Source organism: Paenibacillus paeoniae (assembly GCF_003388735.1).
GTDB lineage: Bacteria > Bacillota > Bacilli > Paenibacillales > Paenibacillaceae > Pristimantibacillus > Pristimantibacillus paeoniae.
The window spans coordinates 2,535,369-2,593,039 of sequence record NZ_QUBQ01000001.1; the positions used below are offsets into that span (position 1 = coordinate 2,535,369).

Consider the following 57,671-nt stretch of genomic DNA (forward strand, 5'->3'; position numbering starts at 1 on the left):
TTATTTCCTCTCCATTCCCCGCTGCATGAAGCAGCTAATAGTAAGCTTAGTGTCAATGCGCTGACCTTGATCAGCGCCAGCTTCCCCCCATTGTTTCCCCGCAAGCAACAGCGCCCCTTTCAATTCACACTCATTACAAAAAACGGAAAATGAACCTATTAAGTTGCAGCTAGTCAAGGAAACTCATTATTTCCTTCAACTATCACGTCAAAGAGCCGTGTCTCCCGATGAAGACACGGCTTTGGCACACTGCTGTTTGCAGTTCGTTCTTTTGACTATGCGGAAGCTTCCGCCGATTCGGATGCTGTACTCTTGCCTTTTCGTTCACCCTTGTCCCCATGGAAGCCGCCTCGACTTCCATCCATGCCTCTATGGGCGAAACCTTGTCCGTTTACCAATCGTTCTGCTTGCTCTTGTGCTTTTTCTTTCGCTTCCGCCGCCTTCACAGCAGTCAACTTGCCATCAGCAACAGCTTGGTCAAGCTTTGCCGTTATCACTTCCTTCAATTTAGCAATAAGGGTGTCAGCGGCTATTCCTTTTTCTTTTGCGACGGAAGCGATCGTTGCTCCATCAGCTTGAAGCGCAGTTTTCAGCGCGTCCTCCGTCAATCCGAGTGCCTCAGCAACCGCATGCAGCTCCAACCCCATACCGCCTCCAGGCCGGAAACCACCAAATTCTTGTTTCGTACTAATCATTTTATCCAGATTCGACTCGAATTGCTGCTTCATCTCAGATTGCTGCTTCTCAAAGGCTGCGGTGAGGGCTCCTTTCAGCTGATCCTTCGATATCCCTTGAGCTGCCGCAATTTCTTCAAGCGTGCTTCCGCCCGTCAGCTTCTCCTGAAGCGCATCACGGTCAAGCTTCAACAGTTCCAATACATCATCATTTACATATGAAGCACCAAACCCATGACCGCCGCCTAACTTCTCTCCTCTGACCTTTCCGAACTCCTTGGTCGTATCCGATGTGTCAGCTTGCACTAATGTACTCTTGATTGCAGCTCCCGACTTGCCTGGAACCGATGCAGCCGCATAAGCGCTCAGCGGAATCAGGGCCGCCAAAGCCGTCGCAATACCTAATGTTTTTACATACCTGTTCATATTCATGTCCTCCCTAACGGTTGATTGAGCCTATCGGCTAACGTTCCCTGATCTTGCCAAGACCGGAACAATACCCATTATGGACATGTCCGCTTAAGCGAAAGTGAAAGGAACCTAAAAGACAGATTAGTGCTGGCTGAATGTTTCCTGAATGGTCTAGAAAAACAAAGAACCCGCCTTATTGGCGAGCTCTTGGTCTTGCTTGTAGTCTTGCTTGTAGTCTTCCTTGTAGCCTTGCTTATGGCCGTTTCGATCACAATTGCCTTCCCTATCGGGAGACATACGAGCGACTCGGTCTCCGATTACACGAGTCCCGTTACTGCACGTACATAGTTCTCCAAAACTGTCACATCGCGAATGTTGCGATTGCATGCTTCGCTGTCGACACATAAATAGTTGCCGATCGCTTTATAATAATCCGGCGATGCGTTTGCCGGCTTGACTTTGGTGACCGCAGTAAACAACGCAAGCTCTTCATGCCGGTTGCACAGGAAGCACACGCCTTTCCTTGAAGGCGTGAATCTACCCTCCAACCCAACGAATTGATCATCCAGATGATAGATAAGGAACATCCTGCCCGTTCCTACATCAAGCCATCCCAAATACGTGACGTTGCGATAGTCGATGGCAGCCAGATCCGGCAGCTTCATCTTCTTAACTTTGGGAAACAGCTTGGCCACTTGCTTCCCAGTCACTTGCGGGAAGCCTGTCCTGTAAGGCTCCAGCGATTGCAGATAGTGCTGAAATTGCTCCGCCGTATGCAGCCCTGACAGCTGGTTCAGCAATTGCTGGTGAAGTTCCGAGGCATTCGGTAAAGCTTCCAATATATTGGACTGGGCGCTATATCTCACTGATTCGACAACTCGTTTATCCGACACAGTTGCACAGGCTTGCTGCAGCAACTCCACTTGCTTGATGATCAAATTATAGTGATGGTTTCTAATAAATGGTGTATTCAAGGCTTTCAGCTCCTTATTTTTAGTAGAGAAAAATAAGCGCAAAGCCCTTTATTAGAAACGATAAATTATCGTTCAGGCGAACAAAAATGATGTTTCGCCCATGCAAAGTATCGCCCCTAATTCGTGGCTTTGCATGAGCCGTCTCGAGTCCCGACAAATTGATTTGCCATATGTGCCACCCCCATTACTGACCTATATTATACCTGATGGGGAGCGACGGCACTATGCCGAAAACCATTATACCTAATTTTCACACATGGTCATGGAATCGTAATGATGATATTGCCCTTCTTCCGGCCGCTCTCCACATAGCGGTACGCATCAACAATTTGCTCCATTGCATAACGACGATCAATGACTGGCTTTAACGCGCCCTTCTCCATTAACTCCTTCAAAACATACATATCCTCACGGCGTTCGACCACCACGCCTTGCCCTTCTACTGTTAAATATCGGCCACCTGGCGCAAGCGCCTCGGTACAGTCGGATTTTGTGCTTTTTCCAACCGCATCAAATACAATGTCATAACGCTCTGCCCGTTTCCAGAAATCTTCCTTCGTATAATCGATCACATGATCCGCGCCCAGCGACCTCACCAATTCAGCATTCGCGGAGCTGCACACCGCAGTCACTTCCGCCCCGCTGTACTTGGCAATTTGAATCGCGGCTGTTCCGACCGCGCCTGATGCACCATAGATGAGTACTTTATATCCCCGTTGCAAGTTTCCTTTTCTGAAAAAATGCAAGGTAGTGGTGCCTCCAAAAGGGACCGCAGCTGCCTCCTCATATGAGACATTGTCCGGCATCGGCGCGACCAGACTATTTTCGGGGAGGCACGCATATTCGGCATGTCCTCCAAACCGCATGCCAGTTAACGCAAATACGCGGTCACCCTTCTTAAACCGGGTTACATCCTGACCAACCGATTCAACCTCCCCCGCCAGCTCGACACCAAGAATCGGCTGCCGCGGCTTGAATATGCCGAGGAACAAACGCATCGGAATCCAGAAGGATAACGGGCTATTGAAGGCTCGAACTCTGCAATCCCCGGTCGTAACCGTCGTCGCATGAACTCTGACCCGGATCTCATTTTTTTTGGGAATCGGCATAGCTACCTCTTGGAGCTGCACTACTTCAGGCGCACCGTACTTCGGACATATGATCGCTTTCATCTGCACTTCCTCCTAATGACCATCTGTCATAAGTATAGCGTCTGATGAAGTGCTGCTTATAGATACTAAAGTATGGTTCTCTAGCAAACTGTACAATCTGTGTTGCCGGAGAAACCTACAGCAGTCCCAACTCGCGTGCACGCGCCACGGCCTCTGTCCTTCGGCTGACCTGCAGCTTATCAAAGATGATCCGGTTATGTCCCTTGACCGTGCTTAGTGCAAGAAACAGCCTGGAAGCAATGTCCGTATTGGACAATCCTTCAGCAATGAGCCGCAGCACCTCCAGCTCCCGGCTGCTTAGCGCTTCCACAAGCGTCGGTTTACCAGAGGGGCTTGCTTTATGACGATCCTGGAGGTTTTGCCCATGTGGTGTCGACACATTGAACTGGTCCAGCAGATTTCGGATATAACCTGATAACACCCCACTCTTCTTCGCTTCAAGCAACAGCCTCTCCATAGTTTGCCCTAAATCCAGAAACAACCGGGTAAAACCTTCGTTTTCCGCATCAGCTAGCGCTTGGAGCAACAGGTTGACTGCTTCATCCTTGTGGCCATGCGCATATAAGGCTGTCGCTTGAATCACTTTTACTTGGAGTCGCTCCCCCGCCAGGCCCCTCTCTTCCGCCCCTTCACGCAGCACTACCAGAATGCCAAGTGCCTTAGAGACATCCCCTTGCGCGAGATTCGCTCGGGCCAAGCTAATGGATGGCTCATGCGGTTGGAGCAGCAGGGCGGCTTGTGCCGGCTGATGTTGGCTAAGCAGCAAGGAGGTGCGCACAGCTGCCACCTCTTGCATTTGATACGTAAACTGATGATCCCTCGCATGCTGCTCAGCTCGAGTCCATAGAGTTGATGCGCTCTCAACATCATTCTGAGCAAGCTTCACCCGAGCAAGAGCCAGCTCACAAGCAACGATTCGATCGGTTTGCTGGAGCAGCGGCGCTAGTCGAATTGCTTTCTCCGCATGTTTCTCAGCGGCCGCCAAATCATTCCACTCGTAATTAATTTTCGCTAAGCCTAAATGAGCCTCGCAAGCAATCGGCAGAGGGGGATCACCCGCAAGCTCCAGTACGCGACGATACCAATCCGCAGCAGCATGTAACATATTATCCGACTGACGGACTGCCCCAAGGCCGAGCATAGACATCATGGTGATCATCCCATGTCCAATGGACTGGCTGACTGCCATTGCCTCCGAATATGCCTTGCCTGCAGAAACAGGATCCCCTTGAAGCTGATAGGCATAGCCAAGCGCCCAAGTTGTCGCTGTTCGAACCGCTCGATTGCCAATAGGCAAATGATGGAGCGCCCGCCTCGACTCGGACATAATCGTCTCTGCGTCATGCCGACTTACAGCCAGCGTAGCCCGGATGGATGCGGCATGTCCGATCACTTCCGACGTCTCCTCATCTTGCGGCATGTTCTGCAGCGCCATCTCGGCAGCTTCCAGATGGTGTACGGCCTCACTCAGCTGACCAGACAGCAATTGCACAGAAGCATACATTACCCGTAACGAAGGTCTCACATCCAACTCTCTTGTCGGCAATGAGTCTAACCAAGTCTGCACCGGTGCAAGCGCACCGCGGAAGAACAGGGGCATTCCACCTCCTTCCACTAAGCGCGCTGCCTCATTTACATTGCCGGTTTCAGTCGCATGCTGGAAGGCTTCCAGTTCCAAACCATTCTCCTCATACCAATGACTTGCACACATATGCAAGTCAGCCCCAAGCTGCTTGCTCTCTTCCGCTTGCAGCCGCTGCCTAAGCAAACCGGCAAACAGATGATGATAACGGAACCATCCTCTCTCTGCATCCAGAGGTACGATGAAAAGATTGGAACGCTCAAGCTGTTCCAGCATCGCTTGACCGGTAATTTCGAGAGACGGCTCTACCTCCAGCCGCATCAACGCCTCACAGAGTGGTCCGCACATCCGATCAAGGATTGACGTACGGAGCAGGAATGTACGAACACCAGGCGATTGCTGCTTCAGCACTTCCTCAGCTAAATAGTCGAGGACAAAGGGATGTCTTTCGTTAAAGGGATGAGTGGCTCGAGTAAGATGTTGTCCACCCTTCATCGATAGGGCAGCTAATTGCAAGCCTGCAATCCATCCTTCCGTCTGAGCTTCCAGCAGCTTCATTCCATCCCTCTCCAGCTTCAGACCCATGACCCGGCTCATAAACTCTGCGGCTTCGTCCGGAAGAAAACACAAGTCCTCCGTTCGTACCTCCGTCAATTGATCTCTAGCACGTAGTCGGGACAAGGGTAGCTCGGGATCCACGCGGGTCGTCATCACGAGGTGCAGTCGAGACGGCAGGCGCTCCAATAGAAATTCAACAGCGCTCATCACTTGCGGGGACTCGATAACATGATAATCGTCCAGCACGAGAACGTATGGCTCCGTAAGCGTGTCAGCCACTTCATTGAGAATATGGGAGAGCATCCATTCGATGGGGGGAGGCTGCGAAGCTTGAGTTTGCAGCGCAACAAACACGCCTTCCCCCAAACCCGGCGCCATGGTTCGAAGTGCGGCAAGCAGGTAGGAGAGAAAACGTGCAGGATCATTGTCACCCTCATCCAGAGACAGCCAGGCGGACCGCAGATTGCTGCCGGTCAGCCATTCGCTGACCAGCGTGGTTTTGCCATATCCGGCAGGTGCGGAGATAAGGGTAAGCTTGCGGCGAAGCCCTTGATGGAGCAGCTCCGTCAGACGGGAACGTGGAACATAGCCGCTCCGAGGCGGCGGGATATATAATTTCGTGGACAATATAGGCATGTTCATGTAGCCAGTATAATAATACCCCTCATGCCAGTCAACCGAGATATTCTACTGCACTACAGGCACCTATTCTAAATGGTCGCTCATAGCCGCAACGTTAATTGGTACTGTTCTGCTCCTCATTTAAGCTTTGCAAATAAAGCTTGTATTCTTCCGTAAACTCCAGGGCCTGTTCGAAAGATGCAGATTTCTGGGATAACACCCGAACGACCTCCTCTTTCCCAGTCACAGACAAAGCTAATATTCCTGGCCTGCGGGGCAGACGGAACTGCGTATGATCATGAAATATTTGCAACACGATCGTACCCAGCGGCGAACCGTCCCCGTCATGAATTGCACTCCACATCCAGCGTTGCTGATCCGACTCGTCCTCATTGCCCCATTCACGAGAAATATCGAAATCGCCCGGCAATCGAGGTGAAGGCTGCAATCCGTTGCCCTTCATCTCCTTGTGAACAGGACCGAGCAATAGGTTCAAATACGTGCCATATGCCATATCGCCCGCCTCCTCATACGCACGTTGAAGCTTATCTGCATGATTCTGCAGGGTATCCCTCCAATTGGATTCGATATGAGCATCGATATATCGCCCCAGTGTCTCGATGACGCTCTCCGAGCGATTAGCAAGCGATGCTTGAAGCAGCCCCTCGTATTTATTCATGGTTCCATCCACCCTTTATCCTGAAATAGTAAAGCTTCTTTCAGTGTACTTCATTCATGCAAATGATAAAGTTAGTAGGAGCAATGAGATGATTCATCCCCTGTTGGCGAGAGAAATCCGTCAAGTACTTTAAGGTATTTATAGAAACTTATGAGCAGTGTGCAGCCTCTTGCAAGCCGGGAAACGGATATTGTTTCTAAGGGATAGGCAGCATATTGCGAAGAAGGGGAAGTGAATAACTGACTAATGTGGAACCACCATTATGAAGCCGCGTAATAACGTTTAGCAATTGACTTGAATTCCAGGAGGAATTACGTATGATATTGACCACAACGTCCACGATTGAAGGCATGCCCGTAAGAAATTATGTAGGGATTGTAACCGGAGAAGTTATTATGGGAGCGAACGTGTTCAGAGACTTTATGGCATCCATTACCGACATTGTCGGAGGCCGTTCTGGAGCCTATGAGAGCAAGCTTCAAGAGGCAAGAGACGCAGCATTCTCTGAAATGTGTCATAAAGCTTCGCGAATGGGCGCCAACGCCATCATCGGAGTAGACATCGACTATGAAGTAATTCGCGATGGTATGCTTATGGTTGCCGTTAGCGGGACGGCAGTTAACGTATAGCACCTCGCCCGTGCCAGATCCCCTCGTAACAAAAGCATAATGCAAGAGAGCCGTTCGAGTATTCGAACAGCCCTCTTGCATTCAATATTCATTCAACCGATGCACCATCTGAACTGATAATCCGGGTCCTCCGTGATAATAAAATAAGGAGCGCTTGGCAGCTCTCCCTCAGCGGCAAAAACGAACCCATCTTTGAAAGGATAGGTGTGTACTACATCGGCTCATCCTGCAGCCTCCTTGTCAGTTCGTTCAGCTTTTCCTCCCAGTGGCGCCTCATAACTTCTCTTACATAAATGTCATCCAGCATCTCCTGATGGATCGCCACCGTTGTTTTATCTCCTTTGGCAGACAGCACATACATTTGCAGACGCGAGGGGTTGTCCCATTCCGGGCGCTGCCAGGTCAGCCGCAGCTTATGATAAGGCTTCACGACAGTGAGCTTGCCGAATAGGCCTTCCTTGGACTGATAGACCTCTCCCTTTTGCAATATAAATGACGAAACGTCCCCAGCCCACAGTTTTAATCCTTCCTGCGATACGAGGTAATCCCAGACCCGCTCTTTCGAAGCCGCTATTGTCTTTCTAACGCCAATCTGCACACCAGCATCCTTCGTGACGCCTACCGGTATCCGCCCCAGCACCTGCCCATACATGACAGCGAGCCATTCGCTCCATTGTTCCGAAGCCTCATATTGCTCACCAATATGTGCTGCAATCCCCTCATGCGACCACTGAGGATCCACGGACTGCTGAAGTCTGATCACCCACTCTTCCCATGTACTTCCCGTTGCTTGCATAACTTCTTGTCTGAAAATAGAACCTGGCATCTGGTTCCCTCCTGACGATTGATAGGCCTCATTATAATATACAAACACTGACAGAGAAGGTCAGTATTTATATTTCAGGATCGATAATAATGAAGCAGTTCCTCGGTAATGTCAATCATATGACTTCTCAGCTCCTCCGGCTCGACAACCCGCAGCTTCCCGCCAAACGATAAGAGATAATGGGCGATCCCCGTATAGAGCGTCAGCTCGTCCACTCGGAACCGAGCATGATGCGGGGATCGCTCGACGAGTGCGTGACTAAGCAGCCAATGACCGCATAAATCATCCAATGCCTGAGGCGCCCCCTGAATCAGCACGGAGACCGTTGAGTCCCCGGAGCCTGCTCCCGCTTCTTCAAGCAGGCTCCCAAGCAAAAACTTACGCGCAGAGAAAGCTGCAGGACGTTCAAAACGAGCTGCGGTATCCGTCATCCCTATGATCCGATCTACACGGAAGCTTCTAATGTCGGCTCGCAGGTGACAATACCCAACGACATACCAATTGGCTCGCCAATGGACAAGACCATAAGGGTCGATGCTGCGCTTCGTTGTAACGGAATCATAACCGCTCCTATAAGACAGCTCCAAGCTTGCTTGACCGTCTATGCCCGCTTCCAGCTCAGCAAGCAAAGAGGTAAGCGCCGAATCTACAGGAGGCTGGATCACTTCAATATGGGCTTCGCGCCGTTCCATGTTCTCCAACTGTTGCGGATTCGTATACCGCTTCATTTTCGCCACGGCTCGGGTGAGTGCCGCTTCTGAAGGATAACCGGATTCTCTGGCGAATGAAGCGGCTTGAAGCAGTGCCTTCTGCTCCTCCGCATCAAAGAACAACGGCTCAAGCTTCAACGCTTCAGGAATCGAATAGCCGCCATCCCGGCCTACTTCAGACACGATGGGCACCCCAGAGATACATAAGGCGTCGATGCATCGGTAAACCGTTCGAATATGAATTTCCAGCTCGTCCGACAGCTCCTTCGCCGTCATTCTTCGACGAGATTTCAGCAGCCAAAGGATCGCAAGCATATTGTCAGCTTTAGACATGTCGTCCTCCCCCAAAAATACTCTTTTATCAACTATCATCATTGTACTACAATAAATTTCCACTTCTCCATACTGATGTCATACGTCTGAGCGCAAACAAAAAAACGGCATCTCTGCCGTTCCTCTACGTATCTATCGACGATCGCTATGTCTATACATCAAATAAATAAAAAAAGGTGCGCCTAATATTGCCGTAAAAATACCAGCCGGTATATCCAAAGGCACAAATACGGTACGGCCAACCAGATCAGCCAGCAGCACAAACAATGATCCTAATATCGCTGAAGCAACGACGATGGCCCCATTGTTGTTGCCAACAAGCTTGCGAGCCATATGTGGCGCCATCAAACCTACAAAGCTGATTCCACCTGCGATACCTACCGCAGCGCTGGCCAGCACAACACTTAGTATGATGAACATAACACGTTTCTTCTCCACATGCATGCCTACGCCAATCGCAATACGATCGCCGAGCTCCAGCACATTCAAGCTTCTGGATTGCATCCATGCGATCCCCCCGCCGATTATCACCCATGGCGCCAAATACATGACATGAGTCCACGATGTGCCATAGACCGTTCCCGCCATCCAGCCAAGCGCTTGCGATACGAGATACAGGGGACCCGCAAGCGTGAAATAAATCGTTAACGCTCCCATTGCAGAGGAGACCGATACGCCAATCATCGCCATACGAAGCGGCGAGCTGCCATTCTTCCAAGCCAGCAAATATGTAATTGCAGAAGCGATGCAGCCGCCCGCCATAGCAACAACCGGCATCCAGCCGACGTTCACCTGACCATTCATAATCGTAATAAAAGCTACGACCGCAGCCGTCGCACCCGATGTTGTCCCAAGCAGATCAGGCGAGGCGAGCGGATTGCGAATCAAAGCTTGCAGGATCGTCCCCGATATGGCCATGGCCGCGCCTACCAATACAGAAGCCGCAATACGAGGCATTCTCAAATGCATCACAATATACTCATACTTGGCTTCGCCGATCCCGAACAGGGTTCGCAGAACGTCCATAATCGGCACCCGGAAGCTCCCTATACCGATGCTGAGAACAATGGTCGCCAGCAATCCAATAGCCAGAATGACTAGTTTAATGCTAACCGAAGACTTGCGATCGTGGTTGATCATTTTGCGAGAAATCCAATTAAATCTGCCCAAGCGCCTTCCTCCTTACGAGCACCACTACAAAGGGGACACCTAATAGGGCTGTTGTAACGCCAACCGGCACTTCCTTGGAATGAATCAAGAAACGGGACAGCACATCAGCCAGCAACAAAAAAGCGGCGCCGAGCACTGCGCTATAAGGCAGGAGCCAACGATGGTCATTGCCAATTAGCCAGCGTGAGATGTGTGGAATCATAATGCCAACGAAGCTGATCGGACCAGCAAGCGCGACACTTCCCCCTGCCAAAATAACGACAACGAACACCGTCACGATTTTGATCCAAACCATCCGCTGCCCCAGACCAACTGCTACATCATCCCCCATCGCCATTACGTTGAGCGAGCGCGACATAAATAAGACGATGACCCATGCGCCTAACATATACGGCAAAAGTTGAACCGTATGGCCCAGATTGCTGTTGGACACGGAGCCGGTTAGCCAGTAGAGGGCGCCTTCCAAAGTTTCATTGCTGATCAGCATAAATAACGAGTTGATGGACGTAGCGAATGACGCCAAGGCCGAGCCTGTCAGAATCAGCTTGATTGGCGTCATTCCCCCTTTGCCGGCCGTCGCAATAACGAAAATAAGCACGGCCGATAGGCCAGCACCAATAAATGCAAACCACATTAAGTTCGTAAAGGAAAATACGGCCCCATACCAATAAAGCATGGCTACAATCGCAAGTGCTGCGCCAGCATTTATACCAAGTATCGATGGAGAGGCCAGCGGGTTTCTCGTCATGGCTTGCAGCAGAACTCCGCTAAGAGCAAGACTGCAGCCGATTACGGCGGCAGTCAAGGCTCTCGGTACTCGGGACGTTCGGATAATAAGCTGCTCATCGCTGCCCGTATAGGATGTATAAGCTTGGATGACGGTGGCCAGATCAAAGTTTCTGAGTCCAAACAAGACGCTTGCTACAGCGGCTGCGATTAGCACTGCCACAGCACCAAGGAAACCAGCCGCTTTTCTTCTGTCGCTAGACAAAAGGGAGGTCATGTTTCTTCTTCCCCTTTATACCGTTAACGAAATGCTAACGTTGAATATTCGCAAAATATTTCTCAATATCGGCCACTAACAGCTTTGCGGCAAGGATGCCGCCAGCAGAGTTCCAAATCGACTCATCTACTTGATAAATTTGTCCATTTTGATTCACTTTCATGTTTTGAGCGATGGGATCGGCCAGCCATTCCTTGGCCGTATCGGCTGCTGCCGTCTCGCCGCTGCGGTCCGATGCAAAGTAGAACAGCGCATCGCCATCCAATACACTAATTTGCTCTTTCGTAATTTCTTCGGCAAATTCCGCTTTGCTCTGCGCTTCCGTCCGCGCAATGCCCAGCTTGTCCAAGATGACGCCGGCAAAGTTTTGCTTGTAGTAGACTCTGGCTTTGCCTGCCTGGAAACGGGCCAGCGATACTTCCGCCTGTGCTTTGTCTCCCAGCTTGGCTGCCGTCTCTTCAACGAGCTTATCGAACTCGGCAAGCGCTTGCTCTCCTTCTGACTCCTTATTCAAGGCACTTGCAAACAGGGAGAAATTCTCGATCATGCTGTCGCCCAGGTTTTCGGTAAATATGGTAGGCGCAATACCGCTAAGCTGACTGTAAATTTTCTCTTGTCTAACCTTTGTGCCAAGGATCAAGTCCGGCTGAAGACTCGCGATCAACTCCATATTCGGCTGAGTCTCATCGCCTACAATTTCCACGCCTTCCATTTGATCTGCTATATGATCATACCAAGGATCGCCGATCCAGGAATGAACGGCTCCTACCGGTTTAATGCCCAGTTCCAATAAAGTCTCAGTCCCTTGAGTAGTCAACACTACAATTCGAGTAGGCGTACCCGTAATATCCGTGTTGCCCATTGCATGTGCAATCGTTCTCGTTTCATTCGCTTCAGGCTGTTGTGTCGGCTGATTGTTGTCAGCATTTCCTGGCTGACTAGCTCCATTGTTGCTTCCGCAAGCTGTAAGCATGATAAGCAGGGCTGCCAGCATAGCAGAGAGCATCACTTTTGTTGCATTATGTTTTTTCACCATTTCCGCTCCTATTTTCCAATAATGAGTATCATTATCAGTAAGTATTGAAAAAAAGAACACTTTCTTGCCACCGATGCGCATGCGGTACAGTAAATGTTACAATAACAACACTAATATAGTTGCTACACCATTTCAATAGATAGAGCTTGGAAATGGACAAAACAAAGGAAGTGTTACACATCAACAATTTCATCGAAGGACAGCAGCAGTCGAAGGAATGGATTACGCTCTCTTTGCTTTATTTGATGGAGACAAAGGCTTACTCCGATATTAAAGTGACGGAAATTGCCCGAAAATCCGGCCTGGCCAGACAAACCATCTACCGCAATTATGGAGACAAAGACGATATTTTGTATGACTATCTATGTCATCAATTCAACTTTTTTGACAGCCGGATCAGTGAGCAGAAACTGCATGGAGAAGATGTATTAATCGCTTTTTTTGAGATGTGGAAATCATTCCTCCCGCCTTCCCTGCTGCACAACATTCAACTGTCCGATCGCAAGATCAGGCAAATTATATACCGAAGCCTGGAGTATTATGTTCAGGAGAAATATACCGCTTATTTCATGGCGCCGCAGACGTCGATCGGTGAGATGCACTACTACGTCTTCCGCTCCCTGTCATCCGCCCTGCATGGCATTCTTATCGAATGGAGCTTGCAGCAATACGAGCAATCGCCAAAACAAATCGGCAAGCTGACGTATCAGCTTACCGATTCCATTCGTCGATATTGTATGGAGCATGCAGCACCTTAAATCGCCAACTCCAACTTCTGCTCTAATCTACGTCCGCCGCATATAAGCGCGAACCGTAATGGGTGCGAATACCGCTACAATAGCTGCTGCGCCGATTAGCGAGATCGCCAGATCCCAGCCCACCGTTCCTGTATTGGTCAAATCCCGTACAGCCGTCACAAGGTGAGAGACGGGATTGATGTTGACGAACCACTGCAGCCAGTTAGGCATCGTCTCCACCGGCACGAAGGCATTGGAGAGGAACGTAAGCGGGAACAGTATAATCATGGAGATCCCCTGTACGCTGGAGGCAGTACGGGCAATGACACCGAAGAAAGCGAAGATCCAGCTGATCGCCCACGAGCAGAAGATGACAATGACCGCTGCAATAGCTACGTACGCAAGTCCCCCCTCGGGAAGATACCCCATCAAGTACCCCATCGCAAAGGTAAGCACGGTGGCAATGGTATATCTGACCGTGTCAGCCAGCAACGCGCCCGCAAGCGGGGCGATTCTCGCAATCGGCAAAGATTTGAACCGGTCGAATACGCCCTTGTCCATATCTTCGCGCAACTGGACGCCGGTGACGATAGACGTCGTAATGACCGTCTGTACGAGAATGCCTGGAATAATGACAGGCAGATAGCTCTGTACATCGCCAGAGATGGCGCCACCGAATATATAAGTGAACATTAAGGTGAAAATGATCGGCTGCAGCGTTACGTCGAACAATTGCTCCGGTGTACGGCGAAGCTTCAGCAGACCTCTATAGGCCATCGTAAGCGAATGGCGGATCGACTGTCCGATGCTGGTACGGTTCTTCAATGGACGACGAGCAGCCGGATTTATTGTAGTTTGGCTCATACGTTAGCTACCTCCGCTTTTTGAATTTGATTCTGTGGCTGCTCCGCCGAAGACTTCGAAGTGCCGCTGCCCGTAATCGTCAGGAACACTTCATCCAGCGTAGGCTTCTGTACGCTTATCTCTGCCAGCGGAATGCCAGCCTCACGAAGCGCAATCAACAGATCGGTTACCTGATCAGTGTTCGCCATCGGAGCTGTAATTTTACCAGAGTCGTAAGCTACGCTCGACGGCACCTTCAGCACTCGCTCCACCATTTGGCGCGCGCCTTCAATCTGCTGTGGTTGCAGTACGCTTAGATGCAAGGATGAGGTGCCGACAGACGACTTCAATTCATCTACCGTCCCTTCCGCCACGACGCGTCCATGATCAATTACAGCGATACGATCCGCCAAGTGATCCGCCTCGTCTAGATATTGGGTTGTCAGGAGTACGGTCGAGCCCGTCTTCACAAGCCGCTGAATTGTCTCCCACATCTGTGAGCGTGTACGAGGATCCAGCCCCGTAGTCGGCTCATCCAGGAAAATAAGCGGCGGCTGGGCAATCAGACTAGCCGCCAGATCAAGCCGGCGCCTCATGCCGCCAGAGAAGTTCTTCAGTGGTCGCTTCGCTGCCTCCGTCAAGCTGAATTCCTCCAGCAGCGCCTCCGCCTTGCGCTTCGCTTCGGTACGCCCCAGCCCCAGCAAACGAGAGAAAATAATTAAATTTTCCATAGCGCTTAACGATTCATCGACAGAAGCATACTGCCCCGTCACTCCGATCAGCTGTCTGACGATCTGGGATTCCTTCGTCACATCATGACCGAATATGCGCGCCGAACCTCCATCCGGTCTCAGCAAAGTCGCCAGCATGCGGATCGTTGTTGTTTTCCCAGCGCCGTTCGGTCCAAGCACGCCATAGATTGTACCGGCGCGCACATTCAAATCAACTCCGTCTACCGCACGATGCTCGCCAAAGGTTTTGACAAGTCCATGAGCCTCGACGGCCCACTCACTCCTATCCATCATTGCAATTCCTCCTCTGTATATCTGCTCTACAGCGATTGTAATGCCCCTATTTAAACAAAATGTAAACGGAAGTGGCGGTATGAAAAAAAGCCAGCCGTTTGGCTGACCTTTTACAACTACTTATCAGATTGCGTCCTCTGGAGTCTTTAACGGTGGCCCTCGCGCAGCCCAACGCTGCCAGAACTTTTGGATAAGAGCAATTGCACGACAATCATAACAAGAATAACAACAAACATAGCTGCGAAAGCAAGCGTAAAGTTACCTCTGTAATCATAGAGCCCCCCGACTATGAGCGGTCCCATCGCTCCAATCAAGTACCCGCCGCACTGAGACATAGCCGACCATGCTCCGGCTTCCTGCGGCGTGCTGGTCTCGACGATAGGCAGCATAAGTGCCAGCGGGAACAGTCCGCCCGCTCCGATGCCAAGGAAAATCACAGCGGGGAGCATTGGCATATGAAGCATCAGCATGATGATGCCAATCAGTTCGAAAATGCTGCATATGACGAGGAAGAACCCGCGTTTCCCGTATTTGGACACTAGGCTCGGGAGCGTCATCGACACCGGGATTTGTATAATGGTAAATACGGTAAGCAACATCGCAGAGCTTGCTTTGCTGTAGCCTAAGCTTTGGGCAATCGGCGAAATCCATGCGGTAAGAGAGTAGAACATGCTGGCCATCAGACCAAAAAACAAGGTGAGCAGAATCGCACGCTTGTTGCGCAGCGGCAGCCTGGAGCGAACCATGCTGGAAGCTTGATCTTTCCTCCCCAGAAAGGGAAACCAGACGAGCAGCGCCAAGACGCCCAGAATAGCCCAGACGGCAAGTGCAATGGATATGCTTTGATCATAACGGTTATAGATGGGAATCGAACATGCAGCCGCGGCACTCGCACCTACAGTCAACGAAACGGAATAGACGCTGACAATGCCGGGTTTGGTCGGAAAATATTTCTTGATAAATCCGGATAACAGCGGACCAGCCAGACTGATGCCGATCCCGCCTATTACGGCCGTGATGACGAGTATGCCAACCGAGCTAATGACGCCGCGCATGACGGTTGCGCCTGTAATGAGAGCTAGCGCGATAAAGATCGTTCGCTCAAGACCCCACCGATCCCGCAGCATAGTTGCCGCTGGAGCGAATAGGCCCATACATAACACAGGAAGCGTCGTAAGCAAGCTGGCGGTAAGTGCGTTCATCCCCAGGGTGGATTGCATCGTGCCAAGCAGCGGCGCTACGGAAGATATAATGGGTCTTAAATTCAATGCGGCGATAAAGATGGCTAGTAGCAAAAATAGTTTTTTCATCTATATGGTCACTCCTCTTTGTGTGTAAACAAAGTATAGAGAATCCACTTGCATTGATCAATGCTATAATTTCTATTATTATAATAGCAAATGACTATCATAAAGGGGCAACCGCATGGACACTCGGCACATTCACTATTTCATGGCCGTCTACGAGCATCTTCACTTTACGAAAGCAGCCGAGGCGCTGGGCATTTCCCAGCCTACCTTAAGCCAACAAATTCGAGTGTTGGAGGCGGAGCTTGGCATGCCGTTATTCGATCGAATTGGCAAGCAGGTCGTAGCGACAGAAGCCGGCAAGCTGCTGCGGCTTCATGGCGGACGAATGCTCCATGCGGAGCAGGATGCCAAGGTCGCCATACGCGAGCTGATGTCATCTGCGCGCGGCACTGTTCGAATCTGCGTATTGCCGTCGGATTTAGACTTCCAACTGGTGCCGCTCTTTATCCATTTCCACTCCGAATATCCCGATATTCAGCTTCAAGCTTTCTCCACCATTCATATCTTGGAGGAAGTATTGAACAATCGGGTAGACATTGGGATTGCATTGCGAAGTCCGCGAGATAAGCGGCTGGTGCAAATTCCGCTGCGTTCGGAGCCTTACCACCTGCTTGTCCACTCGGGGAGCGAATTGGCTGACAGAACTTCGATTCTGCTGCATGAGCTGGAGCATATTCCTCTCGTTTTGTATCCGCAGGGCTTCCTGGGACGCGATTTGGTGGAGAAGGTATGCCGGGAACAAGGAGGCTTTCAGCTTTCGACTGTAATGGAGACCAGTACCGCTATTTCTCTCCTGCAGTTGGTACGAGCAGGAGTCGGCGCGACCATTCAGCCCGAGAGCCTGCTCAAGCAGGAAAGCATGAGGAACGACATTATCGCTATTCCCATCTCCGATCATCCTCCAATGCGTCATCTGGAGCTGATTTACGGCTCCGATCGTTATATTAGCAGCGCACATAACCAGCTGACCAAGTGGCTGATCGATTTCTTCAGCTACTAACGTTAGCAGCCTTCCTGGCAAATAATCCACCACAGAAAAAAAAGCCCCCATGTAGGTCCCAATCGACCTGTATGCGGGCTCCTTGCTGATTCTCACATTAATACTCGTTACAGAGCAACGAAAGTCCGGAACTATTCAACCAGCTTCGCACCGCTAAGCAGAAGCAGGTCGTCAGCAGCCATAAACGTTACGCCGTTCTTCAAAGCTGCCGCTTCGAGCAGCTCATACGGTTCTTCACCCTTGGTTACTTCCTTGCCTCGAGCTGTGAAGGCATATTGCTCCTGATCGCCCTTCAGCACCTTAATGCTGTTCGTCTCAGCCTTCCACTCAATCGTATAACCCAACGCCTCGACCACTTGGCGGAATGGAAGCATCAGACGGCCATTGGCCACATACGGCTGCTCACCATCAGCAAGCTCAAGCGCTTCGCCATTCACGGCTACATCCTCCAAGCCAGCTTGCACAAACCCATTGTACGAATACGGGAATACCATCATTTTAACGGACTCTGCAGCTTCTTCGGCTCCTTCAGCCTTCACAGACTGCTTCCAAACAAGCAGCTTCGCTCCTGGCACCAGATCATGTTTGGTCACGATGTTTTTCGTCAGGTAAGGGAACAGCACAGTGTCATCCGTAACGATATACTTGCCATCACGGTTCGTATGAACCGTAACGCTGCCGTTCTCTTCATGCTTCACGCTATCGATTTCCTCGTAGGTCGGCACAGCAAAGTCAGCTGGAATCGACGTCAGCAGAAGCTCTGCGTTCGTCATCGGAGGCAAGCTCATGGTCATGGCAGGTCCTACGTAGGCATAAATAATCTCGTTCTCGCGAATATCCTTCACCGATTTCGGCAAGCCGCTCACCGCATCCAGAATGAGCGTATCCTCGCTAACGTTCAAGATGATTTTGTCAAACTTGGCATTCTCATTGTTGTTCTCCAGCATAATGCGGCCATCTTCCAAAAACGTTACCGTACCATATACACTGATGGAATCCATCCACTTCTGCTGCATAATCTCATAAGCCGGCGTGCTGATCGGAACAATTGGCGCACTGATCGGTACGATCTGCGGCTCCTGATTGGCGAATGCCGAAGCTCCTCCTGTCAGGCAAGCTACTGCTGTTAATGCACATATGGTGTTCTTTACATATTTCTTCATCTTAATACTCCCTTTCGTTATGGGTTATGGAATAAATCGGCATAAGCTTCCTGGAACGATTCCGGCAATCCATATCGATTGTCCCCGAGAGAAGCAGCTCCCAGCTCCGGAACGACATACATGTCAATGGCTGTACCGTCCTTCAAGCGCAGCTTCGCCAGATAAGATTTTCCTTCGGACTGGGCCTTGGCCCATTGCTCATCATCTTCTCTGTCTCTATTAACCGAAGATTCGCTTCGGCTAAACATCTCGATCCACTTCCGGACTTCATTCTTCCCGTCGAGCGAATGCAGATGCAGGCTACCGCTGTGATTCATGATGTCTATTTTCTCTGTCAGCCGTACCAGATCCGCTACATTCACATACTCTTCAGCCGGAATGGTAACATCGTCAGTTCTGCCGGACATCTGAGCTATATAATAGCGGCCCTGATGCTCCACAGCTATTCGGAAGCCAGGGTCATATCCCTGAAGTCGATATAGCGTTCCGCCTGCCAAATACGTAGTCGCAAAATCTTGATCGTCATCACTCAGCTTGTCACCCGGAGTCGGCATCATTCCCGACAAATCGTAAGGCGCTCCATCGCTTAGGAACGTATAACGGTATCCATTGAAGCTCATCATCTTCAGCGGATCTATAGCGGCCTGAAGGGGCATTTGCCTTGGCGTAAAGGTTTGTGGTGATGGCTGGACGCTCAAGGCTACCAACGACGGGATTGCCGATTCTTGCCTCAAGAACATAGGCAGGATGAGAGCAAGAGAAAGCATCGCGCAACATATAGCAGGAATCGCTATTTTGTAGCTGCGTTTCAAGGGAGCCTTCTTGGGCGCCTCCGGTTCAAGGATGCGGCTTAGCATCCGTTCCTTCTGCGTCTTCGTAGGACCAAGCCTCGAAATGCGGGTGATTAACTCCTTCTCATTCATATCGCTCACCACCTATCGACAGCTTCAAAAGTTTTCTACCCGTATGTAGCCGCGTGCGAATGGTTGGTTCTTTGATGGAGAGCATATCGGCTATTTCCTTCGTGCTGTATCCCTCATAGTAATAAAAATAAATCGGCAATCGATATTTTTGGGGTAGGGAAAGCACCTCATCCAACGTATCATCATGCTTGATTTCTTCAGTTAGCTGCTTCTGATCGCTCTCTTCCAGTGTGACGCGCAGCCGTCTCCACCAATGTCTAAGCATATTTTTGCAATGATTGCGGGCAGTCACAATAAGCCAAGCCTTCTCATGCTCGGTGTCTCGGAACATCTGGTTAGCATTCATCAGCTTTAAGAAGACCGTCTGTGTGGCCTCTTCCGCATCAACAACATTTTTTAACATCATGAAACAAACCTTGTAAATCGTATCTGCATGACAATTGTAGATTTGGGTGATCTCCTTGCCCGTACGCTGCAAGGTATCCTCCATGCTGCTGTCCCCCCTCTACTACTAACACAATTGAGATAGGCAAAATGTTCGATTCTATTTAAAAAAATTTTAAAAGTCGCATTTGTTCATTGTAAAACAACCCAAACGACGATGCAGTGGTATGATTTGGTTGATCCAATCCGCCATGTCTTCAATTCTACCGATTTGTTCAACTTTCCATTCAAACCTTCTACGATAAAGTGATAGAATAGAATCATCTATGGAAGATACACATCATGAAACTAGGAGTCTACTCAAGTGAAAGCACACCCAATTCGTCTATTGCGCATTACCGGACTATTCGACGGTCTATCGTTATTAGTCTTGCTCGGCATAGCCATGCCGCTAAAATATGTATGGGGAATCGACCAAGCCGTCACCCTGGTAGGCAGCATCCATGGGGGAATATTCAGCCTATATGCTCTTGCTATTCTCTACGCCGCCTTGCGGGTCAGATGGAATCTGCTATGGTCAGCCGCAGCCTTGCTTGTCGCATTTGTTCCTTTCGGCAACTTTATATTGGATTGGCAGCTCAAGAAGGCTGAGGCGAAGTATCCCGTTAAGCCGTTTAACTATGCTCTGCTCGTATACAGCATCGTTTTTTTCTCCTTCTTCGATCTGTTTGCGCAGCTGCCGGTTATGAGCACGTTCGCCACTTCCATCGGTGCGAGCACCTTTATCGTCGGATTTGTCATTGGACTCTATTCGTTGTCCAATACGCTAGGCAATATTCTCTCCGGTATTATGACCGATAAGATCGGTCCATTCAAGATTTTGATGGCTGGACTTGTATTGTCAAGCGGCGCCTTGCTGCTCTATCACTTTGTAGAGCAGCCTGCCTGGCTCATCGTCGTTCGAATCATTCACGGCTTCGTAGCCGGCTTAATCGTCCCGGCCGCCTTTACGTTCTCGGCTAACACGACTGTACAGAACGAGCAAGGGAAAAAGGTTGCCTTTACAGGTACATTTGTAGGACTAGCCGCCATTATCGCCCCTGCTTTCAGCGGCATCATGGCAAGCAAAACCACCGTGCCGTTCGTCTTTACGTGTGTAGCCATGATGGGACTTGCTCTTGCGATTTTGTCGGCGATCTTCCTCGGCAGGTACAAGATTGCGAAGAAAGAGAAGGACGAAGCTGCCCCGGTTGGCTCGTTCCTCAATATTGCAGTGATGAAGGCTTACGGAGGCGCCTTCTTCCTCATGTTCTCACAAGGCGTCATAGCTTACTTGCTGCCGCTGCATGTACAATCGCTTGGCTATGACTCCAGACTGAGCGGTACGTTGATGAGCGCCTTCGGCATCATTGCGGTTCTCATATTCGTATTGCCTACGAATCGCATTTTCGACCGGGTGGCCCCGTCGCTCACGATGGCAATCGGAATTGGGCTTATGGGCGTAAGTCAGCTGCTTATCAGTCAATCCGATACGACATGGGCGCTATACGCTGTATTAGGTCTGTACGGAGTTGGCTTCGCCTTCCTGTTCCCGTCGATCAACACGATGCTCATCCGAGCGACGCCGGCCGAGCTGCGGGGCAAAGCGTACGGCTACTTCTACGCCTTCTTCTCGCTCGGCGTAGTCGCCGGCTCTTCTCTGCTGGGCTGGCTGCCGTTCGACGAGAGCCAAGGCTTCCTCTTCACCGGCGCTGTGCTGCTGCTTTTCGCCGTATTCGTTCTCGCCAGCAGGCGAAAAGAACGAGCTTTGAGTCAATAGATAGCCGTTACGCAAAGAGACTCCGAAACCACTTTATAAGCGGCTTCGGAGTCTTTTTTAATTAAACATACTCATCTAATGGCGATCCGAATCGTCTCTGCAATACGAGGGTCCGGCTGCGTTCCCAATTCCCGCTGAAGCAATCGCTCCAAATCATAATAATAGCGAATCGCCTCGTTCATTCTTCCGATAGCGATATACAGCCTGACTGCCTCCAGACTAATATCCTCTCTTAACGGATCAAGCTTTAATATCGCTTCGAAATAATGCAAGGCGGAGCTTCGCTCACCAGACTCCAAATGGATACGGCCCGCAAGCTCCAACAGGTGAATGAACTCCCGTTCAAGCTGTCTTCCGTAAGCATCGGCCCACTCGTATCCTTTGCCGCTCAGCAATGGCCCTGCATACAATTCCTCCGCTTGTTTGATCCATTCCAGTTCTTTTGCGCCGCCTTGATCCTGTCTGACTTGCTTGACCAACCGTTTAAACCTGTATAGATCGCAGACCATATGTTTTTCCTCGACCCAGATTTCTTTGCGGTACGTTTTGATAGGATTCTCCAGCCGGGCTTCACTTATCGCTTTACGGATATAATACAACGTCGAATTGAGATTTTTATGAGCTTTCTCCGGCTCAAGCCCGCTCCATAACGTATCGATAATTTCTTCGCGGCTCACTTTCCCCTTATAGATCAGAAAAGCAAGCAGTTCCTCCGTTTTGGGGCTTCTCAACTTCAGCAAAATTCGCTCCTCGTCCTGACGGAACAATCGCATGCCATCGAACAACCGAACGGCGAACAACGGATCGGAGATCATAACGCCAGGAACGCTAGGCCTGCTTCGGACACGATCCAATGTACGGGCTATACGCTCAGCCGTAACCGGCTTCATCAAATAATCGAGCGCATTGAGATCGAAGGCTTGCACGGCGTATTCATCGTAGCCGGTTACAAATACAATTTGAATATCTTGATCATGCGTCCGCAAGCGAGCGGATAAGGACATCCCGTCAATCTCGGGCATCGAAATGTCCAGAAAGACGATATCAAGGGGATTCTCTTTGGCAAAATCATAAGCTTCCAGAGGGCTCAGAAATGTGCGGCAGACGTCCACTGCCCCGCTTTCCGTCAAAATTCTATTTAACCGTTTTACTGATAACGGCTCATCATCCACAATAATCGCTCGCAGCATGTCTCATCTCTCCGATCTGTTGCGCAGCTGTGCCGGAACCTGAAACGAAATCGACGTCCCAGCCCCTTCCCTACTGCTAATATGAATCCGTTGTCCATAGATCAACTTGATACGCCTGTCGATGTTCCATAATCCTACGCCTCTGCGCCCTCCATCAGTCCTCAGCGTCTCCTCCAATTGCTGCTCGCTCATCCCGCACCCGTCATCCTCTACTTGAAAGTTGACTAAACCGTTCACTTCCGTAATCGTAACTATCACTGTTCCCCCAGCCAGATTGGACATCAGTCCATGACGGATCGCGTTCTCCACCAAAGGCTGAAGAATGAGCGGCGGAATAAGGATCATCGGGTGCGCCCTTACATCGTATCGAACCTTCAGCCGATCGCCGAATCGGGCTTGCTCAATATGGACATAGGCCTCAACCAGCTTCAGCTCGCTGTCGAGCGTTGTTAAGGAATCCAATTGCTTGAAGTCGAAGCTGCTTCGCAAATATTGCGAGAGATACAATGTGAGCTGCTCAGCACGCTCCGGCTCGTCCACGCATAGCTCTGCGATGGAATTCAAAGCGTTGTATAAAAAATGCGGTTTGATTTGGGAGCGCAGGAAGGCCATTTCCGCATCCTTTGCATTTTTCATGGAAGCCTTCAAACGGGTCAAGCTTCTTACACGCGCCATAAGCTCCTCAGCTTCGAATGGCTTCCCGACAAAATCATTTGCTCCATTCTCCATGGATACCTTCATGTCGCTGACTCGGTTTTTTGCCGTTAGCATCAAGACAGGCAGCTCGAAGATTGAGTATCTTTCTCTAATTTTCCGAAGCACCTCGTAACCGGTCATATCCGGCATAGAGATATCCAGCAGCACCAGGAAGAAATCCGATCGTCTGGATATCTCGGCAAGCGCCAGCTCCCCGCGATTCACCACTACAAAGGAGTAACGTTCCAGCTTAAGCAGATTGATCATAGACTGGAGATTTGCAAAATCATCATCTACGACAAGAATGGTCTCGTTGATTTCTCCCGTCACGTAGAGCGGATATTCCGGTTGAATGATTCTTGACTCAGGCTCGGATACAGAGGCTATGCGGCTCCTGACGATTCTGTCGGCGTTAATGGATATTGGCAGCGTAAAGGTGAAAATGGACCCTTCTCCTGGGGCCGACTCTACGCCAATGGATCCGCCATGCAACTCCACCAGCTTCTTCGTTATACTAAGACCGAGTCCTGTCCCGGTCTCCGGGGGCGGAACATCATATGAAGCTTGCTCGAACGCCTGGAAGATTCGGCTCTGCATCCCCTCCGCAATTCCGATTCCGGAATCACGCACGCTTACCTTCACCTGATTCCCGTTCACTCTGGCACTAATTTCTACAAATCCTTGATAGGTAAATTTAATGGCGTTGCCGATCAGATTGTGCAGGATTTGCTGAAGCCGATTGCCATCGGCATAGACGGGCGGCATAGCGATATCCACTTTATTCTCCAGCGCAATCTCTTTGCCTCCCAACAGGAAGGAATGAATCCGAATAACGGAATCGACGGCTGCGCTCAGATCGATAGAGCTGCGGTACAACGCAATATCTCCATGCTTCAGCTTGGAGTAATCCAATAATTCATTAACAAGCAACGTTAATCTTCGTCCGCTGCCCATGACAATGGCGAGATTGCGGGCCTGCCCTTCGTTCATTGGCCCCTCTGCGCCCTTCAGCAAGGTATCGGTAATGCTCACGATTGCATTGAGCGGCGTCTTCAGCTCATGTGATGTATCGGACAGGAAGTCATCCTTAATTTTATCCAGCTGCTCCAATTGATTTTTCATCTCGTTAATCGTGTGATAGGCCTCGAAGAAACGGAGCACAATGAGACCGATCATAATGAGATTGAAAAATACAATATAGAACTGGCCAAGCCATAGGCTTTCCTTCCAGGATATCGCTTGCAAAATAATATCCAGCGAATAGAGATTTATCGTTAAGATCGCGACATACCACAACAAGGACCTGAATTGGTCTCTCGTTTCGCTTCGGATATACATTCCTGCCACTTTGATCAGCATCCAGATCAGCATAAATTCATAAATAATAACGACATATATCTGAATGGTCGTATAGGTATGGATCGGCAATATGACAATTAAGAAGATAAAACAGCTCAATACCGCTGTAATCGCTTGCGTAAGCTTCAAGGTAGCGATGCTCCTATGTAACTGATAGAAGATGATGGCCAGTATGATAAAACAAGCGATAGAGCTAATATCTTTCCATTTGTACAACACTTGAAACGGCATGTCCGGTAAAAAATGCAGAAGCGACCTCTCGCCGATCAGGCCGTGGTAGATGGCGAACAACATGCAGATAAACGCAAAAGCTAGCAGGGAATAATCCCGTCTGTGAAAAAAGATAGAGGCTGCAAAAAAGCAAATCAGATAAATGAGCGCAAGCGTGCCCAAAATGGCAAGGATGCTGAACTCTCGCATAAGCGTCTTCTCTTCATGCGCTACCATCGCCGTCTGTTCGCCGAAGTAGAGCGAAAGCGGTATGCCTCCATTTATATAATCATGGTTGGAGACCTGAATGATAATTTCAATTTCTCCTTGCTCGGATGCAAATAGGCCAAACTTCGGCACGTTGCCCGGCTTATAATCCAGTGGACTACTTGCAGTAATACCGTCCTCCAACAGGCGATGACCGTTCACATAGATGACGCTGGAGAAGCGGATATTGGTCTTCTTGATCGCATAGATACCGGCCTCAGGCACGTTTTTCAGTACAGCTCGATAAGTAGCAGAGCCGTAAGCAGGCAGCGGGCTGCCATGATAGTCTGTACCGTTCCATGTAGACGGTACCTTCATATAAATAGGGGCCAACATCGGGCCGGTGGAGGAAACCTCGAAGTCCGCCGGCTCAAGCAGCCGATTCCAATAAAACTCCCAATCGCCATCCAATCTGATTCTGCCGTTTTGCTCCTCAGACCAGCCGGATAAATCCATGATGCCATGGCTAATTTGCGGATCGTCCGCCCGATTTCCGTTATCCATATATATCGATAGTGGAATAAATGAAAGGGATAAAATGCCAATTAAGCAAATAATCAATATTCTTCTCAACACCGCTGTTGCCCCTTTCGATGTCAGGCTTCACCAGGTACGGCTTAAGACCAGTGCAGGTTTGGGGCAGCTCAGTTGTGAAATTGCTTTCACTGCCACTATCGTAATTATATTGATCTAGGATTAGGAGTAAAGAAGTTTTTCATAGATGCAGGTGTATCTCCTCTCGGCAAGTCGCCTGTTGACAAAATCAGCCCGACCACATGATGTGATCGAGCTGATCTAACTCTAAACGATATTGTCATTAAATGAGCTCGGAATTCTCCAACAATCGCTGAATCATAACCGCAACCTCGGCACGAGTAATGCTGGCTTGCAGAGCAAGCTCCGAACCATTCTTGCCAACTATAATACCCGCCTGGATGCAGTCCGCAATGCTTTGCTTGGCCCAACCGGACATATTCGCAAGTCCGAATGCCTGAAGCACATCTTCTGCCGCTTGAACCGGCAGCTTCTCGTTTAATTGCGTAAGCTTCATCGCCTTGGCAATCATGATCATAGCTTGCTGGCGTGTAACCTTGTCATTCGGCCTGAACGTACCGTCTTCAAAGCCGCTAATTAATTGGTACTCATATGCGGTAGCAATAGCACGGTTATACCAATCGCTAGCTTTCACATCCGCGAAAGGCGCATTGTTCTCCACCAGCTTCAAACCAAGACCGCGGACCAGAATAGTCGCGAATTCGGCGCGAGTCATCTCTTCATTCGGCTTGAAGTTGTCGTTCCCTTTTCCATCTACGATCATGCGGGAGCCCATATCGTTAATGGCCTTCTTCGCCCAGTGACTTGCTACATCGGCGAACTCCACTGGATGCCAGACTACCGCATACGTGCTATTCGTCAAACTATTAATTTGAGCGTAGTATCGTCCATCCACTGCTATCACTTTAGTAGGCACATGGCGGACGCTGCCGTCCGGCTCAACGACAATACCTGTCGTAATGCCGCTGCGCTCGACTCCTTCAGGAAGCGCAATCTGGCGTTGTACGTAAGCGCTGAACTGAGTCACTTCGACGACACGATTCTGATAGCTTGCATTTACTGTAAAGTCGACCGGCGCTGCCACAATGGTGAACTCGCCTTGCTGTGCTGCGCTATGGACGACATTCGTCATCGCTTGTACAGGTTCTGCCATCTCGATATGAATGACAACATCCTGCAAGGATACGGAGCCTCCCAACTGTCGTTGAATGCCGTCGATATCGATTTGGCTGGCTGGCAGGAAGTAGCTGGCTTTGTCGGTCTTAAGCTCAAGCGTCGCATCCTTATTCTCCATGTCCTTCACCATTTTGCCGGTCAATTGACCAACAGCGATATCGGATTTGGAGCTCATTAGGATGGTAATGACCGGAGAGTGTCCTTCCCCGGAAAGTCTCTCGCTCAGCTTCGCCTCATCTACAATAATCGTGGTGACGTTTTGATCGTTGCGTTTGCTTTCCTTAACCGTTCCAGCGCTGACCACTTGTCCATTGACATAGATATCAGCCGCTTTATTCGGCTCAGGCTGTTCTGGCTCGTTGCCGCCGCCGCTCGGCGGGGTGGACGGCGTCGTATTCACAATTGTAACCGTCAGTGTCTGGTCGGAGCCTGCGCTGAATTGGAACGTGAGCGCCTTAGAGCCAACTGACTGCTTCGCCAGATACGCTTTCTTGATCGTAACGATGTTGCCTGCCATCGTGTAATCCATGTCTAGCGTCAGCGCTTGACCGCCTTGCGAAATGCCGCTCAGCGTGTTGCCATTCAGCGTGAGCGTGATTGCTACATCCGCTTGAGCAGACGACTTCTTATCAAACCTGGCCGTGGATGGGCTGATCTCGCTGTTGCTTGGCGTCGAGTCGCTAATTGTAATGGTCAGCGCATGGTCGGAACCGGCGCTGAATTGGAAGACCAGCGTAGCGATGCCGATCGGTTGGGCAGCCAAATATGCCTTCTTAATCGTTACGGTGTTACCCGTTACGATGTAGTCTGTATCCAGTTCCAGCTCTTGGCCGCCATGCGTAATGCCGATCAGCTCGTTGCCGTTCAGTGTAAGCGTTGTGCTCACATCCGCTTGTGCGGAAGCCTTCTTATCGAAGCTCGCTGTGGACGGGCTGATTGTGCTGTTGTTCGGCGTGGAGTCGCTAACCGTAATCGTTAACGCTTGATCGGCTCCTGCGCTGAACTGGAACGTCAAAATTGCTGTGCCAACTGGCAGGGTTGCCAGATATTCTTTCTTAATGGTAACCGTACTGCCCGATACTGTGTAGTCGCTGTCCAGTTCCAATGTTTGACCGCTATATACAATATCATTCAGCGTGTTGTCGTTCAGTGTCAGCGTCGTGGTGACATCAGATTGTGCCGATGTCTCTTTATCGAAGCTCCCTGTAGACGGACTGATTGTACTATTATTCGGCGTTGTGTCGCTTACTGTAACCGCCATAGTTTGGTCGGCTCCACCAGTGAATTTGAAAGTTAGTATCGCGGTCCCAACTGGCAGAGTTGCCAGGTACTCTTTCTTGAGAACAACCTCATCGCCTGATTCCGAAATGGTATAGTCCGTATTCAACTGCAGCTTGTAGTTGTTTTCATAGATGTTGAACAACTCATTGCCATTCAGCGTTAACGTAGCCGTTACATCCGATTGCGCCGATGCTTTCTTATCGAAGCTCGCAGTAGTCGGACTTACTGCACTATTGTTCGGCGTTGTGTCGCTAATGATGATCGACATAGCGACATCAGCTCCTGCGTTGAACTCGAACATCAGAATTGCTGTGCCTACCGATTGCTGAGCCAGGTATTGTTTCTTAATGGTTACGCTGTTGCCCGAGACTGTATAATCTGTACCGAGCTCCAACTCTTGGCTACCATTCGTGATCGCTCTAAACGTATTGCCATTCAACGTCAATGTCGTTGTAATATCAGACTGTACCGAAGTTTTCTTATCAAAGGTCGCTTGAGTCGGGTTGAGTCCGCTGTTCAATGGTGTTGTGTCGCTAACTGTAACCGCCATCGTCTGATCGGCTCCACCCGTGAACTTGAATGTCAGTGTCGCCGTTCCGACTGGCAATGTTGCCAAATACGCTTTCTTGAGGACAACCTCGTCGCCTGTTTCCGAGATCGTATAGTCTCTTTCTACTCTCAATTTATAACTATTTTCATAGATGTTGAACAATGAATTGCCATTCAGCGTCAACGTTGCCGTTACATCAGATTGCGCCGATTCCTTCTTATTAAAGCTGACTGTTGTTGGGCTGACTGCACTGTTCTGCGGCGTTGTATCGCTAATATTGATCGCCATCGCCACATCTGCTCCTGCGCTGAATTGGAACATCAGAATTGCTGTGCCTATTGGCTGCTCCGCCAGATATTCTTTTTTAATCGTTACGGCGTTGCCCGAGACCGTATAATCCGTATCCAGCTCCAGCTCCTGGCTGCCATTCGTGATGGCAGTAAGCGTATTGCCATTTAACGTCAATGTCGTTGTAACATCCGACTGCGCCGATGTTTTCTTATCGAAGCTCGCTTGGGTCGGGTTCAGCCCGCTGTTCTGCGGCGTCGTGTCGCTTACTGTAACCGCCATCGTCTGGTCGGCTCCGCCTGTGAACTTGAATGTCAGTGACGCCGTTCCGACTGGCAGAGTTGCCAAGTATGATTTCTTGAGAACAACCTCATCGCCTGTTTCCGAGATCGTATAGTCTCTTTCTACTCTCAACTTGTAACTATCCTCATAGATGTTGAACAATGAATTGCCATTCAGCGTCAACATTGCCGTCACATCCGACTGAGCCGATTCCTTCTTGTCAAAGTTAGCTGTTGTCGGACTGATCACGCTGTTTTGCGGCGTCGTATCACTTACTTCAATTGTCAACGTTTGATTAGCTCCGCCGCTGAACTCGAACGTTAGCGTAGTTGTGCCCACTGGTTGCGTGGCCAGATACTCTTTGTTAATCGAAACTACATCACCCGCAGCCGAGATCGTATAATCCGTACCTGGCACTAACGCTTGTCCGCCATTCTTAATCGCGCTTAGCGTATTCCAGTTCAGCTTTATCGTCGTCGTTACAACGGCTTGATTAGATATATTTTTATCAAAGCTGCCTGTGGATGGCGTCAGCTCAGAATCAATAGCTTGCCCGTATCGCTTGTACACACCGATAGACCCTACCGCAACAACAGAGTTGCCGACTTCAATAGCATCCAAAAAAGCAGTATCAACCCCCGCAATAGACTCGTCCGTCCAATTAAACGTATCCGTTGATGTGCGAATATTTCCGTTTAATCCAACTACAATAAATAATCCGCCATCCATTTGGGTATATAACATTTTTTTAATAAAGTAATTATAGTCAAAACCATTGATTTTCTGCGCCTGTAAGTCTGGCTGATTCAGATTACTTGCAGAAAACCGATGTGCCTCGTAAAGGCCACCTGTTATGATCGTATCACCATTACTGGCAATGGATTCCAAAGCAGCAGCCACGGTCGGTAGTCGATTTCCTATCGTTGAATTGCTCCATGTCATTCCATTAGCTGAGGTTCTTATCGTTTGTTTTCCTAACATGCCAATTTCTACAGTGAATCCCACTGTAACAAAATGTCCGTTAATATATTGTACATCCTTAATAGTGAGCGATGGCTGTCTCACCTCAGAAGACCACGAGATACCATCCGCCGAGGAAACCGTTCGATTAGACGTGGAAGCGACATACTTGCCTCCTCCATATGCAATTGATGAAAGATTAAATTGTGCAACCTCATCAAGCGTTACTCCAGTCCAATTTTCTCCATCCGACGAATACAGGAAAGTTGCGCCCGTCATTCCTCCAGTAGAATAGATGGTGGCAATGACAAATTGTCCATTCAGAAATTTAACCGTACCAAATGGCTTTGTGTGGTTTTCGATTATCTGTTCTTCCCAATTCACCAAATCTTTCGACTTCATGATTTTGGTATTATCACCATTAGCGGCTGGCACTAGCCCTACATAAATACCATTGCCATAAGCAATCGATGTAAGACTTTGCGAGCTTTGCTTTACCCAGAGCGATGCAGGTTCTGCTCCAGCCCTCTCCATTCGGGGATTGATTAAAGTTAACAAATTAAAGACTAGAGCACAGGCCAGTATGGCGGCCATTGCTTTCCTCGTTGCTAGACGCACGCTTTTTCTCTCCTTTATGATCATAATTCAATGCTGCGATGCTTATGCCAAAAAGTTGCCTGATCCAGTGCCTCCCTCAGAAGTAAGTAAAACGTCCGCCCTATCGACAAAAAAGGTTGTTAATCGACAAAAGCATATCAATTGCTAATAAACAAAAAATAAACAAGCAATATCGTATTCCTTAAAACCAGTTGGAACTAGACAACACGAGCGGCTGATTGATTGCACAAAAAAACTGCCCTTCAATGGAAGGACAGTTTTTCGTTTGCTGTCTATTGAGATAATTTGACCAGACTGTAGTTCTTTTTGCCTTTGCGGATAATGATGAATCGACCACCGATCGCTTGGCTTGCCGTTACTTCCAGCTCCAAATCGCCAACTTTCTCCCCGTTCATGGAGATGGCGCCCTTCGTAATATCCTCGCGAGCTTGACGTCTGGAAGGCTCTATTCCCAAATCGACCAGCCACTCTACAATATTTTTGGCATCCGGCGTCGCCTCGTACGTCGGCATATCCTTGAAGCCTTGCTCGATTTCATCAGCGGTAAGTGACTTGATGTCGCCGCTGAACAATGCGGCTGTAATGCGTTTTGCCTGCTCCAGCAATTCCTCTCCATGAACAAATCTCGTCATTTCCTCAGCCAGCGTCTTTTGCGCTTCACGCTTGTGCGGCTCCGATTCCACCTTGGCTGCCAGCGCATCGATCTCTTCTTTCGACAGGAACGTAAAGTATTTCAAATATTTGACGACGTCGCGGTCGTCCGTATTGGTCCAGAACTGGTAGAATTCGAACGGCGTCGTCTTGTTCGGGTCCAGCCAGATCGCTCCGCCCGCCGTTTTGCCGAATTTCGTTCCATCTGACTTAAGCATCAATGGAATCGTAAGTCCGAATGCTTTGGCTTCCGAGCCTTCTTTTCTGCGAATCAGATCAAGGCCGCTCGTAATGTTGCCCCATTGATCGGAACCGCCGATTTGAAGCTGAACGTCTTCATGCTGGTACAGATGCAGGTAATCGATCGACTGCAAAATCTGGTAAGAGAATTCGGTAAAGGAAATACCGCTGTCCAGTCTGCTTGATACGACATCTTTGGCCAGCATGGAGTTGATGCTGAAGTTTTTGCCGTAGTCGCGCAGGAATTCAATGATATTGATTTTGTGCGTCCAGTCGTAGTTGTTCACCATGCGGATCTCGTTGTCGCCGTCCGTAATGAACAGTTTTTTCAATTGTGCAGAGAGTGCTTCCACGTTCTCTTGAACTTGCTCCAGCGTTTGCAGGGAGCGCTCCGACTGGCGTCCGCTCGGATCACCAATCGTACCTGTTGCGCCGCCGATTAGAATGACCGGACGGTGGCCTGCCAGTTGGAACCTTTTGAGCACCATGAACGGGATCAAATGACCAATATGCATGCTGTCCCCTGTCGGATCTACGCCGCAGTAGAGGGATACGGCTTTCTCATTCGTTAGTTCGCGAAGCCCCTCGGCATCCGTTTGCTGATTAATGGCATCGCGCCATACAAGCTCGTCAATAATATTCACTGCAATACACTCCTTCAATATGATAAATTTCCTATTAAGAATCATAAATCCTCGTTGAAAAACAAAAAATCGCCCCTTGTCTATTGTAGACATAGGGACGATTGAATAACCGTGTTACCACCCAAATTGCACCAATGGACAATGCGATCACGCAGGCCATTCATGCCACTCTTGGCGAGTTATCGTTCGCCATTCCGCTCGGCATTACCCGAGATACTCCAGAGTGTAATTCGTCAGCTTCCTGTGTGCCGGGTTCCATCAACCCCCGGCTTTCTAGAACAGGGAAGAAGCTGCTACTGAGCTCTTTCAACGTATATCGTATATCAGATTAAGAGTTAGTATAGTGAAATCATGCTGCAATGTCAACTGCTGCCACACTGAATTTTTACGGAGCCAGACTTGCCATAAGCTTTGATTTAAGCTCCTATACATTCATTGTCAAATGAGGTTCATGCTGAAAATTAATAAAACAGACAACCGCATGCCGTTTGCTGTTACTTTGAAATCGAATACTCCTTATACCACTTTCGAAGCATATTTATATGTGCCTGATGATAACGACTATGGTCGGCCATATGCCACAGCCCCCAACGAATGGTGGCGCGCTTTTCATTTTCATGACCGAAGGTAACCACGTTATCCAGTTCCCAATCCTTCATAGGCGAACAAATCTCTTGCAGCAATTGCATAACATGAGCGTATTGAGCTATCAACGTCTGCAGCGGAACGCCAGAAACCATCGGAAGTCTGTTGTTCTCGTCAATCATTGGTCCGTACTGCTCAATAAATGGCGGCGGCAACGGCTTCCCCTTGATCCTGTACACCCAGTTCAAATCTACGTAAAGAAGATGCCGGATGAGCTGGGCAGTGCTGTTAAAGCCGTTATTCAGCCCCCTGTAATCCACTTCATCCTGCGACATGCCGTCCGTTATAGCTTTCAGCCGCTCGTTGTTTTCTGTCACAGCTGCGTATAACATGCCTACAATTGGCGACATATTAGCATTGCCTTGCAAATCGCGGATCATCTCATAACTCCTCCTTATGTGTTGATCCGATTCTTCTATCCCTATGAAAAATGATTTATACCGTGGATCATCCAGTAACAATAATCTTCAGGAATGACCTCAATAAATGGCTCATACTTCCCAAGCCATCCGTCCGGCACATAATCCTCATACGATGCGGGCTCAGGATAGCAGGATGTCAATTCCTTATCATCGAAGTTCACGTATAGGGCAGGCATCATATCCAAAATATGATCATACGTTCTTTGCTCTACCCTGCTTCTTAACTCTTCTGTCCCCACCTCACAGTCACTTATCTGTTGGAGGAAATCTTCCGCCGTGTCTTCATTGACAATTGCAATATGAAATCTGTCAGAGAATTCATCTGGATCAGGAATGTCAAATCCTCGCTCAAGAAAAGCCCTGTTTAGTTTCTGCAAATCCAAAAACCATATCTCCTTATCTGCAACATACCATCTGTAAGATTTCATATATCTAACTAGAACAATTATATTTTTTGCATAAATCGGCTTGTTTTGCACGTTTTGTCACCCATTCTGTTAAAAAATTCGGGAGTAGTGTTAATGCCAACTATAATAGTTCCATGTTCGCTCGATTCAAACCCATCTCCAACATTCATTAACTTTTGCATTGGACTCCCCCCTTCTTCTACCATCTTTACTCCGCCACCCTATTTTCATCTTTTAAAACAATAATCCTATATGTTTCGTCCTTGACGATTAGTTTTTTGTTTATAACAATGTTAATTTCAACGTCATTAAATCTGTCCTCTATGTTAGTCTTAAGTTCGTCCAGGTCCGGTATTTCGTTGACATATACATAAAGGTCATTAATTTTTAAGCACTCCATATCAATATCCATTTCTATTTTATCTATATCTTGATCATTACGTTCAACGCTTTCCACTCTACAAATAATCTTGTCACCATGATCCATACCCGCTTTACCTTTGCCAAAGCGTCTTTCAAACTCTTCTTTCTCTTTCCGGGCATTTTCTAATCCATATCGAGAAATTAAATATCCTTGTACGATCTCATAGTTCATACTAAATAGTGAAGATAGCTCGTAGTAGTTTGGCAACCCTGCTTTGAAAATATGAACCAATTCACATAAAAGATCAGCAAAGCTGCTCTCCTTTATAAACCCCTCTAATTGAACCCTCTCATCATTTTCAAACCAGTCAGATATAGTAGAATCTGTGCTTACCAGCACTCCAATGAAATAAGATTTAGCGTATAGAAACTTTCTTCCTTTACTAATATTTTCAGGCATTGAAAGCACCTCCGACGCTCACTATGATCCCTAACTCCTTTTCCCACTCACTAAAAAATACTTTTTTATCCTTTATTGAAATCTTCTCCTCAGAATAAGCCTGCAGCAATTCCGAAAAATCAGTTAATGTGGCATCTACATGTCCATAAAACTGTATGTCTAAAGCAAGGTTATTCGTTAACAAAAAACAAAAATGGCGAGCCAGGGATATAGCTTGCTTTTAATATCCATATATACATGCTTCGATGAATATCCTCATTCAAGGCCATATCGCTCCGCATCTAGAAATTTAATTTATGCAAAGTTACGCTTTATCCATCCCAGAAAGTAATTGCACGCTTCCTCTTCGTTATCAAATACTTTGTATCCTGTTTTATTGCCTCGCTCGCTATAATACGTTACCCACTTGCCATTACTTTCATCGATACATATAGTCTCGTTAGGCAGCCCGCCACTCAATGAATAAGCATTTTCCGGTATGCTCAGCTCTAAGAGTTTGTTCTGAAGCTCATTTAATTTCATGAATCAAAACCTCTGTATTTAGGATTATCATAAACTTAGCACATGTTTCCTGTCTATCAAAACACCTTTTTACATCTTAAGGTCCTTCTTACTACTAATATATTTGATGCACAATTGAAAACAAAAAAATAGCCAAACATGGTTTATCCATGAATAGCCAAAACTAATCTGTACCAGTATGAATGTTTATATATTTATCTTATGAATAATTCGATTTCATCATCATCAAATTCCTCTCTTAACATACCTCTCTCCAAATACGTTGACTCAACCATTTTCAGCAAGTGAAGCGCAAAGGTTAATCTATACATGACAATAAATCCTCTTTCCGCTTCTAACGGCATGGTAGAAAATCTTTTTTGCATAGACTTATCTATATAACTTACGATGATTTTATCAGCCTGCATTTCGGCATATATTTCTTGAGGCTTGAATTGATTAAAGCTATAACGTTCATCTCCGATATCCAATTGTTGGAGAACTATTGCTAGCTCCTTAAACGATCGTACGCTATTTATGGGATCAGACGGAGCATGAATTCTATTAAAAAAGAACTTTTTCAATGTTTTGATGAAGAAGAATTTGATTGCTTCCTCTTCCGATAGGAACTTCTCTATTCCTTCCTTCTCCAGAGAGGGTCTCTTTTCGAAATTCATTTCAGAAAAGTACCAAACTGCATCGTCAGCCTCTATTTGATTGTAATTTTCATAGTATCCTTTCACTTCTTTTATACAATCATCGCTAATATGTAATTCAATTCCTATCTCCATGCAAATGGAGTTCAACTGAGTTCGATTCATTGTGTGGCCTCCCCCTCTAAGTTGGAAGATCAAAAGAGATCATAATACAAACCGCTACAGACCGATGCAGAAACCGTCTTTTATAACAACGAAAGATATGATGTCTTCCAACTACGGAAAGGGCTAGCCTCTAACGGTCACGGCTGACCTCTAGAGGATGATTTTTACATACTATCGGTTTTAATGGACATCAGCGGCCATTAGAAGTCGTTTTCCCCCGCAATCTCGTCTTTTCAGCCTGTAAGGGACATCTGTGACCGTTCTAGTCTCATTTTGCTACATTTTCGCTTCTAACGGACTACGGTGACCGTTAGGGCATGTGTTGCCCTCGCCGATGTGAAAGTACTGATTAGCAGGTTTAGCCTTTATATTATCATGACTTTTCATAGTATAAAAATACTGTTTCACTAATACGGGGTAAGCGATTCTATGAAAAAAGCCGTCCAACTACCAATGAGGCAGTTGGGCGGCTCTATGAAAACCGTTAATTCCGAATCAAATAATCGAATGCGCCCAAAGCCGCATTGGCACCTGATCCCATGGAGATAATGATTTGCTTATAAGGACTGTTCGTGCAATCGCCTGCAGCGAATACACCCGGCAGGCTTGTCGCGCCGTGATTGTTCACGACGATCTCACCCATGCGCGTACGCTCAAGAACGTCGCCCAGCCAATCCGTATTCGGCACAAGGCCGATCTGTACGAATACGCCTTGCAGTTCAACATGCTTCTCCGCGCCTGTCTCACGCTCAATGTAAGTCACACCGTTCAACCTGTCGGTTCCGGTAAATTCCTTCGTTTGAACGTTCTTCAGAACAGTTACGTTAGGCAGGCTGTACAGACGATCCTGCAGCACAGCGTCCGCTTTCAGCTCCTCATTGAATTCCAGAACCGTCACATGACTGACGATACCAGCAAGATCAATTGCAGCTTCAATACCGGAGTTGCCGCCGCCGATCACTGCGACATGCTTGCCAGCAAAGAGCGGGCCGTCGCAATGCGGGCAATACGCCACGCCCTTGTTCTTGAACTCTTCCTCACCCGGCACGCCGACATTACGCCAGCGGGCACCTGTGGACAGGATGACGGTTTTGCTCTTCAGAACAGCGCCGTTCTCCAGCTCAAGCTCAATGTAGTCGCGCTTCTCCAGACGTTTGGCACGCTGTAGCTTCATGACGTCTACATTGTATTCTTTCACATGCTCTTCAAGGCTTGCCGCCAGCTTCGGACCTTCGGTGTACTTCACGCTAATGAAGTTTTCAATGCCGACAGTATCCATCACTTGACCACCGAAGCGTTCAGCTACGATACCTGTACGGATGCCTTTGCGAGCCGCATAGATCGCCGCGCTTGCGCCGGCAGGGCCGCCGCCGACGACAAGCACGTCGAAAGGTTCTTTGTTGTCGAATTCGGAAGCGTCGGGAGCCTCGACGATTTTAGCCAAAATCTCCTCGATAGACATACGTCCGCTGCCGAAAAACTCACCGTTCAGAAATACGGAAGGTACAGCCATGACATCTCTGCTCTCCGCTTCTTCCTTGAATACTGCGCCGTCAATCATCGTATGCGAGATACCCGGATTGAGGACGCTCATCAAGTTAAGCGCTTGAACAACGTCAGGACAGTTATGACAGCTAAGGCTAATGAACGATTCAAACTTATATTCGCCCTTGATGTCTTTGATTTGATCAATGACACTTTGGTCGACCTTCGGGGCTCTGCCGCTTACTTGCAGCAAAGCCAGCACAAAGGAAGTAAACTCATGTCCTAGCGGGATACCGGCAAAGACTACACCTGTATCTTCACCGACACGGTTCACGCTAAAGCTTGGCGTTCTTGACAGCTCAGCCCTCTCAACCGTAATTCTGGATGTCATGCCGACGATCTCATCCATAAGTTCCAGCATGTCCTTGGACACGGGATCGGATGCCGCGCTGACCTTAATCAGCACATCGCCTTCCATAAGCTGAAGGTATTGGTTTAATTGTGCCTTAATATCTCCGTCTAATACCATAAGAACAGCTCCTTAGATTTTGCCTACCAGGTCAAGGCTTGGCTTCAATGTGGAGCCGCCTTCTTGCCATTTTGCAGGGCATACTTCACCTGGATTGTTGCGTACGTATTGAGCCGCTTTGATTTTGCTTACCAGCGTGCTTGCGTCACGGCCGATACCGCCAGCGTTGATCTCCACAGTTTGGATAACGCCGTCTGGATCGATGATGAACGTACCGCGGTCAGCAAGACCGTCAGCTTCGATCAGAACGTCGAAGTTGCGGGAGATCGTGTGGGATGGGTCACCGATCATAACGTATGTGATTTTGCCGATTGTCTCGGAGCTGTCATGCCATGCTTTATGAGTGAAGTGAGTATCCGTGGATACGGAATATACTTCAACGCCAAGAGCTTTCAGAGCCTCGTATTGATCTTGAAGGTCGCCCAGCTCAGTTGGACATACAAATGTAAAGTCAGCAGGGTAGAAGCATACTACGCTCCATTTGCCTTTGAGATCAGCTTCGGATACATCGATGAATTGACCATTGTGGTATGCAGATGCTTTAAACGGTAGTACTTCTGTTCCAATAAGAGACATGTTATTTCCTCCTGAGAATGGTTTATTGTTTGTAATGATTATAAACTAATATTAATTACTAGCGGGCGAATTGTCAAGTGTTTTGCAGCCTTTGTCACAAAATGATAAATAGGCATTTTCTATTATTCCGGACTTCGATCCACAAAAATCTATCATGCCCAACACTAGCTACTATTATACACGAAGCTGAGAATCATTACCTGTACCTTCACAGTTTCTTGCTTATACGTTCACTTTATAGACATGGCTTGGTATGGAGCTGCATAAATAACCCCGGCGCGGTTATCCATAACCATCGCCGGGGCTTGCACTGATCTTTTTAAACCTTTATAAACTTGCCCTCATCTAGCCGATGACTCCATTTTTCTTGTCATAAGCATAGAGATCCGCAACAAGCGTCATCCATTTGCCAGCTAGACCAACCCATACTTCCTTGTAGGTTGCGCTATTCATCTGCGGCCAATACGGGACATCCTCGTTCTCGAAGGTTTGAATGCCTACCGGCACTTCGCCAACCATCTCGCCGCTGAGTACAGTATATTGCTGGGCAAAGTTATAGCCCTCTCCGTACATCAGAGATTGATTGAATGGATTTTTGCCTACGATCCAATGAAGCTGTTCTTCCGCAATCTGCATCAGCTTCTGATCGTTCAGTAGGATACCGGCCAGCGCCGCCGCCTTGCCTGTGGACATCACGATTGCATTGTTGCCTTTGAAGGAGAACCATACAGGGAATCGCTTCAAATAGAATTCATCGTTCAGGCGCACGCCCTGCTGAAGCTGCTCGCCATATTGCTCCTTCGCTTTGTCGCCAACAAGCAAATGCTGGACATCGAAGCTCGCTTCATCCTTATGCTCGTCGATATGGTAGATACCGCTTGCGATCATCGGATATGGCGCTGTGTAGGCGGTCAGGAATTTAATGTAGGAGCCGTAACGCTCCACCGCGCTCATCCAGCCCTCAAGCTTCGGATGATTCGGCTGCGTCCCAATGATCTCGCTGAAAGCCATCAAATAGAGATGCTCTCTCGCTTGGTGGTTGAAGTGCATGATCACTTTTTTCTCCGGATTGCGATAGAAGAAGCCCGTGACCATCTCACCCGCATCGGTACGGATGCCATCCGACTCTTGAGAAGCTATGACATCATCCATGTACCGTTCTGCCTTACGTGCGTAAGCTTCTTCACCAGTCAGACTATACATCAAAGATGCCGCCCACGAAGCAGTAGCCAGGAACAAGCTCTCCGATGTCATATAGGTATGCTCCCAGAAGATCGGAAGACGAGAGAAACCGTCCTTCTCAAATTCCTCGACCGCATAGCGGAAGTCTTGTGCAGCAACTTGCGCCAGCTTCTCTTTCAAAATATTTCCTTCCTCCATGAGCAAGGAGATTTTCGCTTCAATCCCGGCGCAAATGAAGTTCTCATAAGGGTTGTTGTGAACACGGGCATACATATCGTCCATATTGCCGATAATGCCGTCAGACCAAATACGGATGCCCGCACTTGTCGCGCGATAACCATCGCCAAATCTAGTCTTCAGCAGAAAGTCAACGCCCCACTCCCCTTCTTCCACGAGACGCAGATAGAGCGGCAAATTAGTATGCTTCACCTGATCGGCCATTTCATACAGCGATAGCGCTACTTCAGCCGTCTGCACCAGTTGTTGAGAGACGTCTCCAGCATCATGCCAGCCGCCATTGAAAATGATCACCCCGCCGTTATGCTTCGCTGTTATATCCTCATGGCAGGAGCCGTGAATGCCATGAATCGGACAACCGCAGCGCTCACAATAGATGAAGTTAAGCGACTTCCATATGGAATCCTCCCAGCGATCCACGCTGTGGCCAATGCGGAAGGGCTTCGATATCAAATCGCCCAGCCGGATGACGTAAGTCCCTTCTTCCGTAAGCGGGGTGAAGTCAGCGATGGAGAAAGAACCAATCGATGTCTCTGCCGCCTGTACTTGGCCGTTGAACTTCTCCTCACCCGTCTCCAGCAGCATGACACTGAACGAAGCCTCGCGTTTGCCCGCGATCAGAACGGTCTTGGCATGGTCCGGATGATAACCGTTATGCGAGAAGATAACATCCTTGTGGCGAGGCTGCCAACCCTTGGAGATATTCGGATACTCCACCTTCTCCAGATATACATTTTTGATCAAATAGTTGACCGTATCCCCGGTTGCCCGGTCTTGGCCGTACATATCGTATTTGAAGCTCAGCTCCGTAATTTCGTCCCGAGGCAAATCCGGAATTTCCATCGAGCACTGATTCCACTGTTTATTTTTCAAATTGATAACGTTAAAGCCTTCGCGATAATACATATCCGGAATCTTGATCTTGCCGTCATTGCGAATGGCTACCTTAATATGCGGGTTCGCCATGCCGCTGCAATCAGGGTAGATTTCGAAGGAGATGCGATTGTAGCTCTCCCAGTTCTCATGATCGAAGGAGCGATATGTCGCCACGGGTCCATACGTACTGTAGTCGCCATCGCTTGGCGAACCTTCCGGCCAATGATCCATCAGGTTCGGAGAGGTCAGCTCCAGAACACCGCCTTCCACGAAACGGGATTCGCCGTCGCCTCTATGCTTCCACTGGTCGGCGCCTTGCTCCGCGTCCAGTATGACAATGCGATCCAACACCTTCTTCTTCAAGCTATCTGCCTCAAGCGATGCTCTCTCGTCAATCTTAAGCGGCTTATGAATGATATTCGATAGCGCAATTGCTTTCTCCAACTGTTTGGATGCCACTTTCCATTCCCCCTGACACTCGGATGTAATTTTGGTAACGTTACCAAATTTCAATGTTATAGCTGATGTCTACTTAATTGGAGCATAACAAACGCATTTGGTTGTGTCAATCTGGCAATTTAAATATTGGTTTTTAGTAGATTTATTAAATCATACATCTTTTTCATGAGTTTTAACATGTTTTTGACACTTTAAAGTAAACCTAATTCGATTTGGTACTGTTACCAAATCGAATAAATAAAAGCTATTTAATAAAACAGTACTTCGTACCAGCGATTATTCTTTCTTCTCCTTAAGTATTCCAAAAACTTTTAAAATTACACCCGCAGCATAAGCAAGTACCATTATATCTATGATCTTGTTCAAACAAAAATGGAAAAACTGAATGATTTGAAGTGATAATGATTCCTTTACTACTTTCTCCATATTCAAATAAAAATCTGCTGTAGGCATTGGTGCTGAAAAATGCATACAGAAAGCATAATAGAACGAATTCGCATACTCTCCTAACAATTGAAAGTAATCCCCAAATGATTGTATACCTTTTAGTTCATTACCTGAGAAAGCAAGGTATAACAAGGAGTATGATAAATCTGAAAATATAATAACGATTCCCATTTTAATAAACAAAGCTTGAATTTGTGGGCGATTAACCAATTGTTCCTTTACAGACTTAAAGCTATCCATCTGATTATTTTAAGTATCCAAATGTGCACTTCTCTAAAAATAAAATCATTAACAAGTGATTCTATTACTAAAATTTGATAGAATAAGGTTATGAAAATAGTTCCTTAGCAGGACAAAAACAGCAATATGCTAGTTGAGCTACCCTTTTCCATCCATCATGCTTAACGGGGACGTGTTCCGTTATTTTAGCAACAGGGACGGTTTCTTGTAGTCTTGCAGCAACGAAAAAATGAAAAGTAGGTGGCTTTGTGTTGATTCGGAAGTGGATAGCAGTCTTAACAGTAGTAGCGATGATAGGTGGTTTTATGCCCGCTATCGTTCAGGCAGAGGCGATCTCGTATCGAATTGCCCCTCAGTATGATTCTGGGGCGCCTTTTGAGGACGGACTCGCAGCAGTTAAGAAGGATAACAAGTGGGGGTATATTGATGGCGCAGGAAATCCCGTTACGTCATTTAAATATGATTTTGCCCATGCGTACAATGATGGTCTGGCTGTCGTGGGCGTAAAAAATGGTTCAACTGCCAAATTTGGCATTATTGATCGTACAGGCAAGGAGCTAACTGGCTTGATATATGATCATGCGGTTGTGGTTGGAAAAGGATATGCCGTCGTTCGAGTACTAGGCAAATCCAGTAATGTGTGGGTCGATGGCAAGGCTGGTCTAGTTGGGCCAAAAGGTCTTATTACCCCTCCGATCTATGAAGAAATCAATCCCCCGAGTGATGGGACAATCCTTGTCAAAAAAGACGGGAAATATGGCTATCTCGATGCCACAGGCAAGAATCTGACTAATCTATCTTTCAATTATGCTTACATATTTTCGGACGGTTATGGTCTAGTATATAGCGATAAGGAAACCGGGTTTATCAACACATCCGGCAAGCTGGTGTATACACGTCCGTCAAATGCCTACTCGTATAACGAATTTTCAGAAGGTCTTGCGAAAATATCATTTAACGGAAAAGAAGGCTATATCGACACATTCGGTACAATAGTCATTGCACCCAAGTACGATGAAAGCTGGTATTTTAATGAGGGATTGTCTTATGTTAAGAATAATGGAAAATTCGGTTATATTGACCTTTCAGGGAAAGAAGTTGTGCCGCTAAAGTATGATGAAGTAAGTACCAGCTTTAGCAATGGGCTAGCTCGGGTAGCAATCGGTCAGGACTATATTCCCCAATCTTCAGACAACCAATATTTTGGAAATGAAGAAAATACGGATTATGTTGTGCTTACGAATAAGAAATTCGGTTTTGTGAACCGAGCAGGCAAGGAGATCGTCTCTTTGCAGTATAACTACGCAGACGAATTCGTTCGCGGCTACGCACGTGTGTCTAAAGGAGGCACCGGTGCGGGAAGCTATTATCACGGGGGTAAATTTGGCTACATTGATGCTACTGGTCGAGAAGTTGTACCGTTACGATATGATTATGTCGGTGGCAATATATTCGATGGCTTCAGAACGTTTACAGAAGGACTCTCGCCTGTATCAAATGGCGGTAAAGGAACTGTAAATGATTATAGTGGTGGCCTATGGGGATATGTGAATGCCCAAGGTGTAGAAGTTACACCGCTGAAATATACATATGCTTGGTCGTTTAGCGAAGGCATGGGACGTGTGGAGCAAGCTGGGAAGTTCGGTTTTGTAAACAGCAGCGGACAAGAGATCGTACCGCCGATTTATGACGATGCCGATGATTTTTCTAATGGATTTGCCCAAGTGTCCAAGGACGGAAAGCGCGGGTACGTTGATGTCCAAGGGAATGAAATTACAGGGATGGTTTTAGAAGATAGCCGACGTTTCCTCAATGGAACGGCACTTGTTCAGGACAGCTCGTCTATGAAGCTAGGGTTTCTAAATAATCCCCTGCCACAAGTCGAACCCGTAGTTGCTAAGGTTGTATCACAAGGTGATGGGAAGCCTTCCACTGTTACCTTGTCGAGCGGTACAACGAATGCAGTAATCTATTATACGCTTAATGGAGCTGACCCACTGTCCAACTTGTCAAATTCGGACACCCAAGAATACACAGCACCGTTTACTGTAGGAAAATCCGTTACGATAAAAGCGATTGCTATCAACAAGGGCATGCAAATGAGCCCGCAGATCGCGCTAGATTATAAGCAAACTTATGTTAAGGGCAAACCTACTACTACACCTGCCTCGGGTTCAGGGGGAAATAGCGGATCACAATCTGGCGGGAACGGCGGCACGCCTTCGAATACAGATTCCGGATTTACCGATACTCAAAAGCATTGGGCGAAACTAAGCATTCAGTGGGCAGTGGATCAAAAGATAGTCACCGGCTATCCAGATGCAACCTTCCGCCCCAATAAGAGCGTAAGCGAATCGGAATTTCTAAAGATGCTGCTCGGAGCATTTCCAGATATTAAAATCGAAGCAACACAGAACGGAGCTGCCTGGTTCGCACCATATATTAAGGTAGCAGAGCAACACAACTGGTCTCTACTACAGAATGGTGACACAAAGAACTTTAATCGCGGTCAGGTTGCTCGACTGCTAGCTGCAACCCAAGGCTTCACCTTTGACCAGACGAAGGATGCTGTACAATATGTACTAGACTTAAGCATCGCGGGCGGTAAAACCTCCCGAACAGTCGAGGGATTCGCTGTAAAAGATCCGCTTACCCGCGCGGAGGCAATCACGCTGATTCAGAATATGAAAGAACGTGGCTTTAAGCTTTCCAAGGCTGATATTGCAGTCAAGGCTGCTGCAGCTGAATTCCAGGTACGGGGACTAGTTATTGGTGATACTGAACAGACGTTGTTAGCAGAGCTAGGGCAACCTGCTCGGAAAGATGCTAGCGAATATGGATTCCAGTGGTATATCTACAATCAGGACTACGCTAATTATGTTCAGGTTGGCGTCCAGTCAGGTCGAATTGTCGGCTTCTACACCACTTCAGATAACTGGTCGTCGGCAAGAGGACTTAAGCTCGGATCTGAGCAGGATGATATGACGAAACGGTATGGCACAGGTGCGCATAGTATTCGTAAGCAAGAGTTCGGTTTGAGTATGAATCATGCCAAAATATATGAGCAGAACGAAAGCTACGTGACATTGTTTACTGACAAGTTTAACAACAATAAGATTACCTCACTGCAAATTATCTCCAAGACTGTTGAGGACGGAATGAAGGAGATGTATGCACCTGAAACAGCAGCGCTCAAAAAAGCATTTGCTCTTCAGTCACTCGATCTTGTCAATGCGATACGTTCCCGAAACGGTCTTCCAATCTTGCAATGGGATGAAGAAGCTGCGCAGGTAGCCGAAAAACATAGTGAAGATATGAGAAAACAGACATATTTTGCACATAGTAGCCCACAAGGCAAGGATCCGAAAGGACGATTTGATGACGCAGGGATAGCCTATAGCACGGTAGGAGAAAACATTGCCGCCAATCATCGTAGCAGTATTTACGCTCATGAAGATTGGATGAATTCCGAAGGCCACCGTAGTGCGATTCTCGGCCAATGGGATCGTTTAGGAGTAGGAATTGCCTTTAATGTTGGAAATGTGATGCATCCAATGGATAATGCAAGTAATATGTATTATACGCAAAACTATTCCAGCCAATAGGATCATCAATTGACTGACGACAATGGGACTAGCCTGCCAGTGGAGAGTAGCCGAACAAGGGTTATACGCAAACAAAAATCCAGTCTAATCTGACTGGATTTTTGTTATTTGGAGGGTGGCTATACTGAAGAGATGACGCAAGAAAGGATTCCTTTAATCACTTCTATGTAACCGAACGTCAACTCAATCTTTAACTCCTATCTAATCTAATGGAATCAGTAGGCTCTAGCTCTAGCTCCCTTTGTAAACTACGAAGCGCTTCTTCTAATTTTTCTTTCTTCATATATACAAAATAATTTTCCCAAACAGATTCCACTTTTAACGAGCTAATTTAGTTGAGTTTAAGCTTAGGGAAGTTTAACATCCATTGCTTAATATTACCTTCTAGAATATCAGATTTTACATTTTTCCCAATGATATCAATTACTCTCTCCCATTGAGAGATACCCTGAAAAGCGCTAAACTTTTCCAGTTTTTGCTTTATGACTTGCTGCTGCCGATCATTACGTTCGAAATCGGATGATGCTTTTGTTCCTTGATTGGATTTACGGTATCTTACAAAATCAAGCACTTGTCCGCCATCCAATTTCTGAAAGCCTTGTTTTAATGCTTTGGCTTTCATTTAATAGTCTTTGTAATACAGCCATTGCTGAATTTTTAATATACTGTTGATTCATATTTTGAAATGAATCGGATAATCTTCATTCTCCTCTATGAAAGCAAGAAAATATTCCTGTAATTCTCCATCAGTTTCTATTGAATTTAAGTAACATTTAGGTTCTGCAAGACAATCCTTTAGTGTTGAACTTCCGTCTATTACACCTAAAGTATTTGAAATGGTATCAATCATTGTTTGCTTAATAATTCTCATTAAAATCTTCTTATTTTCATCAGATAAACTATTATACATATCTATAGCCTGTTTCCAGTACACATCAGTCTTGGGGGTTACTTTGGTTGTTTCATAGATATTTTTATAAAGTTCAAGATTCTCTTCTACAATTGACTCATATAAAGCCTTCATAAAAGTCTCAATCATATTTTTTCCTGCCTCATTTCAGGATACATTTCTTTTTTTATCTAGTGATATAAGTTCCTTACTCAACTTTCGGAGCTTGAAATCGGTAGATAAGCCTTGATGTAACTGGGCAAAGCGGCAATCCATTCCTGGAGTTGACGCTGAATAAGAGTAGAAAGCTTCTTCCCGGATTTTTTGGCGACTTCATTGATCAATTCTAGCAGTTGTTGCAAGGCAACCGCCCAATCCAGCGTACCGACTTCGTCGCACAACCAATAAAACAAGCCGCCAAAGGAACGACCATCCTTACTCTTGTTTCAAATATAACGCCAATACACTCTCCGGATGTATAGCGTTTAACTTCGAGAATTGCTTTCTAAGAAAAGCCTCGGTCTCATCTTCAATTTGAGCATACTGTGATATATCATTCCAATAATCCATTGGATCAGCTAGTTGATTGGACAATTGATCCATCTCCAGCTCGAATTGAATCAAATCAGCATCATAAATTTGCGTTGGCTGACTTTTGAAAAAAACTTTAAATAATCTGTTGAATTTTAGTACTTCTTCTACATTTCGCAACGGCAATCCAGCATACAAATTTTTTTGCTTGTCGATAGATACACGCGTGGGATCTCGATAGAGTGCAACTCTTTTTGATGGATAATTATATAGTTTTTCAGACTTATAAAATTGTATTTCAACCTTGTCTTGAAATATTTCGTACTTTTCTATTTCATTTGTCCTGTCTTTATGATCAATTAGTATCAATTCCACATTTTCATTCATACCATTCGTCCCTATATGTATTAATAACTAGAGTCTATATACTCAATTTAACTTCTAGTATTCTACATCTCAAGACTATTTACCTTCAATTAGGAAAATTTCATGATAACTGAGCTTTCTTTTAAAATCTTTCAACACACATTGATGTCTTGCTTGACTTTAGATCGTATTCTTAGTATCTTGAAAGTGGTTAACCACTTAACTAGATGGTGAAGGAGGAAATTTTCGAGTGAAGGATCTGCAGCAATACGTCACTGACTTGCCCATGCGTAATCAGGTTTTCTTTGCGCTTGTGGAAACGACAGCACAGCTTGTCGATGTATCCGAGTCGTATTGGCAGGCGCAGGGCATCAACGGAGCCCGTATTCGTATATTGGTGGAGCTGATGAAGGACGGAGGCACCTTGCTTCCTTCGAAGCTGGCGCAAAAAATCGGAGTCACGAAAGCGAATATTAGCTTGCTTCTTGTCCCGTTAGAGAAGGATGAGCTGATTCGGCGGGAGTCTCATCCCGATGATGGGCGCAAATCGGTCATTACCATTACCAGGCAAGGGCAAAGCCTATTGCTGGAGCATCTGCCCTCCAATCGGGAGCGAATGGCCGAAAGGATGAGCGTGCTGGATGAAGCGGAATTAAAGCAGCTGCAAACCTTATTGCAGAAGCTGAAAAGAGCTTAGCTCTTTTTTTGCGCAATTAGTTAATGGCTTAACTATATAATTTCATAATCAGAGGGGCGGATTCATAATGTCAATCGTTATTACTGGGGCTAGCGGCAAGCTCGGACGGCTTGTCATTCAAACATTGTTAGAGCGTGTCCCCGGAGCAGAACTGGTGGCTAGCATTCGCAACATGGAACATAAGCAGGACTTCGAGAAGCTGGGAGTTGCCGTGCGTCACTGCGACTATGACCTGCCTGACACGCTGGAGCAGGCCTTCCTTGGAGCTTCGCGCTTGTTGCTCATCTCCAGTTCACATCATCATGATGACGTACGCTTGCTCCAACATACGAACGTGATTGAAGCAGCAAAACGAGCAAGCGTTGGTCATTTACTCTATACGAGCTTCGCTTTTCCCGAAGCTGGCACCATATCCTTGACCCGGCTGCATGAAGCCACCGAGAGGGCCGTGCAAGCCTCAAGCATTCCCTATACAATATTCCGTCACGCGCTATATACCGATTTCGTTGGAGTGCTTGATCTTCAATCGGCGATGGTAAAAGGCGAGCTGCGAGTGCCCCCTGGCGAATGGCGATTTAATTCCGTCACACGCCTCGATCTTGCAACCGCTATCGCCGCAACGTTGACTAGTCCAGACCATGAACAGCAAACGTACGAGTTGACGGCGCCGAAAGCATGGGCCTTTGAAGAGTTGGCTGAGATTCTGTCCGAGCTTGCAGACAAACCGGTCTGTTTACTGAACGACGCACAGCTTCAACATTGGATGTTCGGATTTCTCCGCAGCATCAATACGTCCTCCACGACCGGAGATTTGGAGCAGTTGATGGGACGTCCTGCCACTGAACTGAGGGAAGCGATTCGGTTATTAACCTTGCAATAAAGAGACGTCAGATGGAAGCGGACGCTTGCGCAAGCCATCCGGCGAGTTGATCCGCTTCAATGACATCTCCTTTACGGAACTTACGCGTCTTCCGTTCCGATGGGCCGTCCCACTTGCCTTCGGGAAGCTCAAGTCCAGTTGCATGGAAGATGGTGAAGCTGACAGCATCCTTGGAGGTGGAAATGACTGCGGCGTACTTCCCATTTTTCAGAAAATGCGGCTTCTTATACTGCACACGCTCCTGCGCTTCCGGTATGGCTTGAAAAACAACCTTTCTCAGCTCTACACTCAGCTCCTGTTGCCACGCTTCCTTCAGTCCGTCCATAAATTCCTTAACTTCTTGATTCATAACGATTCTCTCTCCTTTGTCATCATTACTTTAGCAGACTTAACTGGTCTTGCAGATCAGCCCTCAACGCCTGTACTCTCGCATCTAGCGCGACATCCTTCATAGCTTCGAGCCTTCGAATCTCAACCACATGTTCTCCTTGTCCCGGAGGAAGCGGCATACGAAGCACCCACTTCAAAGCCTCTTCCTCCGTATTCACGTCAATGACTGTATAACCAGCAATCCATTCTTGCTCCGGCAAAAAGGGACCTGATTGCATAGCTGGCGCTCCGCCGCCCGGCGGGAAAACAACTCTTAAACCGCTTGAGCTTGGCAGAAGCTCTTCTGCCGACTGGAACACGCCTGCTTCTTCCAAATTTTCCTTGAAGGCGATTCTCGCTTCGCATTGCTCCCTGCTACCTTGTAACCCGGCCTCATAATAGCCCGTTGCTTTCATCATTAACATAAACCTCATGCTTCACCACCGCCTTTACTCCCTGCTTGGCTTTACTTTCTGTTCGCACTCGGTCACCCGATCTATCAGCAGAGCCCGCTCCCGCTCATTCCTGGTCATACCCGCCGCACGCTCAAATTCTACAAGTGCTTCTTCGTATCGTTCCAGCTTCATCAGCAGATCGCCGCGCACGCTTGGCAGCAGATGATAGCCATATAGCGAGGGTTCGTTATGCAGCGCATCGACAATCTGCAGTCCGAATGCCGGACCGAAAGCCATTGACACGGCAACCGCTCGGTTCAACTCTACTATTGGCGAATACGAGATTCTCGACAGCGCTTCATAGAGAGCCGCAATACGGACCCAGTTTGTCTCTGCTACAGAAGCAGCCTCTGCATGACAAGCCGCAATCGCCGCTTGCAAGGCGTAAGGCCCTGGCGGCCTGCCAAACCTTCGACAGCGTTCCAGCGCCGCAAGCCCGCGTCGGATGAGCAAACGATCCCACAGGGAGCGATTCTGATCCTTGAGCAGAATCGGCTCTCCATCAGCGCCTACTCTTGTTTTCAAGCGCGAGGACTGAATCTCCATTAATGCGACCAGCCCATGAACCTCCGGCTCATCCTGGGTGATCTCAGCCAAGACGCGCCCCAGCCTTAACGCTTCCTGGCATAGGATAGGCCGAATCCAATGCGCTCCAGATGTAGCGGAGTACCCTTCATTGAACATGAGATAGATGACTTCCAGCACAGCGGAGAGCCGTTCCTTCAGCGCCTCTCCCTCAGGCATCTCGAACGGAACCCCCTTGGCGTTAAGCGTCCGTTTGGCTCGTACAATGCGCTGTGCAATGGTCGCTTCGGCAACAAGATATGAACGTGCAATTTCATCTGTTGTAAGCCCGCAAAGCAATCGCAGAGTCAGCGCTACGTGAGCCTCCGGCGATAATACCGGATGACAGGTGAGAAAGATCAGACGCAGAAGATCGTCACCGATCTCCCCGTCTATCGCCCCATCGATATCCGCCTCTGTGTACAAGCTGGTATGACGCGCCAGTTCCTCATACTTTCGTCCGCCAACCTTATTCCTGCGAAGCAAGTCGATAGCACGCCGCTTGGCAGTTGTCATCAGCCAGGCGCCGGGATTATTCGGAATGCTGCTCTCTGGCCATCGTTCAAGAGCTATTACCAATGCGTCCTGCGCCAAATCCTCTGCCAGCCCGACATCCCGCACCATACGCGTAAGGCCCGCAATCAGCTTTGGCGATTCCATACGCCAGATGGCATCGATGGTACGATATGCGACTGTGCGGCTCACGCTTTCCTCTGCTGCTCCACTTGCTTCCGAAGCGCCGCTTCCTTCGCTAACGTCTCAGGATCTTCCATCAAATCCTCCACATCGAACACTTGTCTTAGTTCAATCTCTCCCTGTCCGAATCCATGCGGATCCGGCATGCGCAGCGCCCACTCCATCGCTTCTTCCCGCGACTTGACTTCGATGAGCGTATAACCCGCTATTAATTCCTTCGCTTCTGTAAAAGGACCGTCGACCACCTTCGGCTTCCCGCCCGCTTCCGGATAGGAGATTCGAATAGCGTTCGAGCTAGGCTGCAAGCCGTCAGCAGCAAGCAACACCCCCGCCTTAACCAGCTCTTCATTGTACTTCTGCATCGCATCAATAAGCTCTTGGCTAGGCATCGCACCGGCTTCCGAATCCGTAGTCGCTTTCACAATCATCATAAATCTCATGTCTTTATTCCTCCCCGTCTATGATTAGCATTGATTTTCCAGCCCAGAGAGACCGATACTTCTCCATGCTCCTAAATGTACAACGAATCAAGTTCAACCGAATCGACAGGCTCGCACATTTTTTCGATACCAACTATGTTACTATTTTTCACATCTGCTGTATGCAATCTACTATGACTACTCCAATGATCAGTACGTTGGTTATGCTTGAAGAAATGCTTCCAGCTCCGAGGCAATCATCGCCGCATTCAGCTTTTTCGTATGACCGAGCCCTTTCTTGCTGACAAGCCGCGCATTCGGAAGAACGGCAGCTACCGCTTGAGCGCCGCGGCGCAGAGAAGCCGGGCTTTCCGTACCCTCCAGCACTAGCACAGGTATCGCAACCCCCTCCCACATCGCGGGTGACAGAGGCTTGCCCTCCATATATCCATCCAGCAATGCCGCGTCATATGGCAGCGTGTGTGCCAGCCCCGTCAGCGAAGTCCATACGCCCGGCATCAGGCGCATCAGACGGACAACGAACGCAGGCGCTCCCATCCCTTTGGTCATAAAATAGTTGACCGCCTCCGCCCGCTTCCCATCAGCAATCAGCTCCGTCACTTGTCTGGCGAACTCCTCAGGAACAATCCGGTCGGCTTTCTCTACAACAAATGGCGGCTCATGCAAGACCAGCTTCTTCATCTGCACACCTCTGGCAGCGGCTTGCATACATAGAACGGCGCCGGAAGACAATCCCCACACATAGGCCGGTCCGCCTGCCTCATGAATCACAGCCTCCAAGTCTTCAACTTCTCGCTCAATCGCATAAGGCTTCGTATCCCCGCTATCGCCGCGTCCCCTGCGATCATAGTTGTATACAGTGAACCGTCCCGACAGCAGGGCCGCGAGCTTGGCTACGCCAGCAAACTTGCGGTAACCGAATGCTCCAGATACCAGTATGAGCGCAGGCCCCTTTCCTGTTTGATCATAGGCGATCTTCGTCCCGTCCTTCGATATTGCGTAATGCATGTGCATTCCTCCTTAATATAAACTTGCTTCTATATGCACGACGAATGAATAACGAATAAATCGACCCCGGCTAGGATCGATTTTTGTTGTTTTCTAAACCTTAATCCTAGCCTTAATCCCAAGCCACTTGCCGCCTTCTTATGCATGAATCTATTTATTCAACTATCTAGTGTAGGAGCAGGCCGACCTTAACCTCTCCACCACTCTGGTCTAACGACTGCCTCAGATACTTCCCAGTAAGCGATTGCTCCACTCCAGCTACCTGCTCCGGCGTGCCCTCGGCGACTACTGTTCCGCCATTGCGACCGCCGTCTGGTCCCATGTCAATGACATGATCGGCGACCTTGATCAAGTCCAGATGATGCTCGATCACAAGCACCGAATGCCCGGCATCCACCAGTTGCTGCATGCAATCGATCAGCTTCTGAATATCGCTGAGATGCAGCCCGGTGGTCGGCTCGTCCAGCACGTACAGATTATGACTGCCCCTCTTAATCTTGCTCAGCTCGTAGGCAAGCTTGATCCGCTGCGCTTCGCCGCCGGATAACGTTGTAGAGGATTGCCCCAGTCTCAGGTAGCCCAGACCCAACTGATGAAGCACCTTCAACTTATGTTGAATATACGATTGCTCTTCGAAAAAAGCGACTGCTTCTTCAATGCTCATATCCAGCACATCCGCGACGCTTTTGCCCTTCAGCCTGATCTCCAGCACTTCATCATTAAACCTTGCCCCCTTGCACGCAGGGCATACCGCTTCGACATCAGGCATAAATTGCAGTTGTGTCACGATGATGCCTTCTCCTTGGCAATTCTCGCAGCGGCCGCCGTTCTTCTGATTGAAGCTGAAATCGTTTTTGGTCAGCGGACTGCCTGCCGCTCCAGCTTCCTCTGCGAACAGCTCGCGTATCCGATCAAAGAAGCCGACATAGGTAGCAGGGTTGGAGCGTGTGCTTCTGCCAATCGGAGACTGATTAATCGTAATAATACCCGTCAAATGCTCGTGTCCCGTAAGCGAGTCATGCTCGCCCGGCTTAATCCTTGCATCATGGAAGATGGAGAATAGCTGCTTGCACATCACTTCATTCACAAGCGTACTCTTGCCCGAGCCGGATACGCCCGTAATACAAACCAGTACGCCGAGCGGAATGTCCACATCCACATGCTGCAAATTATTCGCCCGCGCTCCTCTAATCTGGATTGCCATTCTCGTTAACGGCCGGCGCACAGAGGGAATCTCGATGATGCGCGTCCCGGACAGGAATGCGCCTGTTACGGACTCAGGAGCAGCGGCCAGATGCTCCGCTGTGCCTTCCGCAATCATCCGACCACCGCTGCTTCCCGGTCCCGGACCAATCTCGATAATATGGTCTGCGCTGCGAATCGTATCCACATCATGCTCGACGACGATGATGGTGTTGCCCAGATCGCGAAGCTTCTTCAGCGTCTGAATCATCCGGTCGCTGTCTCTTGCATGCAAGCCGATGCTTGGTTCATCCAGTACGTAGAGCATGCCCATCAGACCTGAGCTGATCTGGGTAGAGAGACGAATACGCTGCGCCTCACCTCCCGATATCGTATCTGAACGTCGCCCCAGACTAAGATAATGGAGCCCGATATCCAACAGCAAGTCGAGACGGTTCTGAATTTCCTTCGTAATTTGCCCACCGACATGTGCTTTCGTTTCCTTGAACGTCAGACGGGTCAAAAAAGACCGCAGCTCGCTTAGCGGCATCACGCTCCATTCATGAATGTCCGCTCCGCCAACCCGGACGCAGAAGCGCTGAGGCTTTAGCTTTTTCCCCTCGCAGTCGGGGCAAGTATGCTCGATCATCACTTTTTTATAGAAATCCGATTCTCCTTGACTGCTTTGACGATTCAAAAACAGCTTGTACCACCAATTGATAATATGAACGAACCCGGCGAAGTTCATCATCTTGCCCTCATGCCTGAATTGCGTCTTAGTGGAGCTCTCGTCGGTGAAGAACGGAAACCTCTCTCCCTTCGTGCCATAATACAGCATGTCCAGAACAGGTTCAGCCATGTCTTTCAGAGGAACATCGAGATTGAAGCCGTAATGCTTCGCCATGCTCTTCACAAGTCCCCAAATCCATGTGCCTTTGCTGCTCGTGCTAAGTAGCTTAGGCTCAATCGCACCGCCATTGATGCTTTTGTTCTTATCCCGCACAAGAAACCGGGCTTCTGCTCTCATGAAAGTGCCAAGGCCGCTGCAGGTTCTGCATGCGCTGTCAGAATCATTGAAGGAGAAGTATTGCGCCTGCGGCTCTCCCATCGTCAGATGATGCTCCGGGCAGGCGAATTGAGCATAAAACGTTTTCGCATCGAATGCCGCCCCTTCGGGAGTAGACATGATCTCGAAGCGAATGAAGCCTTCGCCAACCAGACTCAGACTATTTTCAATCGTCTTGTTCAGCACCTTATAGATATCCGGCTTGACGATTACCTTATCTACCACAATCTCTATATGGTATTCCGCTTCCTCTTCCAGCTCGAGCTGATCGCTGAGGTTAGTCCGAACTCCATCAATTAAGAGCGTTCGGAAGCCTTTCGCACGGATTTCATCAAAGGTAGTCTCATAAGTTTCCCCGTACAGCTTGTAGACCGGCGCCAGCACTTCAAGCTCGGTGCCTTCGGGAAGCTTCTGGATATGCTCAATCATTTGCAGGGAGGAGCGTATTGGAATGGGATGATCACACAGGGGACAAGCTGCCTCGCCCGTCGAAGCAAACAACAGGCGCAAAAAATCGTAAATATCCGTCATCGTGCCGACGGTGGAACGCGGATTAAGGATGCCTTTCTTCTGTTCAATCGCAATGACCGGGGACAGGCCGAATACAAAATCGACCTCCGGCTTTTTCACCTGATTCATGCGGCTCTTCGCATAGGTCGATAGGGAATCCAGAAACCGCCGCTGCCCTTCACCATAGATAACATCGAATGCGAGCGAGGATTTGCCCGAGCCGCTAACGCCGGTAATGACGGTCAGCTTGTCCCGAGGAATGTTCACATCGATATTTTTCAGATTGTTTTGCCTGGCTCCGCGCACTTCAATGTATTTTTTCATTCGTTCATCCACATCTCCATCTCGTCGTTATCGTAAGAGTAGGCGGGTTCTAATAAAGGAACTCTGCTCTTAGGCGTCGCTTTGGTCTCCGCTTCCCATTTGCTGATCAATCCTTGCTCGGCAAGCCAGTCGCAGGCTGATGCCATGGAGCCTGTATCCACCGGAATAAGCATACCGAATTTCATAACCAGATCGGTGATCGTCCGCGTGTCCGCTTCTTCCTTCAAGTACGCGATAATAGGCTGGAAGAGCATCTCAGCACTCTGCTTCAAATAATCATCGATCAGCTTTAATGCGGCTTCTACCTTGTCCCTATCGACTTCTCTGCCTATGATGTGTGTGTAGATAGCATGAAAAAAATCCGGATTATAGCCGAGGGCTTGCTGCACCACCTCGCGCATTGGCACTTCCCCTTGTCTGACAACCTCGATTTGAGCCAGCATATCGATCATCTTGATGACCCATGCAGCGCTATAGATGACATCATCCTTGATATACAGCCACTTCTCGGCCTTGGCGAGCAGGGACAACGATTGACTTCCAAGCATCATTAGATGAAGCTGACGATCCCGTTCCCCGACATGGCGAATCTGCTCCAAATAATCAGCAATCGTACCATCCTTGGTGAACAGCAACGTACTCCGAACGAGCATGGAATGACTGAAGGCGCTTTGCATCGACCGCTCCAGCCATCGCTTGAACTCATTGCGCGTCTGAATGCTTGCGTTGATCGGAATATCATTTTCGACGAAGCAGGTATAGCCCGTCCCCAGCTTCTGATCATGGACGATCAGCTTGAGATCGATATCCGATTTCTCCCACACTTGATCGTAGGACATGCTTCCGATCAGAATCGCCGCAATTACCTGATCATCGCCTTTAATCTTCTCAACAAATCTCTCCAGCGCCTCACGAAATACCGCCGTCATCGAGCTTGCATCGCTTGCTTTCATTCCGTCCCTCTCCTCCTTGGCTGCAATCAAAAACGGCCCTCACTACTACAGATGCCAATCATGGCGAACAATTATCATTTTTGTTAACTCTTATTGAATTGAAAATTCATACCCTGTATAAGAAAATATATTCTTAAATCCTAGACGTTCCGCAACTGCAATAGAAGGTTTATTCATCTCCATGCAATCCCAATAGGGAACCCCATTCGTGTCCAAGCATTCCTGAACAAAACTTTGGGCTATATGTTGAGCTAGTTTTTTCCCTTGATGAGATTCCAGCGTTTCAATATCGATGCAGTGAACATCATTAACGACAAACCCCGAGAAACAGACGCTAACGACTTCCTTGTTGTAGATCGCACAATAGCCAATGCCTTCATTTAAGAATTGTTCCGGCGTGGACCAGAATTCGCGAATCTTTGCCCTCAAAAACTCAGTGTCTATGGAGATAGAATGATCCTCAAAAAGACTTTTGCTTATCTTAACTATTTCATATCCTTCCTGAAGCAAAGGCTCACTATTTCGTTCATAATTATCCGCTTGCAGCGTATAAACCCTCTGCTTCCAACTTCCCAAACCACGGTGCTCAAAAATATTTTCAATGGTTTTATCCCACTCTTCATGATTGCCCATACCTTCAAACCAATCCAGGTCCTCTTTTTTCGCTTCCGAAATAATGACCCTATCGATAAAGTCATTCAATTCTTGATTAAATGCTTCATTGTTTGCTTCTCCTATAAAAAAGAAGCCATCATTATTCCCTAACCAAATCAGTCCAGATGCAGGGAAATATCGATCATCCACAAATATTCTTCCGGCATTAACTCCCTCGACAATCGCTAATACTTCTATATGTCCTTGCTGATTAACTAAATGACGACATCTTCCGAACTCCTTTTTCTCCAACTCTATGATCATAGTTCCTCCATCTTAATAC

The 57,671-nt window shown here is 48.1% G+C and carries 48 protein-coding genes, 1 pseudogene and 1 other annotated feature (1 of these 50 only partly in view); of the genes and pseudogenes, 7 read left to right on the forward strand and 42 right to left on the reverse strand.

Features of this window, described 5'->3' with window-relative positions; translation table 11 throughout:
• The 6 genes from DX130_RS11765 to DX130_RS11790 all read right to left on the reverse strand — a co-directional run.
• Positions 1-104, reverse strand: partial view of a hypothetical protein gene (locus DX130_RS11765; protein WP_133297918.1) — the 5' end (the start) only. It extends 760 nt beyond the left edge of the window; the window shows 104 of its 864 coding nt (coding positions 1-104); it begins with the start codon at positions 102-104; its stop codon lies off the left edge, out of view.
• Between the two features lie 171 nt (positions 105-275).
• Positions 276-1,100 (reverse strand): hypothetical protein, encoded by an 825-nt coding sequence (locus DX130_RS11770; protein ID WP_116045385.1) that lies wholly within the window; start codon positions 1,098-1,100, stop codon positions 276-278.
• A gap of 302 nt (positions 1,101-1,402) precedes the next feature.
• Positions 1,403-2,059: a FusB/FusC family EF-G-binding protein gene (locus DX130_RS11775; RefSeq protein WP_116045387.1), complete on the reverse strand. Its 657-nt coding sequence runs from the start codon at positions 2,057-2,059 to the stop codon at positions 1,403-1,405.
• Positions 2,060-2,319: 260 nt separating this feature from the next.
• A complete protein-coding gene (locus DX130_RS11780) occupies positions 2,320-3,231 on the reverse strand; it encodes an NAD(P)-dependent alcohol dehydrogenase (protein ID WP_116045389.1) in 912 nt (303 codons plus the stop codon).
• A gap of 115 nt (positions 3,232-3,346) precedes the next feature.
• Positions 3,347-6,007 carry a winged helix-turn-helix domain-containing protein gene (locus tag DX130_RS11785; RefSeq protein ID WP_240644409.1) on the reverse strand — a complete coding sequence of 887 codons (2,661 nt, stop codon included), beginning with the start codon at positions 6,005-6,007 and terminating at the stop codon, positions 3,347-3,349.
• Between the two features lie 100 nt (positions 6,008-6,107).
• The gene (locus DX130_RS11790) at positions 6,108-6,671 is read right to left on the reverse strand and encodes a DUF6022 family protein (RefSeq protein WP_116045392.1); all 564 of its coding nucleotides are present in this window, start codon (positions 6,669-6,671) and stop codon (positions 6,108-6,110) included.
• Between the two features lie 317 nt (positions 6,672-6,988).
• Here DX130_RS11790 and DX130_RS11795 point away from each other — a divergent pair, with 317 nt between their 5' ends.
• A complete protein-coding gene (locus tag DX130_RS11795) occupies positions 6,989-7,300 on the forward strand; it encodes a YbjQ family protein (protein ID WP_116045393.1) in 312 nt (103 codons plus the stop codon).
• 211 nt (positions 7,301-7,511) lie between these two features.
• On the opposite strand, the gene DX130_RS11800 is transcribed toward DX130_RS11795, so the two are convergent.
• The 5 genes from DX130_RS11800 to DX130_RS11820 form a co-directional block, all read right to left on the reverse strand.
• On the reverse strand, positions 7,512-8,126 hold the full coding sequence (locus tag DX130_RS11800) for an SRPBCC family protein (RefSeq protein WP_116045395.1): 615 nt from the start codon (positions 8,124-8,126) through the stop codon (positions 7,512-7,514).
• Between the two features lie 74 nt (positions 8,127-8,200).
• A complete protein-coding gene (locus DX130_RS11805; protein ID WP_116045396.1) occupies positions 8,201-9,169 on the reverse strand; it encodes a helix-turn-helix transcriptional regulator in 969 nt (322 codons plus the stop codon).
• A gap of 132 nt (positions 9,170-9,301) precedes the next feature.
• The gene (locus DX130_RS11810) at positions 9,302-10,339 is read right to left on the reverse strand and encodes a FecCD family ABC transporter permease (RefSeq protein ID WP_240644411.1); all 1,038 of its coding nucleotides are present in this window, start codon (positions 10,337-10,339) and stop codon (positions 9,302-9,304) included.
• Positions 10,326-11,342: a FecCD family ABC transporter permease gene (locus tag DX130_RS11815; RefSeq protein WP_116045399.1), complete on the reverse strand. Its 1,017-nt coding sequence runs from the start codon at positions 11,340-11,342 to the stop codon at positions 10,326-10,328. The genes DX130_RS11810 and DX130_RS11815 overlap by 14 nt, the downstream gene beginning before the upstream one ends.
• 34 nt (positions 11,343-11,376) lie before the next feature.
• Positions 11,377-12,378: an ABC transporter substrate-binding protein gene (locus DX130_RS11820; protein WP_116045401.1), complete on the reverse strand. Its 1,002-nt coding sequence runs from the start codon at positions 12,376-12,378 to the stop codon at positions 11,377-11,379.
• 152 nt (positions 12,379-12,530) lie between these two features.
• Between DX130_RS11820 and DX130_RS11825 the strand changes: the two genes are divergently transcribed.
• A complete protein-coding gene (locus DX130_RS11825; RefSeq protein ID WP_116045403.1) occupies positions 12,531-13,136 on the forward strand; it encodes a TetR/AcrR family transcriptional regulator in 606 nt (201 codons plus the stop codon).
• 27 nt (positions 13,137-13,163) lie between these two features.
• Here the strand turns inward: DX130_RS11825 and DX130_RS11830 are convergent, their stop codons facing one another.
• The 3 genes from DX130_RS11830 to DX130_RS11840 all read right to left on the reverse strand — a co-directional run bounded on the left by DX130_RS11830 (position 13,164) and on the right by DX130_RS11840 (position 16,293).
• On the reverse strand, positions 13,164-13,979 hold the full coding sequence (locus tag DX130_RS11830; protein ID WP_116045405.1) for an ABC transporter permease: 816 nt from the start codon (positions 13,977-13,979) through the stop codon (positions 13,164-13,166).
• Complete coding sequence (locus tag DX130_RS11835) at positions 13,976-14,983, reverse strand: ATP-binding cassette domain-containing protein (protein ID WP_116045407.1); 1,008 nt, start codon at positions 14,981-14,983, stop codon at positions 13,976-13,978. The genes DX130_RS11830 and DX130_RS11835 overlap by 4 nt, the downstream gene beginning before the upstream one ends.
• Positions 14,984-15,129: 146 nt before the next feature.
• Positions 15,130-16,293 carry an MFS transporter gene (locus tag DX130_RS11840; protein ID WP_116045409.1) on the reverse strand — a complete coding sequence of 388 codons (1,164 nt, stop codon included), beginning with the start codon at positions 16,291-16,293 and terminating at the stop codon, positions 15,130-15,132.
• A 115-nt stretch (positions 16,294-16,408) separates the two neighbouring features.
• On the opposite strand from DX130_RS11840, the gene DX130_RS11845 reads away from it, so the two are divergent.
• Positions 16,409-17,293, forward strand: a complete 885-nt coding sequence (locus tag DX130_RS11845) for a LysR family transcriptional regulator (protein WP_116045411.1) — start codon at positions 16,409-16,411, stop codon at positions 17,291-17,293.
• Between the two features lie 131 nt (positions 17,294-17,424).
• Here the strand turns inward: DX130_RS11845 and DX130_RS11850 are convergent, their stop codons facing one another.
• From DX130_RS11850 to DX130_RS11860, 3 genes are read right to left on the reverse strand one after another with little or no spacing between them, the layout of a single operon-like run.
• Positions 17,425-18,456 carry a copper amine oxidase N-terminal domain-containing protein gene (locus DX130_RS11850; RefSeq protein ID WP_116045413.1) on the reverse strand — a complete coding sequence of 344 codons (1,032 nt, stop codon included), beginning with the start codon at positions 18,454-18,456 and terminating at the stop codon, positions 17,425-17,427.
• A gap of 17 nt (positions 18,457-18,473) precedes the next feature.
• Positions 18,474-19,379 carry a hypothetical protein gene (locus DX130_RS11855; RefSeq protein ID WP_116045414.1) on the reverse strand — a complete coding sequence of 302 codons (906 nt, stop codon included), beginning with the start codon at positions 19,377-19,379 and terminating at the stop codon, positions 18,474-18,476.
• Positions 19,372-19,869: an RNA polymerase sigma factor gene (locus DX130_RS11860; protein WP_116045416.1), complete on the reverse strand. Its 498-nt coding sequence runs from the start codon at positions 19,867-19,869 to the stop codon at positions 19,372-19,374. The genes DX130_RS11855 and DX130_RS11860 overlap by 8 nt, the downstream gene beginning before the upstream one ends.
• 258 nt (positions 19,870-20,127) lie before the next feature.
• Here DX130_RS11860 and DX130_RS11865 point away from each other — a divergent pair, with 258 nt between their 5' ends.
• Positions 20,128-21,582: an MFS transporter gene (locus tag DX130_RS11865; protein ID WP_116045418.1), complete on the forward strand. Its 1,455-nt coding sequence runs from the start codon at positions 20,128-20,130 to the stop codon at positions 21,580-21,582.
• Positions 21,583-21,653: 71 nt separating this feature from the next.
• Here the strand turns inward: DX130_RS11865 and DX130_RS11870 are convergent, their stop codons facing one another.
• The 13 genes from DX130_RS11870 to DX130_RS11935 all read right to left on the reverse strand — a co-directional run bounded on the left by DX130_RS11870 (position 21,654) and on the right by DX130_RS11935 (position 42,199).
• Entirely contained in the window at positions 21,654-22,772 is a 1,119-nt protein-coding gene (locus DX130_RS11870) for a response regulator (RefSeq protein ID WP_116045419.1), read from the reverse strand.
• A 3-nt stretch (positions 22,773-22,775) separates the two neighbouring features.
• Positions 22,776-25,880 carry an ATP-binding protein gene (locus tag DX130_RS11875; protein ID WP_116045421.1) on the reverse strand — a complete coding sequence of 1,035 codons (3,105 nt, stop codon included), beginning with the start codon at positions 25,878-25,880 and terminating at the stop codon, positions 22,776-22,778.
• A 241-nt stretch (positions 25,881-26,121) separates the two neighbouring features.
• Positions 26,122-31,014, reverse strand: a complete 4,893-nt coding sequence (locus tag DX130_RS11880; RefSeq protein WP_165861236.1) for a X2-like carbohydrate binding domain-containing protein — start codon at positions 31,012-31,014, stop codon at positions 26,122-26,124.
• 272 nt (positions 31,015-31,286) lie between these two features.
• Entirely contained in the window at positions 31,287-32,549 is a 1,263-nt protein-coding gene (tyrS, locus tag DX130_RS11885) for a tyrosine--tRNA ligase (protein WP_116045424.1), read from the reverse strand.
• Positions 32,550-32,639: 90 nt separating this feature from the next.
• Positions 32,640-32,868 (reverse strand) — a binding site (T-box leader).
• 175 nt (positions 32,869-33,043) lie between these two features.
• Complete coding sequence (locus DX130_RS11890) at positions 33,044-33,574, reverse strand: DinB family protein (protein ID WP_116045426.1); 531 nt, start codon at positions 33,572-33,574, stop codon at positions 33,044-33,046.
• Positions 33,575-33,615: 41 nt separating this feature from the next.
• The gene (locus DX130_RS11895) at positions 33,616-34,095 is read right to left on the reverse strand and encodes a hypothetical protein (protein ID WP_133297919.1); all 480 of its coding nucleotides are present in this window, start codon (positions 34,093-34,095) and stop codon (positions 33,616-33,618) included.
• A 136-nt stretch (positions 34,096-34,231) separates the two neighbouring features.
• Positions 34,232-34,846: a hypothetical protein gene (locus DX130_RS11900; protein WP_116045429.1), complete on the reverse strand. Its 615-nt coding sequence runs from the start codon at positions 34,844-34,846 to the stop codon at positions 34,232-34,234.
• 294 nt (positions 34,847-35,140) lie between these two features.
• Positions 35,141-35,368: a hypothetical protein gene (locus tag DX130_RS11910; RefSeq protein ID WP_116045432.1), complete on the reverse strand. Its 228-nt coding sequence runs from the start codon at positions 35,366-35,368 to the stop codon at positions 35,141-35,143.
• Between the two features lie 194 nt (positions 35,369-35,562).
• Positions 35,563-36,168 carry a hypothetical protein gene (locus DX130_RS11915; RefSeq protein WP_116045433.1) on the reverse strand — a complete coding sequence of 202 codons (606 nt, stop codon included), beginning with the start codon at positions 36,166-36,168 and terminating at the stop codon, positions 35,563-35,565.
• Positions 36,169-36,652: 484 nt separating this feature from the next.
• The gene (gene ahpF / locus DX130_RS11920) at positions 36,653-38,182 is read right to left on the reverse strand and encodes an alkyl hydroperoxide reductase subunit F (RefSeq protein ID WP_116045435.1); all 1,530 of its coding nucleotides are present in this window, start codon (positions 38,180-38,182) and stop codon (positions 36,653-36,655) included.
• Between the two features lie 12 nt (positions 38,183-38,194).
• On the reverse strand, positions 38,195-38,758 hold the full coding sequence (gene ahpC / locus DX130_RS11925) for an alkyl hydroperoxide reductase subunit C (RefSeq protein WP_116045436.1): 564 nt from the start codon (positions 38,756-38,758) through the stop codon (positions 38,195-38,197).
• 345 nt (positions 38,759-39,103) lie between these two features.
• Positions 39,104-41,512: a glycoside hydrolase family 9 protein gene (locus DX130_RS11930; RefSeq protein WP_240644413.1), complete on the reverse strand. Its 2,409-nt coding sequence runs from the start codon at positions 41,510-41,512 to the stop codon at positions 39,104-39,106.
• A gap of 276 nt (positions 41,513-41,788) precedes the next feature.
• Complete coding sequence (locus DX130_RS11935; protein ID WP_116045438.1) at positions 41,789-42,199, reverse strand: hypothetical protein; 411 nt, start codon at positions 42,197-42,199, stop codon at positions 41,789-41,791.
• Positions 42,200-42,450: 251 nt separating this feature from the next.
• Here DX130_RS11935 and DX130_RS11940 point away from each other — a divergent pair, with 251 nt between their 5' ends.
• Positions 42,451-45,804, forward strand: a complete 3,354-nt coding sequence (locus DX130_RS11940) for a WG repeat-containing protein (RefSeq protein WP_116045440.1) — start codon at positions 42,451-42,453, stop codon at positions 45,802-45,804.
• Between the two features lie 331 nt (positions 45,805-46,135).
• Here DX130_RS11940 and DX130_RS11945 read toward each other — a convergent pair whose 3' ends face one another.
• The 4 genes and pseudogenes from DX130_RS11945 to DX130_RS11960 form a co-directional block, all read right to left on the reverse strand.
• Positions 46,136-46,426, reverse strand: a complete 291-nt coding sequence (locus DX130_RS11945; RefSeq protein ID WP_116045442.1) for an LCP family protein — start codon at positions 46,424-46,426, stop codon at positions 46,136-46,138.
• A gap of 51 nt (positions 46,427-46,477) precedes the next feature.
• Positions 46,478-46,843, reverse strand: a complete 366-nt coding sequence (locus DX130_RS11950; RefSeq protein ID WP_116045444.1) for a transposase — start codon at positions 46,841-46,843, stop codon at positions 46,478-46,480.
• A 62-nt stretch (positions 46,844-46,905) separates the two neighbouring features.
• Positions 46,906-47,136 (reverse strand): annotated as a pseudogene (locus DX130_RS26930) (IS4 family transposase); the annotation flags it as partial.
• A complete protein-coding gene (locus DX130_RS11960) occupies positions 47,129-47,611 on the reverse strand; it encodes a hypothetical protein (RefSeq protein ID WP_116045445.1) in 483 nt (160 codons plus the stop codon). The pseudogene DX130_RS26930 and the gene DX130_RS11960, both read right to left, overlap by 8 nt.
• 229 nt (positions 47,612-47,840) lie before the next feature.
• On the opposite strand from DX130_RS11960, the gene DX130_RS11965 reads away from it, so the two are divergent.
• Together DX130_RS11965 and DX130_RS11970 are read left to right on the forward strand one after the other, a co-directional pair.
• Positions 47,841-48,287, forward strand: coding sequence for a MarR family winged helix-turn-helix transcriptional regulator (locus DX130_RS11965; protein ID WP_240644429.1), 447 nt, complete (start codon positions 47,841-47,843; stop codon positions 48,285-48,287).
• A 67-nt stretch (positions 48,288-48,354) separates the two neighbouring features.
• Positions 48,355-49,167, forward strand: a complete 813-nt coding sequence (locus DX130_RS11970; RefSeq protein ID WP_116045447.1) for an NAD(P)H-binding protein — start codon at positions 48,355-48,357, stop codon at positions 49,165-49,167.
• Between the two features lie 7 nt (positions 49,168-49,174).
• On the opposite strand, the gene DX130_RS11975 is transcribed toward DX130_RS11970, so the two are convergent.
• From DX130_RS11975 to DX130_RS12010, 8 genes are all read right to left on the reverse strand, one after another.
• Positions 49,175-49,516, reverse strand: coding sequence for a DUF1801 domain-containing protein (locus DX130_RS11975; RefSeq protein WP_116045449.1), 342 nt, complete (start codon positions 49,514-49,516; stop codon positions 49,175-49,177).
• Between the two features lie 25 nt (positions 49,517-49,541).
• Complete coding sequence (locus tag DX130_RS11980) at positions 49,542-49,970, reverse strand: YciI family protein (RefSeq protein WP_116045451.1); 429 nt, start codon at positions 49,968-49,970, stop codon at positions 49,542-49,544.
• 15 nt (positions 49,971-49,985) lie between these two features.
• Positions 49,986-51,215, reverse strand: coding sequence for an RNA polymerase sigma factor (locus tag DX130_RS11985; RefSeq protein ID WP_206098818.1), 1,230 nt, complete (start codon positions 51,213-51,215; stop codon positions 49,986-49,988).
• A 41-nt stretch (positions 51,216-51,256) separates the two neighbouring features.
• Positions 51,257-51,691 carry a YciI family protein gene (locus DX130_RS11990; protein WP_116045455.1) on the reverse strand — a complete coding sequence of 145 codons (435 nt, stop codon included), beginning with the start codon at positions 51,689-51,691 and terminating at the stop codon, positions 51,257-51,259.
• A gap of 201 nt (positions 51,692-51,892) precedes the next feature.
• Entirely contained in the window at positions 51,893-52,699 is an 807-nt protein-coding gene (locus tag DX130_RS11995) for an alpha/beta fold hydrolase (protein ID WP_116045457.1), read from the reverse strand.
• A gap of 166 nt (positions 52,700-52,865) precedes the next feature.
• A complete protein-coding gene (gene uvrA / locus DX130_RS12000; protein WP_116045459.1) occupies positions 52,866-55,781 on the reverse strand; it encodes an excinuclease ABC subunit UvrA in 2,916 nt (971 codons plus the stop codon).
• Complete coding sequence (locus DX130_RS12005; RefSeq protein ID WP_116045461.1) at positions 55,778-56,734, reverse strand: nucleotidyltransferase domain-containing protein; 957 nt, start codon at positions 56,732-56,734, stop codon at positions 55,778-55,780. The genes uvrA and DX130_RS12005 overlap by 4 nt, the downstream gene beginning before the upstream one ends.
• Before the next feature lie 90 nt (positions 56,735-56,824).
• Positions 56,825-57,652 (reverse strand): GNAT family N-acetyltransferase, encoded by an 828-nt coding sequence (locus DX130_RS12010; protein ID WP_116045463.1) that lies wholly within the window; start codon positions 57,650-57,652, stop codon positions 56,825-56,827.
• Positions 57,653-57,671: the final 19 nt, after the last annotated feature.

Coding starts and splice junctions, on each gene's coding strand:
- DX130_RS11770 (WP_116045385.1), bottom strand. CDS start 1,100: ATGAACAGGTATGTAAAAACATTAGGTATTGCGACGGCTTTGGCGGCC.
- DX130_RS11780 (WP_116045389.1), bottom strand. CDS start 3,231: ATGAAAGCGATCATATGTCCGAAGTACGGTGCGCCTGAAGTAGTGCAG.
- DX130_RS11785 (WP_240644409.1), bottom strand. CDS start 6,007: ATGCCTATATTGTCCACGAAATTATATATCCCGCCGCCTCGGAGCGGC.
- DX130_RS11790 (WP_116045392.1), bottom strand. CDS start 6,671: ATGAATAAATACGAGGGGCTGCTTCAAGCATCGCTTGCTAATCGCTCG.
- DX130_RS11795 (WP_116045393.1), top strand. CDS start 6,989: ATGATATTGACCACAACGTCCACGATTGAAGGCATGCCCGTAAGAAAT.
- DX130_RS11800 (WP_116045395.1), bottom strand. CDS start 8,126: ATGCCAGGTTCTATTTTCAGACAAGAAGTTATGCAAGCAACGGGAAGT.
- DX130_RS11805 (WP_116045396.1), bottom strand. CDS start 9,169: ATGTCTAAAGCTGACAATATGCTTGCGATCCTTTGGCTGCTGAAATCT.
- DX130_RS11815 (WP_116045399.1), bottom strand. CDS start 11,342: ATGACCTCCCTTTTGTCTAGCGACAGAAGAAAAGCGGCTGGTTTCCTT.
- DX130_RS11820 (WP_116045401.1), bottom strand. CDS start 12,378: ATGGTGAAAAAACATAATGCAACAAAAGTGATGCTCTCTGCTATGCTG.
- DX130_RS11825 (WP_116045403.1), top strand. CDS start 12,531: ATGGACAAAACAAAGGAAGTGTTACACATCAACAATTTCATCGAAGGA.
- DX130_RS11830 (WP_116045405.1), bottom strand. CDS start 13,979: ATGAGCCAAACTACAATAAATCCGGCTGCTCGTCGTCCATTGAAGAAC.
- DX130_RS11835 (WP_116045407.1), bottom strand. CDS start 14,983: ATGATGGATAGGAGTGAGTGGGCCGTCGAGGCTCATGGACTTGTCAAA.
- DX130_RS11840 (WP_116045409.1), bottom strand. CDS start 16,293: ATGAAAAAACTATTTTTGCTACTAGCCATCTTTATCGCCGCATTGAAT.
- DX130_RS11845 (WP_116045411.1), top strand. CDS start 16,409: ATGGACACTCGGCACATTCACTATTTCATGGCCGTCTACGAGCATCTT.
- DX130_RS11850 (WP_116045413.1), bottom strand. CDS start 18,456: ATGAAGAAATATGTAAAGAACACCATATGTGCATTAACAGCAGTAGCT.
- DX130_RS11855 (WP_116045414.1), bottom strand. CDS start 19,379: ATGAATGAGAAGGAGTTAATCACCCGCATTTCGAGGCTTGGTCCTACG.
- DX130_RS11860 (WP_116045416.1), bottom strand. CDS start 19,869: ATGGAGGATACCTTGCAGCGTACGGGCAAGGAGATCACCCAAATCTAC.
- DX130_RS11870 (WP_116045419.1), bottom strand. CDS start 22,772: ATGCTGCGAGCGATTATTGTGGATGATGAGCCGTTATCAGTAAAACGG.
- DX130_RS11890 (WP_116045426.1), bottom strand. CDS start 33,574: ATGATCCGCGATTTGCAAGGCAATGCTAATATGTCGCCAATTGTAGGC.
- DX130_RS11900 (WP_116045429.1), bottom strand. CDS start 34,846: ATGCCTGAAAATATTAGTAAAGGAAGAAAGTTTCTATACGCTAAATCT.
- DX130_RS11910 (WP_116045432.1), bottom strand. CDS start 35,368: ATGAAATTAAATGAGCTTCAGAACAAACTCTTAGAGCTGAGCATACCG.
- DX130_RS11915 (WP_116045433.1), bottom strand. CDS start 36,168: ATGAATCGAACTCAGTTGAACTCCATTTGCATGGAGATAGGAATTGAA.
- ahpF (WP_116045435.1), bottom strand. CDS start 38,182: ATGGTATTAGACGGAGATATTAAGGCACAATTAAACCAATACCTTCAG.
- ahpC (WP_116045436.1), bottom strand. CDS start 38,758: ATGTCTCTTATTGGAACAGAAGTACTACCGTTTAAAGCATCTGCATAC.
- DX130_RS11935 (WP_116045438.1), bottom strand. CDS start 42,199: ATGGATAGCTTTAAGTCTGTAAAGGAACAATTGGTTAATCGCCCACAA.
- DX130_RS11945 (WP_116045442.1), bottom strand. CDS start 46,426: ATGAAAGCCAAAGCATTAAAACAAGGCTTTCAGAAATTGGATGGCGGA.
- DX130_RS11950 (WP_116045444.1), bottom strand. CDS start 46,843: ATGATTGAGACTTTTATGAAGGCTTTATATGAGTCAATTGTAGAAGAG.
- DX130_RS11960 (WP_116045445.1), bottom strand. CDS start 47,611: ATGAATGAAAATGTGGAATTGATACTAATTGATCATAAAGACAGGACA.
- DX130_RS11970 (WP_116045447.1), top strand. CDS start 48,355: ATGTCAATCGTTATTACTGGGGCTAGCGGCAAGCTCGGACGGCTTGTC.
- DX130_RS11975 (WP_116045449.1), bottom strand. CDS start 49,516: ATGAATCAAGAAGTTAAGGAATTTATGGACGGACTGAAGGAAGCGTGG.
- DX130_RS11980 (WP_116045451.1), bottom strand. CDS start 49,970: ATGAGGTTTATGTTAATGATGAAAGCAACGGGCTATTATGAGGCCGGG.
- DX130_RS11985 (WP_206098818.1), bottom strand. CDS start 51,215: ATGGAATCGCCAAAGCTGATTGCGGGCCTTACGCGTATGGTGCGGGAT.
- DX130_RS11990 (WP_116045455.1), bottom strand. CDS start 51,691: ATGAGATTTATGATGATTGTGAAAGCGACTACGGATTCGGAAGCCGGT.
- DX130_RS11995 (WP_116045457.1), bottom strand. CDS start 52,699: ATGCATTACGCAATATCGAAGGACGGGACGAAGATCGCCTATGATCAA.
- uvrA (WP_116045459.1), bottom strand. CDS start 55,781: ATGAAAAAATACATTGAAGTGCGCGGAGCCAGGCAAAACAATCTGAAA.
- DX130_RS12005 (WP_116045461.1), bottom strand. CDS start 56,734: ATGAAAGCAAGCGATGCAAGCTCGATGACGGCGGTATTTCGTGAGGCG.
- DX130_RS12010 (WP_116045463.1), bottom strand. CDS start 57,652: ATGATCATAGAGTTGGAGAAAAAGGAGTTCGGAAGATGTCGTCATTTA.